The organism is Burkholderia sp. HMSC10F09, from assembly GCF_001806955.1.
GTDB lineage: Bacteria > Pseudomonadota > Gammaproteobacteria > Burkholderiales > Burkholderiaceae > Burkholderia > Burkholderia multivorans.
In genome coordinates this window covers 1-42,364 of the sequence record NZ_KV786842.1, presented here as the reverse complement: position 1 = coordinate 42,364, position 42,364 = coordinate 1, and the positions used below count along the sequence as shown (strand labels likewise).

Sequence of the window (42,364 nt, the reverse complement as noted above, 5' to 3'; positions counted from 1 at the left end):
ACGCGCTGCCGCGCGGCTCCCCGCGCGGCGCCGCGTGCGCGGCTTCGAGGCACGACTGGAACAGCAGCGCGGCGCGCGACGGCCGCGGCGAGCGCCGCAGCAGGCTGACGAAGCGGCACAGGTAATTGAAGCGATGCGGCGCGACCGGCTGCATCAGCCCCTTTTTCTCGAAGCTTTCCGCGTAATGGTCGGGCAGGAAGCCGAGATAGCGCCCCGACAGAATCAGCGTCGCGATCGATTCCTGGTCGGACGCGGTCGCGCTGCGCGTGAGCTTCGCGCGATGGCTGAGCTCCATGTTCGGCGAATGGAAGCCGAGCCCGGCGAACGCATGGTTGCGGATCGTCGTCCAGGTCAGCTTGCCGTGCGGCGCATCGAACAGCGGATGCTGACGGCCGCAGTACAGCAGCATCCGTTCGTCGAACAGTTCCGAATAGACGAGGCTGCCCGAGCTGCGGTGGGCGGGGATGATCCCGACCTGATAACTGCCGTCGATGATCCCGCGTTCGACCTCGTTGATCGACGCGACGTGCAGGTTCAGCGCGACGTCGGGCGCCTCGTCCGCGAACTGGCGGATCGCGTCGCCGAGCCGCGCGTTCGGATTCGTCGCGGTCTTGTCGAACACCGCGACGTGCAGTTCGCCGCCCATCCGGTCGTGAATGCCGTCGATCCGGCTGCGAAACGCCTCCATCGACGCGAGCAGCCGCAGCGTCTCCTCGTAGACGGTCTGGCCTTCGGGCGTCAGCGTGAAGCCGGCGCGGCCCCGCCGGCACAGCACGAGCCCGAGCCGCGTCTCGAGATCCTTCACGTGCCGGCTGATCGTCGAGATGCCGATATTCAGTTCCAGTTCGGCCGCCGCCATTCCGCCGCACTGGACGACGCCCTTGAAGACCCGCAGCAGCCGCAGATCCATGTCGCTGAGCTGCCCGAGCAGCGCGCGGCTCTTCGGTTTCTTTGCTTGCATAGTTGCGCAAGTGAACATTGATATTGCGATATTCAAAAGACTAATTGGCGTCCCGACAATGCGCAACATCATCACGAGGAGGAGGGGCGCGCCGCGCCGACCGACATGACCGACACCATCACCGCTCCGCAACAGGAACAGACGCCCGTGCGCACCGACGCCGCCTGGCTCGACGCGCACTGGATGCCGTTTACGGCGAACCGCCAGTTCAAGTCCGACCCGCGCATGATCGTCTCCGGCAAGGGCGCGTACTACACCGACGCCGAAGGCCGCAAGATCTTCGACGGGCTGTCCGGCCTCTGGTGTACGGGCCTCGGTCATGGCCGCGGCGAAATCGTCGAAGCGGTGAGCCGCCAGGTCGCGCAGCTCGACTACGCGCCGGCATTCCAGTTCGGCCATCCGAAGTCGTTCGAGCTCGCGAACCGGATCAAGGAACTGACGCCGGCCGGTCTCGACTATGTGTTCTTCACGGGCTCGGGCTCGGAAGCGGCCGACACGTCCCTGAAGATGGCGCGCGCGTACTGGCGCGCGAAAGGCAAGGGCACGAAGACGCGGCTGATCGGCCGCGAGAAGGGCTATCACGGCGTGAACTTCGGCGGCATCTCGGTCGGCGGCATCGGGCCGAACCGCAAGCTGTTCGGCCAAGGACTCGACGCCGATTTCCTGCCGCATACGCAGCTGGCCGAAAACAAGTTCTCGCGCGGCATGCCCGAGCGCGGCGCGGAACTCGCCGATCGCCTGCTCGATCTGATCGCGCTGCACGACGCGTCGAACATCGCCGCCGTGATCGTCGAGCCGTTCGCGGGCTCGGCCGGCGTGATCATCCCGCCGCAAGGCTACCTGCAGCGGCTGCGCGAGATCTGCACCGCGCACGACATCCTGCTGATCTTCGACGAAGTCATCACGGGCTTCGGCCGCGCCGGCGCGATGACGGGCGCGGAAGCGTTCGGCGTGACGCCCGACATCATGAACTTCGCGAAACAGGTGACGAACGGCGTGCAGCCGCTCGGCGGCGTGGTCGCGACCAAGGAAATCTACGACACGTTCATGGCCGCGGGCGGCCCCGAGTACATGCTCGAATTCCCGCACGGCTACACGTACTCGGCGCACCCGGTCGCCTGCGCGGCCGGTGTCGCGGCGCTCGACCTGCTCGTGAAGGAAGATGCCGTGGCGCGCGTGCGCGAGCTCGCGCCGCATTTCGAGGCGGCCGTGCACGGGCTGAAGGGCCAGCGTCATATCGCCGACATCCGCAACTACGGGCTCGCGGCCGGCCTGACGATCGCCGCGCTGCCGGGCGAACCGGCGCGCCGTCCGTACGAGATCGCGATGCGCTGCTGGGCGAAGGGCTTCTATGTGCGCTACGGCGGCGACACAATCCAGCTCGCGCCGCCGTTCATCGCCGAAAAGCGCGAGATCGACAACCTGATCAACGCGGTGTCCGACGCGCTGAACGAAGTGGACTGAGGCGCGCGCCGCACGATCCCGACCGTTGAATTGAATTCACGAAAGAGTCTGAACGATGAAACACGATAGCAACGTCACTTCCACGCTGGGCCACCTGATCGACGGCAAGCGCGTCGACGGCGGCAGCCGCGTCCAGCCGGTGTTCGACCCGGCGACCGGCGAATCGGACAAGAGCGTCGCGCTCGCCGACAAGGCGACCGTCGAAGCGGCGATCGCGTCCGCGCAGGCCGCGTTCCCCGCATGGCGCAATACGCCGCCGCTGAAGCGCGCGCGCGTGATGAGCCGCTTCAAGACGCTGCTCGAGGAGCATGCGGACGAGCTGTGCGCGCTGATCACGGCCGAACACGGCAAGGTGCTCGCCGACGCGATGGGCGAGCTGCAGCGCGGGATCGAGAACGTCGAGTACGCGACCTACGTGCCCGAACTGCTGAAGGGCGAGCACAGCAAGAACGTCGGCCCCGCGATCGATTCGTGGAGCGAGTTCCAGGCGCTCGGCGTCGTCGCGGGCATCACGCCGTTCAACTTCCCGGTCATGGTGCCGCTGTGGATGTGGCCGATGGCCGTCGCCTGCGGCAACACCTTCGTGCTGAAGCCGTCCGAGCGCACGCCGTCGTCGACGCTGCGCATGGCCGAGCTCGCGCTCGAAGCCGGCCTGCCGCCCGGCGTGCTGAACGTCGTGAACGGCGACAAGGAAGCGGTCGACACGATCCTGACCGATCCGCGCGTGAAGGCGGTTAGCTTCGTCGGCTCGACGCCGATCGCCGAATACATCTACTCGACCGGCTGCGCGCACGGCAAGCGCGTGCAGGCGCTCGGCGGCGCGAAGAACTTCGCGGTCGTGATGCCCGACGCGGACATCGACAATGCGGTGAGCGCGCTGATGGGCGCCGCGTACGGGTCGTGCGGCGAGCGCTGCATGGCGATTCCGCTCGTCGTCGCGATCGGCGAGGACACGGGCGATCGCGTCGTCGCGGGGCTGAAGGCCGAAATCGCGAAGATGAAGGTCGGTCCGGGCAACGGCGCAGGCGTCGACATGGGCCCGCTCGTCACGAAGCAGCACTTCGAGAAGGTGACGGGCTTCGTCGAGGCCGGCATCGAGGCCGGCGCGACACTCGTCGTCGACGGCCGCGCGGTGAAGGTCAACGGCCACGAGAACGGCTACTACCTCGGCCCGTGCCTGTTCGACCACGTGAAGCCCGGCATGCCGATCTATCAGCACGAGATCTTCGGGCCCGTGCTCGGCGTGATCCGCCTGAAGTCGCTCGACGAGGCGATGGCGCTGATCGACGCGCACGAGTACGGCAACGGCACCTGCCTGTTCACGCGCGACGGCGAGGCGGCGCGCTACTTCAGCGACAACATCCAGATCGGGATGGTCGGCATCAACGTGCCGCTGCCGGTGCCGGTCGCGTATCACTCGTTCGGCGGCTGGAAACGCTCGCTGTTCGGCGATCTGCACGCATACGGCCCGGACGCCGTGCGCTTCTATACGAAGCGCAAGACGATCACGCAGCGCTGGCCGTCGGCCGGCGTGCGCGAAGGCACGGTGTTCAGCTTCCCGTCGAACCGCTGAAGCCGACGTCGCGCGCATGGCGTCGCGCGGCGCATGCCCGCACGGATCGGCCGATCCGCGCGGGCTTTTTTACGGGCGGCGCTTACGGCGTCACCAGGTGCCACATGTTCTTGAAGTTGTCGCCGTTGCGGTCGCCCTGTTTCATGTCCTTCGAGAAGAAGTACAGCGGCTTGCCCTTGTACGCCCATTGCGGGCTTCCGTCGTCGCGCTTGACGATCGTGTAAGGGCCGACCGGCACGTCGGTCGCGCTGGCCTTGTACGGCGGCCAGAAGGTTTCGCACTGGCCGGTGCAGGCGCTGGTGCCGGCGTTGGGCGTGTCCTTGTCGAACGTGTAGACCGTCATGCCGTTCGCGGCGACGAGCGCGCCGTTTTCGACTTTGGTGATCGAGCCTTGGGCCGACGCCGAGGCCGAGGCGATCGCGAGCAGGGCGGAGCTGACGAGCAGCGCGGCTTTCATGATTCCCTCCTTGTAGTCCGGTGGACGGCCGCGCGTCGCGCGCACGGGCGGCGTGCGCACGGAACGCGCGAATGGTGCCGGAACGCGGCGCCGCGCCCGCCGGTGCGAGCGACACGGGGTCGAGTGGCGGCAAGCGGCGCGCTACTTTCACGATAGGCGGTTTTTTGCGGCGCTGCGAGCACAACCGATTCGCGTCGCGCGGTGCGCCGTGTCAACGCGTTCCGGCCCGGTGCCGTTGTGGAGTGATCCGATTCCGCCGGAGTTCCCGATGCGCAAGTGGCTGATGCTGACGATGCTGGGCTGCGCGTGTGCCGCCGCGAGCGCGCAGACGCTCGTTCATTTCCCGTCGACCGACGGACCGCCCGCGACGATGCTCGACGGCTACCTGTTTCCGGCACCGGGCGCCGGCCGTCATCCGGCGCTCGTGTTCCTGCACGGCTGCGCGGGCATGTTCGCGCGCTCGGGCCGCGTGACGGCGCGCGAACGCGACTGGGCCGCGCGCTTCAACGCAGCGGGCATCACGGTGCTCGAAGTCGACAGCTTCACGCCGCGTCATCACGGCCAGATGTGCTCGCCCGCCAGCTTCGACGCCGCGATCTATCGCGCGCGGCCGTTCGACGCCTATGGTGCGTTGCGGTATCTGCAGTCGCTCGAGACGGTGATGCCCGACCGCATCGGCGTCGTCGGCTGGTCGCAGGGCGGCGGCACGGTATTGAGCGCGATTCGCGCATCGAGCACGGCCCGGCCCGCATCGCTGCCGGACGGCGATTTCCGCGCTGCCGTCGCGTTCTATCCGGCACGCTGCAGCACGAAGGCGCAGGGCGCCGAGTGGCAAAGTACGGTGCCCTTGCTCGTGCTGATCGGCGAACAGGACGTATGGTCGCCGTTTGCCGCGTGCAAGGCGTTGTTCGATTCGGTCGCGCCGGGCACCGATGCGACGTTTCATGCGTATCCGGGCGCGTACCACGATTTCGACTGGCCCGACATGCCGGTGCATACGGTGCCGGCGTTCACGACGCGTGCGGGTGTCGTGCCGATCGAAGGTACCGATCCGGCCGCGCGTGCGGATGCCCAGCAGCGCGTGCTCGACTACGTCGGCGCGCATCTGCTCGGAAACTGACAAGCATGCAAGGCACGGCCCGTGCATCGACGTCGTTCGTTGCATCGTCGCGTCGACCAGACAAGCCGCCTGCACTCGGCCTTCACGTTCGACGCGTTTATCGGGCGGCGTCTTCGCCCAACGCCTCGATGAACCGCGAAAACAGTTCGGGCTGCGACGAGATGCCGAGCTTCGCGTAAAGGTGGCGGCGATGCACCTTCACGGTCTCCGGTGAAATCGCGAGCCGTTCCGCGATCGCCTTCGACGAATTCCCGCGCAGCACCATCCGCGCGATCGCCATCTCGCGATCGGTCAGCACGCCGGCGCCGAAGCGCGCGAGCGCATGCTCGACGCGCGCGCCGAGATCGTCGTCGCGCGTCGCGCGCGCGGTGTCGCCGATCAGGCGCCAGTGCTGCCGCATCGTCGCGAGCACCCAAGGCATCGCGGCCGTGAGCTTGCCGAGCGGCTCGACGTCGAAGCGCGCGGCCGCGCCGAGCGACAGCGACAGCAGCGTGTCGGCGTTCGGGCGCACGAGGATCTGGATTTCGTCGTCGCCGACTGCATCGCGAAAGTAGCTGAGGAAATACTCGCTCTGCCGGAACAGGTCCGGCGCGACTTCCTCGAGCTGGTAGCAGCCGTCGGCGAGCCCGTCGTGCGCGGCCTGCAGGAACGGATCGAGCAGATATAACCCGTTCAGGTAGAGCGGCACCGGCGACGCGCTGTCGCTGCCGCCCGCATCGTATTCGTCGAGCACGAGCGGCACGCCGTCGCGGCCGATCGCGGTCGCGAGCGCGTTGTCGAACGGCACCATCTCGTTGAGCAGCAGCACGAGAAAACGCCAGAAGCGCGGCTGGCCGAGATGGTCGATCGTACGGCCGAGCGCCTGATGCATCGCGATTTCGGAAAACAGACGGTCCATGCCAACTACCGAAGGGCGTAACACGAAGGGGGAATAGCGGTCCTGAATTTGGCTTCCTAGACTGCCACGCAATTCACCGGCCCGAGTATGGGCGTTCAAAAAAGCGCAGCATAGGAGAACGAGATGGCGATGATGTCGGAATCCACGGGCACGCTGCAAGCGACGCCCGACACGCACGACGCGCCGCGCGCGCTGACGCAGACCTTGAGCGTGCGCGACGCGGTGATGATCACCGTGTCGGGCGTGACGCCCGCGAGCTCGATCTTCGTGATCGCGCCGTTCGCGATCCAGCAGGCCGGCAGCGGTGCGGTGCTGTCGTTCGTGCTCGGCGGCGTGCTCGCGTTCGCCTTCGCGCTCTGCTATGCGGAGCTGTGCGCCGCGCATCGCAGCGCGGGCGGCGAATACGTGATGGCCAAGCGCGTGTTCGGCACGCTGCCCGGCTATCTGACCTTCATCGCGGTGCTGTCCGTCAGCGTGTTCATTCCGGCCGTGCTCGCGAGCGGCGCCGCGCCGTACCTGAACAGCGCGCTCGGCACGCGTTTCGGCAACCAGTCGGTCGCGCTGACGATCGTGCTGCTCAGCTACGTGCTCGGCATGCTGAACATCAAGACCAATGCGTGGATCACCGGTGCGTTCCTGCTCGTCGAGATCGCGGTGCTGATGCTGATCGCGGCGCTCGGCTTCGGTTCGCCGCATCGCGGCGCCGACGTGCTGATCGCGCCGGTCGTCGCGAGCGGCAACGCGCTCGTGCCGGCGACGCTTGCCGCCATCGTGCCGGCGATCGGCACGGCGATCTTCTGCTACAACGGCTTCGGCTCGGCGGCCTATCTCGCGGAAGACCTGCGCGGCGGCAACCGCAACGTCGCGAAGGCCGTGCTCTATTCGCTGCTCGTGATTCTCGTCGTCGAACTGGTGCCGCTCGCGGCCATCGTGATCGGCGCGCCGTCGCTCACCGACATGGCGAAGAGTGCCGATCCGATCGGCTATGTCGTGCGCTCGCTCAGCAATCCGGTCGTGTCGCGTGTCGTGAGCGGCGGCATCTTCCTGTCGGTGTTCAACGCGATCATCGCGATCGTGATCGCGATGGGGCGCTTGCTGTACAGCAGCGGCCGGCACGCGCTCTGGTCGCGCACGTGCAACCGCGCGTTCTCGACGATCCATCCGCGCTTCGAATCGCCGTGGCTCGCGACGCTCGCGCTCGCGGTGCCGTCCGCGGGCCTCGTGTTCGTGTCGAGCCTCGACGAGCTGACGGCGTTCACCGTCGACCTGCTGCTGCTGATCTATCTGGTCGTCGGGCTCGCGGCGCTCGCGAGCCGGCTCGTGCGCCGCGACGTGGAGCATCATTACCGGATGCCGCTCTGGCCCGTGACGCCGCTCGTCGCGGTGGCAGGTGCCGCCTACACGCTCTACACGACACTGTCGAGCGCGACGAAGCCGACCGATCTGCTGATCATCGCGGGGCTGCTGGTCGCCGCGCTCGCGATGTACGCGGCATGGGCGCGTCACAGCGACACGTTCCGCGCGCTTTGAGCATCGCGCCCGCCGGCTTGAACAGCGACTCTAGCGAGCTTTGAAACAACCGCCACACGGGAGGATTCGCATCATGCGCACGAGGGATCTCGGCATTCGCATCGGACTCGGCACGCCGGGCCGCTTCAACGCAATCACGGACGTACCGGGCGTGCGCGTCGGCCACTGCACGCTGAACGTCGACGACGGCGACGCGTCGGTGCGCACCGGCGTGACGGTGATCGAGCCGCGCGCGGGTGCGGCGCACGCTTCGCCGTGTTTCGCCGGCGTGCACGTGCTGAACGGCAACGGCGACGCGACCGGCCTCGAATGGATACGCGAAGCCGGCCTGCTGACGACGCCGATCGCGTATACGAACACGCATAGCGTCGGCGCGGTGCGCGACGCGCTCGTCGCGAACGAACGCGACGCGGCACGCGGGCGCGTGTACTGGTGCATGCCGGTCGTGATGGAGACCTACGACGGGCTGCTGAACGACATCTGGGGGCAGCACGTCGATGCGTCGCACGTGCGCGCCGCACTCGCGGCCGCACGGTCGGGGCCGGTCGACGAAGGCGGCGTCGGCGGCGGGACCGGCATGATCTGTCACGAGTTCAAGGGCGGCATCGGCACCGCATCGCGCGTGCTCGCCGCGAACGTGGGCGGCTGGACGGTCGGCGCGCTCGTGCAGGCGAACTACGGCGTGCGCGAGATGCTGCGCGTGGCCGGCTATCCGGTCGGCGACGTGCTGCGCCACGTGCATTCGCCGTTTCGCGCGCCGCAGGCGCAGGGCGAGGCCGGGATGGGTTCGATCGTCGTGACGCTCGCGACCGATGCGCCGCTGTTGCCGCATCAGTGCACGCGGCTTGCGCAGCGCGCGAGCGTCGGGCTCGCACGCGTTGGCGGCGGCACCGAGGATTCGAGCGGCGACATTTTCCTCGCGTTCGCGACCGGCAACGACGGGCTGCCGGCTGCCGACTACGGCAGCAAGGGCGCCGCGACGACGAACGTGAAGATGGTCAACAACGATCATATTTCCGCGCTGTTCGCCGCCGCCGCCGAAGCGGTCGAGGAGGCGATCGTCAATGCGCTGGTTGCGGCGGGCGATGTCGAATCGCGTGGCGCGCGCGTCGAAGCGATCGGGCACGGGCGGCTGCTCGACGCGTTGCGCGAAGTCGGTTGGCGGCCGGGGCACAGCGTGTAGCGCGAAGGGGCGACGCGCGCGTTCGTGAGGTCGATCGGCGCCCGATGCAGACCGGTCATGTGTGACGCGGGCATCGCAGGCGGCGGCGCGAACTCGCCGGCCGCGCGCCGCTCAGCTGCCGAAGTAGACGTTGCAGAAGCTGACCGGGCCGACGCACGCATTCGGATCTTCCGGATTCGATTGCGAACGGTCGACGCGGCCCGCGGCCTTCATCGATTCGGCACGGGTCGCCTGTTGCGGCACGTCGGCCGGCGCCGGTTGCGCATGAGCGACGGCGGCGGCAAGCGACAGGGCAACGACGGCGAGATGCAGCGGCTTCATGGTGACTTCTCCTGGGTAATCGCCAGTCCTGCTGGCAGTGCCCCGACTATAGGCGCGCGCTGCCTGAAGATTAATCACCGGCGCTGGAGAGCATATTTCCATCGTGTACAACGATGCCGTTGCGCGCGCATCGATCGTCAGCGGCGCGCGCGGTTGTACGGCGCATCCTTGTCGAGCAGCGCGCTGCGGATGAAGTGCAGGCAGCCGACAATGCGCTGCATGCTGCGACGCTCGTCGGGCACCGCATGCCAGGCGTTCAGCGCATGCTGCGCGGCGCGGATCGCGAGATTCACCGATTTCAGCGTGCGCGCATGGCGGTGCGGCGCCGGATCGTCGAAAAAGCGCGGCAGGTCGTGCAGCACCGGGTCGATCGACGCGGTCCATTGCAGCATCTGCGGCGGCTTCGAGGCACCGAACGCGTGCAATTCGTCGCGCAGGTCGATCACCGCATGACCGACTTCGAGCGTCGCGAGCATCCAGCGCAGCGCGTCGCGATGCTCGCGCGTGCGCCGCACGAGCAGCGTGCGCAGCTGCGCCATCAGATCGTGCGTGCTTGACTGAAAGCGTTGTGCCAGGCCGTCGCGCGCGCCTTCGCACGCGAGCGTCACCTGGCGCCGCAAATCGTGTGCGATGCGTGCGGTGAGCCAAGGCATGTGCGTCGGGAACACGACCGCGAACACGATCGCGCACATCAGCATCGCCGCGACGACGGCGAGCCCGTTGTTGAGGAGCAGCTCGGGGGTATAGGCGATCGTGTTGTCGGGGCCGGCGAGCAGGCAGAAGAACACCGCGAAGCCGATCCCGTAGCCGGACAGGCCGGACCGCGTCGCGAGGAACGCGCCGACGCCGAGCACCGGCGCGAGCGCCGCGCATAGCAGCGGAAAGCCGTCGATGTTCGGATACACGTAGCAGAGAAACAGATAGCCGGCCGCGGTCGCGCACGCGGCGCCGGCAGCCATTTGCGCGACGAACTTCGATGCGCGCGGCGACGTCGAGCTGAGCGCGCAGGCGATCGCCGTCGCGATTACCGCGAGCGCGCCGCTCGGCCATTCCGTCGCGATCCAGAAGCAGCTCATTGCGCCGACCGCGACGACCGTGCGCAGAAACGTGAAGCCGATGAAGAACGCATTGGTCTTCACCGCGTAGCGCGTGACCGAACGCTCGAGCGCGTGGTCGTCCCGATCGAGCGACGCGAACGTATCGGCATAGCCGAGATACTCGCCGATGAAGCGGAACATCAGTTCGATCGCGGTATCGAAGTCGAGCAGCCCGCCGGCCGCATGATCTTCGATTGCGCGCCGCGACGCGCGTGCCGCCTTCGGCAGCGCACCGTGAAAGCGGCGCAGTTCGAGCAGCGCGCCCGTCGTCGACGCGACACCGCGCCGGCGCTCGTCGCGCAGCGCTGCAAGCCGTTGCGCGAGCCCGTCGATATGCGGCGCGAGCGCATCGAGCACGGCGTCGGCGCGGTTCGCGCGCACGCGCTTCAGCAGCTGATGCAGCGCGTGCAGCCGCGTGCACGCATTCATGAATTCGCTGTTCAGCCGCGCGAGCCGGCGGCTGCGCGCACGCATGTGCGGATCCTCGAAAGACGCGAATGCGCGGTTCGCCTCGAAGCCGACGATCTCGTCGACGAAATCGGCGAAGCGGCGCTCGAGATCGCCGCGCGCGACGTCGCCGACGAGCGCATCGACCGCGAACGCCGGGAAATTCGCATGACGCGCGCTCAGCGAACGCATCAACGCCTTCGCGGCGCTGAGCGGCAAGATCAGCGCACTGACCGCGCCCGAGCAGGCGATGCCGAGCGCGACTTCGCCGGCGCGCGTCAATGCGGATTCGAACAGCGTCTGCGGCGTCATCACGGCCGGCAGGCCGATCAGCGCGGCCGTATAACCGGCGAGCACGAAGCCGTACCAGCGGAAATGGCGATAGCGGACCGCGAGTGCGATGCAGCCGCCGATCCACAGCGTGATGCCGGCCATATAGAGCTCGGGCTGCTGCGCGAACAGGCCGCCGAGCGCGAGTGCGGCGACGAGGCCGGCGGCCGTGCCGAGCACGCGATAAAAGCTTTTCGCGAACACCATGCCGGACATCGGCTGCATCAGCACGAAGACGGTCGTCATCGCCGTGCGCGGCTGCGACATTTCAAGGCGCATCGCAATGCCCATCGCGAGCAGCGCGGCCAGCACGGTTTTCGCGAGATGCAGCCAGATCATCCCGTCGGTGGCAGCCCAGTCGCGTGCGGCCTTGCCGAGCGGATCGAGCCGGGCGCTCCATCGTGGCGGTTCGACGGAAGATCGCTCGATCGCAGAATGTGGCTTCATGAAAGGAGGGGGCGCGCCGCGCGCCGGGCCGTTGCCGCAGCGCCTGCGAACGTGCCCGTTCGACTGATGAGGCGCCGATTGTAGGAGCGCGGCCGGCCGGCATTAACGCAGCTGCGGGGAAACGATAGTTGCAGCGCAAGTAACAATCTGCCGCACAGGCTGGAGGAAAATGGCGGCTCCGCTCTACGTGTGAACAGGAATGGATACGCTTCAAAACATGCGGGTGTTTACGCGCGTGGTCGAGACGGGCAGTTTCACCGCGGCCGCGCAATCGCTGAATTCGACGACCGGCGCGATGTCGCGTGCGGTGTCGGAGCTCGAGGCGCGGCTGCGCACCCGTCTGATGAATCGCTCGACGCGTCGTCTCGCGCTCACGTCGGCCGGCGAGAACTATCTGCGGCGCTGCCGGCAAATCCTCGCGGACGTCGATCGCGCGGAAGAAGAGGCCAGCTGCGCGCACGAGCGGCCGGCGGGCGTGCTGCGGATGCACAGCTTTGCAAGCGTCGGGCATCACTATGTCTTGCCGGCGCTCACGCGCTATCACGCGCAGTATCCGGAGGTGTCGATCGAGCTGTCGCTGTCACAGCGGATGCCGGACCTGTTCGACGGTACGAGCGACATGGCGGTCGTCACGGCGTCGTCGCTGCCCGATTCGGAGCTCGTGTCGCACCTGCTGGGCTCGACGTTCAGCATTCTCTGCGCGTCGCCCGACTACGTGCGGCGGCACGGCGCACCGGCACGCCCGCAGGAACTCGGCGCGCATGCCTGCCTGACGCTGCGCACGCCCGCGTTCCCGACGCACGAGTGGGTGCTCGAAGGGCCGGACGGCGTCGAGCAGATTCACGTGAGCGGGCCGGTGCAGACGAATACGGCCGAATCGCTCGCGCTCGCGATTCGCGACGGGATCGGCATCGGCATGCTGCCGCTCTATGCCGCGATCGATGCGCTGAGCGACGGCACGCTCGTGCGCGTGCTGCCCGAGCACATCCTGCAGAAGATGAACGTGTATGCGCTCTATCCGTCGCGCCGCTACATCGACGCGAAGGTGCGCACGTGGGTCGAACTGCTGCGCGCACAGGTGCCCGCGATGATTGAGCGCGACGTCGATACGCTGAACGCGATCGGTCGCGCATCGCAGCCCGCATGACGGCGATTGCGGCGCGCAGCGGCACGCGGCGCGCAATGGAACGGCAACGTTGAAGCGCCGCGCGCGGCAGGTTTCGTCGCGGCGCGGCCGACGCCGCGTACGCGATCGAAGGTTCGCCTGCGGCGCCGCTCATCGTGCGCTCGGTGCGCTCAGCGCGTCGGCTGCGCGGCTGGACCCGATTCGGTCGCCGCGACGCCGGCCGGACCGTACGCGGTCTGCGCGACCTTGCGTTCGGCGATGCGCTTCGCTTCGAGCCGTTGCTGTGCGGCGAGCAGGTCGTCGGGATAGTTGCCCGCGTCGCCGAGCGCCGGGTTGTAGCCGACCGACTCGAGGTCGTACAGCTCCTGCAGCACCTGCGCGCGCGTGACGGGCGACTTCGCGGCTTGCGCGAACGACAGCGCCGGTGCGGCGAGCAGAACGGCGGCAGTAGCGGTGACGACGAGCGATTTCACGATGTTCTCCTGTAGGAAAAAGAGCGTTCGGCGCGGCCTCGGCCGGTCGGCTCGAACGATGATTCGACGTCAGTCTACGAAGCGCGGCCGCGCGCAAACAGCCCGATTCCGTGCAAGCTCCCTTCCAGCGCGCGCAACATTGGCGTCGGCGCGCACGCGCGCCGGTACGCGTGCGCCGCCGACGCGCGTGTTCGCGTCAGAACCGCGTGCGCATCCCGATCGTGCCGACGATCTGATTCGGCGTGCTCGACGCGCCGCCGGACCCGTTGATGAATGCCTGGTAGCCGCGGCCGGACGCGTGCTGGTACATCGCTTCCGCATAGACGTCGGTGCGGCGCGACAGCTTGTAGACGGCCTGCAGGTCGACCTGATGCCATTTCGGATCGGTGCCGTGCCGGCTGTCCGGGTTCGACACGCTGGCGTCGGTGTAGACATAGGCGGCGCCGAGGCTGAAGGCCGGCGTGAGCGCATAGCGCAGGTTCACGTCGAAGTTGTTGAACGCGATCTGGCCGGTCGAGCCGAACGCGCCGGTGTTGTCGTACTGCGCGCGCGTATAGACGAAGCCGACCGTCGCGGGCCCGAACGTGTAGCCGATGCCGCCGCCGTACGAGCGCATGCGGTCGGCGCCGATCGACCAGCCGCCCTGATTCACGCCTTTCGCTTCGGCCGCATCGGTCGCGCCGGGGCTCGCGCTCGTCGTGCCCTTGGTGCCGTTCATCTGCAGGTAGGCGCCGGCAAGTTTCAGCGGGCCGTTCGTATAGCTGACGGCCGCGCTGTACGCGCGATTCGCGCCGAAGTTCGTCGCATTCGAAAACGCGTACATCGCGCCGAACTTGAAGCCCGCTACCGTCGGGCTCGTGTACTTGACGGCGTTGTTGATGCGCAGCGAATGGTTCAGGTTGTCGTTGTCGAACGGATGTGCGAAGCCGGCATCGCCGAAATCGCCGGCCGTTGCCGACAGCGGCGCGACGAAATCGACCATCGTGTCGTACTGGCGGCCGAGCGTCAGCGTGCCGTAAGCGTCGTGCGTGAGCCCGACGTACGCGTGACGGCCGAACAGCTTGCCGTCCTGACCGAGCGCGCCGTTGTTCGCGTTGAAGCCGTTTTCAAGCACGAACAGTGCCTTCAGGCCGCCGCCGAGGTCCTCGGTGCCGCGAAAGCCGATGCGGCTGCCGTTGATCGTGCCGCTGGTCATGCGCCACAGCGACGCGCCGTTCGCGTTGTTCGTATACGCGATGCCGGCGTCGATCAGCCCGTACAACGTGACGGCGCTTTGCGCGTGGACGACCGGGGCGAACAGGGCGGCGACCGATGCGCCGGCAATAAGCGTTTTCTTCATCTCAAGACTCCTGCGTGTGGGATCGAAACGGGCGCAAGTATAGGAACGCGCACCGTGCGTGCGGCGCGCGTGCGGGCGAGCGGTCCTTTGCGGATCGAACAAGAGTCGTTCACAAAACCGACACGTCGAGCGGCGCGCGAGCGATGCGGGCCGTTGTCGCGCGACGGCGCGCCGCGCACGCGGTTCCGCTGTCGCATCGCCGCAACACGCGTGCGTCGGCCGACGACGGTTGATCGGCGCGACCGACGCGCGGAGAATGGGTGTCGTCCCCACCGATTGGAGGCAACGATGCCCACGCCAGCGCCCCTTCCGCCGATCAGTCCGGCCGTCTACTACCGCGATCCGCGTGCCGCGCTCGAATGGCTGGAGCGCGCGTTCGGCTTCGGGCGCGGGATCGTCGTCTATACGCCCGACGGCCAGGTCACGCATGCCGAACTGACGCACGCGGGCGGCGTCGTGATGATCGGCGGCTACTGGGCCGAGTTCGTCGCGAGCCCGCCGGACGTCGGCGGCCGCAACACGCAGAGCGTGCACGTGCAGCTCGCGACCGGCATCGACGCGCACTGCGAGCGCGCGCGGCAGGCCGGCGCGGACATCCTGCAGGAGCCGGCCAATCAGTTCTACGGCGACCGCACGTATCGCGCGCGCGATCCCGAGATGCACGTATGGACCTTCGGCCAGCACGTGCGCGACGTGACGCCGGAAGAAGCTGCCGCGCAAACGGGACTCAAATTCGAAGGGTGGTCGTGACGGGCGGCATCGCGCGTCCGGTTCACCCGTGTTCGTCCGATCCGGTTCACCGCATCCGGCTGCCGCGGCGCGCGTCGATGTGCGCGCGGCCGCTCCGCATCCACGAGGAGAGTTCCGCATGAATCTGTTCAATGCACGCCTGCGCGGCCGCGACGGGCTGTTTACGATCGGCATCGACGCCGGCACGATCGCGCGAATCGACGCGCAGCCTGCGCCGATTGCACCGACCGGCGCCGACGATCTCGACGCGGGCGGTCGCCTCGCGATCCCGCCGCTCGTCGAACCGCACATCCATCTCGATGCGGTGCTGACGGCCGGCGAGCCCGCATGGAACATGAGCGGCACGCTGTTCGAAGGCATCGAGCGCTGGGCCGAGCGCAAGGCGACGATCACGCATGACGACACGAAGGCGCGAGCGCACGCGGCGATCGCGATGCTGCGCGATCACGGAATTCAGCACGTGCGCACGCACGTCGACGTGACCGATCCGTCGCTCGCCGCGCTGAAGGCGATGCGCGAAGTGAAGGACGAGGCGCGCGGCTGGATCGACCTGCAGATCGTCGCGTTTCCGCAGGAGGGGATCGAATCGTTCGAGGGCGGCCGCGCGCTGATGGAGCAGGCCGTCGAGATCGGCGCGGACGTCGTCGGCGGGATTCCCCATTTCGAGAACACGCGCGAGCAGGGCGTCAGTTCGATCCGCTTTCTGATGGATCTCGCGGAGCGCACGGGCTGCCTCGTCGACGTGCATTGCGACGAAACCGACGATCCGCATTCGCGCTTTCTCGAAGTGCTCGCCGAAGAAACGCGCGTGCGCGGGATGGGCGCGCGCGTGACGGCCAGCCACACCACCGCGATGGGCTCGTACGACAACGCGTATTGCTCGAAGCTGTTTCGGCTGCTCGCGCGCGCGGGACTCAACTTCGTCTCGTGCCCGACCGAGAGCATTCATCTGCAAGGGCGCTTCGATACGTTTCCGAAGCGGCGCGGCGTCACGCGCGTCGCGGAGCTCGACCGGGCGGGGCTGAACGTCTGTTTCGGCCAGGACTCGATCCAGGATCCGTGGTATCCGCTCGGCAACGGCAACATCCTGCGTGTGCTCGATGCGGGCCTGCATATCTGTCACATGATGGGCTATCGCGATCTGCAGCGGTGCCTCGATTTCGTCACCGATCACAGCGCGACCGCGCTGCAGCTCGGTGAGGGATACGGGATCGCCGTCGGCCGGCCGGCGAATCTCGTCGTGCTCGACGCCGACGGCGATTACGAGGCCGTGCGCCGGCAAGCGAAGGCGACGCTGTCGATCCGGCACGGCAACGTGATCATGCGGCGCGAGCCGGAGCGGATCGCGTATCCGGGCTGAGCGCCGGCATGGCGGCAGCGGTATTCGTCTAACGCATGAATCGATTCTAAAAATACGTTTGTCTCATGGTGGGCGCGCGCCTACGATTCGGTGCTGACGGCGGCGCGCGCAGTGCGCGCCGTGTCGATTTACTCCGGTCACCGAACTCATGCGCGCCGATCTGCCGTCCGCTCCGTCCTCATCGTCCTCCGCTCCCGCCGTGAGCCCGTTCGCGCGGATCGCGGCCGTCACGATTGTCACCGGCATCGGCGCTGGGCTCGGCGGCATGCTGCTCGCGCTGCTGCTGCACGCGATCCAGCATCTCGCGTACGGTTATGGCGCCGCGCATCTGGTCGGCACCGAAAGCTTTCTCACCGGCGTGACCGACGCCGATCCGCTGCGTCGCGTCGCGGCGATGATCGTCTGCGGCATCGTCGCGGGCGGCGGCTGGTGGGCGCTTTACCGCTACGGGCAGCCGCTCGTCGGCATTCGTCGCGCGGTGCAGGCCGGCGACCCGCGGATGCCGGTCGTCAGCACGACGATGCATGCGCTGCTGCAGATCGTCACCGTCGCGCTCGGCTCGCCGCTCGGCCGCGAAGTCGCGCCGCGCGAGATCGGCGCACTGATCGCGGGGCGGCTCGCGCATCGCGCGGGGCTGACGCGCGATGATTGCCGCTTGATGGTCGCGTGCGGCGCGGGCGCCGGCCTTGCGGCCGTGTACAACGTGCCGCTCGGCGGCGCGGTGTTCGTGCTCGAGGTGCTGCTCGGCACGTTCGCCGTGCGCGCGGTGGCCGTCGCGCTCGTCACGTCGACGCTCGCCGCCGTCGTCGCATGGATCGGGCTCGGCAACGAACACCAGTACACGATCGCGCCGTTCGTGCCGAGTGCGCCGCTCGTCGCGTGGTCGATCGTCTGCGGGCCGCTGTTCGGCTTCGCTGCCTACGGCTTCGTGCGGCTCACGACGCGGGCGCGCGCCGATGCGCCCAAGGACGTACGGCTGCCGATCCTCTCGCTCGTCAATTTCGCGGTGATCGGCGTGCTCGCCATGCGCTTTCCGTCATTGCTCGGCAACGGCAAGGGGCCCGCATCGCTCGGCTTCGACGGCACGCTGACGATCGGCATCGCCGCGACGCTGCTCGTGCTGAAGGTCGCGATCGAAGCGGCCAGCCTGCGGGCCGGTGCCGAAGGCGGCCTGCTGACGCCTGGTCTCGCCAACGGCGCGCTGCTCGGCGTCGTGCTCGGCGGGCTGTGGAACGCCGTCTGGCCCGGCGCGTCGCTGGGCGGCTGCGCGCTCGTCGGCGCGACCGCATTCCTGGCCGCGTCGATGCAGATGCCGATCACGGCCGTCGTGCTGCTGCTCGAGTTCACGCGCGCGAATCACGACAGCCTCGTGCCGATGCTGCTCGCGGTGGCCGGTTCGCTCGTCGCATACCGGTTTGCGCAGCAGCGCGCCGAACGGCGCGCGACGACACGCGCCACGCTCGTCACGCGCGCGACCGCCGCGCGCTGATGCGCTGACGCACGATCGCGGCGGCACGCTCGGCCGCTTGGCGCCTGCCTCGTTTCCCGTCCATGCCGGTTCGCACGTCGAAGCGCATCGCGCGGTTCTGTGCAAGAATCCGCGCGACCCGCGCTTTCCCATAACCACATGCGCGCGGACGTCCCTATCAGGAAACGAGGAGTACAAGTTGATTCAACGCATTGCCCGCTTCTTCACGCAGGTGGTTCACCGCGTGCTGCCCGACCCGTTGATTTTCGCGATCCTGCTGACGATCGTCACGTTCGCGCTTGCGTTCGGCCTCACGCCGAATTCGCCGGTGCAACTGACGACGATGTGGGGCTCGGGCTTCTGGAACCTGCTCGCCTTCTCGATGCAGATGGTGATGATTCTCGTCACGGGCCACGCGCTCGCGAGTTCGCCGCCCGTGAAGCGGCTGCTCGTCGCGCTCGCGAGCGCCGCGCGCACGCCCGCGCAGGGTGTGATGCTCGTTGCCTTCGTCGGCGCGCTCGCGTGCGCGATCAACTGGGGCTTCGGGCTCGTGCTCGGCGCGATGCTCGCGCGGGAAGTCGCGCGCCGCGTCGCCGGCAGCGACTATCGGCTGCTGGTCGCGTCGGCCTACATGGGCTTTCTGAGCTGGCACGGCGGCCTGTCGGGCTCGGTGCCGCTCGTCGCCGCGACGAAAGGCAATCCGATGGAAAAGACGATCGGCCTGATCCCCGTGTCGCAGACGATCTTCACCGGCTACAACGCGTTCATCACGATCGGGCTGATCGTGATGCTGCCGTTTCTCGCGCGGATGATGATGCCGAAACCGGGCGACGTCGTCAGCGTCGATCCGGCACTGCTCGCCGAGCCGCCGAGCGTCGAGCGCACGCTCGGGCCCGACGCGACGCTCGCGGAGCGCCTCGAGGAGAGCCGCGCGCTGTCGGTCTTCGTCGCTGCGCTGTGCGCGGCGTTTCTCGTGCTGCGGTTCGTGCAGAAGGGCTTCGCGCTCGACATCGATACGGTGAACCTCGCGTTCCTCGCCGCCGGTATCCTGCTGCACCGCACGCCGATGGCTTACGCGCGCGCGGTGGCCGGCGCCGCGCGCGGCGCGTCGGGGATCATGATCCAGTTCCCGTTCTACGCGGGCATCCAGGCGCTGATGGACCATTCGGGCCTCGCGGGCGTGATCACGAAGTGGTTCGTCGACATCGCGAACGTGCACACGTTTCCGCTGCTCGCGTTCCTGAGTTCGGCGGTGATCAACTTCGCGGTGCCGTCGGGCGGCGGTCACTGGGTCGTGCAGGGGCCGTTCGTGATGCCGGCCGCGCAGGCGCTTGGCGCCGATCTCGGCAAGGCCGCGATGGCGATCGCGTACGGCGAGGCGTGGACCAACATGGCGCAGCCGTTCTGGGCCTTGCCCGCGCTCGCGATCGCGGGGCTCGGCGTGCGCGACATCATGGGCTACTGCGTGACGACGCTGCTGTTTTCGGGGGTCGTGTTCGTCGCGGGGATGTATCTGTTCTGAGCGCGTTCGGAACGGCCGGTGCGCGCGGGCGAGCGTCGGTTCCCACGCGCGCCGGCCCGCGCCGCACCCGTCATGCGACCGAACGCGCGCGCTGCCGTTCGTGTCCGTGACGCAGCGCCAGGCTCGCGAGCGCCGCGACGACGAGTGCGGCCGCCAGCAGCGTCAGGCCGTTCTTCGCATCGCCGGTCGCCTGTTCGATTGCGCCGACGACGGTCGGGCCGACGAAACCGCCGAGCAGGCCGCAGGTATTGACGAGGCCGAGGCCGCCGGCGAGCGCACTGCCGGCCAGCCGCGAGGCGGGAAACGTAAACACGATCGACTGGACGACGAAGAACATCGACGCGGCGACGCACACGCAGAGCAGTCCCGCGAGCGGGGAGGCGTGCGCGGCGCCGACCATGCCGGCCGCCATCACGACGAGGCCCGCGCACAGCAGCGCGCGCGAATGCCGCGATTCGCGCGCGAAGCGCGGCAGCGTCGCGGCGCCGAGCGCGGCGGCCAGCCATGGCAGCGCCGTGAGCAGGCCGACCGCGATCGGCGACAGCCGGCCCGATGCGCCGATAATCGCCGGCAGAAAAAAGATCACCGTGTAGATCGTCAGCTGATGGCAGAAGTACACGAAGATCGCGAGCCAGATCTGCGGGTCGCGCAGCGCGGCGCCGAATGCGTGGCCGCCGTGCGACGCGGCGCCGGCGTCCTGTTCCGCGGCGAGCGCGCGCTCGAGCGCACGGCCCGTGTCCGGCGCGAGCCACGGCGCGGCGCTCGGACGGTCCGGCAGCCGTGTCCACACGACGAACGCGAGCAGGATCGCCGGAATCCCTTCGATGACGAACAGCCATTGCCAGCCGTGGAAGCCCAGCGTGCCGTCGAGTTCGATCAGCGCGCCGGCCAGCGGGCCGCCGACCACGTTCGCGATGCACACGCCGAGCAGGAAATAGCCGGTCGCGCGGGCGCGCTGTTCGCGGCCGAACCAGTACGTCAGATACAGCATCACGCCGGGAAAGAGCCCGGCTTCGGCTGCGCCGAGCAGCAGCCGCATCACGTAGAACGATGTTTCGCCGCGCACGAACGCCATCGCAACCGACAGCGCGCCCCACGTGATCATGATCCGCGTGATCCAGAAGCGCGCGCCGACGCGGTGCATGATCAGGTTGCTCGGGATTTCGAATAGCGCGTAGGTCAGGAAGAACAGTCCGGCGCCGAGGCCGTAGGCGGCGGACGAGATGCCGAGATCGACGCCCATCGAATGCTTCGCGAAGGCGATGTTGGTGCGATCGAGAAAGCTGATGACATAGGCGGCGATCAGCAGCGGCATCAGTTTGCGGAACAGCAGCCGGTTCAGCGACGCGCTTGCGTCTTGCGCGGCGGACGGCAGGGCCTGAGCGTGATGAGTGGACATGCGGACGACTCCGTTAAGGGCGAACCGGCGCGCACGGCAAGCACGACGTGCCGCGTTCGACAGAGGCCGCCGCGCGGGGCGCGGCGAACGAGCAGACGACGGAGCCGCGCGCCGGCGGCGCTCGACGGGAGCGGGGCGATATCGGGCGTCCTGGCGCCGGTTCGGGCCGGCGCCGCGTCTCTGCGCTTGCGAGTCCTGCTTGAGTGGGCGTGCGAGCGCGCGATCAGAAGTTCACTGCGTCGCCGCCCTTGAGCGCGAGCATCGCGCGCGCCTCGGCCGGCGTCGCGATCTCGAGCGACAGCCCTTCGAGCACCTGCCGGATCTTCAGCACCTGCTCGGCGCTCGATTCGGCCAGTTTGCCGGGCCCGATCCAGAGCGAATCCTCGAGCCCGACGCGCACGTTCGCGCCCTGCGCGGCGCCGATCGTCGCGAGCGGAATCTGGTTGCGTCCCGCGCCGAGGATCGACCACACGTAGTCGCGGCCGAACAGGCGATCGGCGGTGCGGCGCATGTGCATCAGGTCCTCCGGATGCGCGCCGATGCCGCCGAGCAGGCCGAACACGCTTTGTACGAAGAACGGCGGTTTCGCGAGCCCGCGATCGACGAAGTGCGCGAGGTTGTACAGGTGCGAAATGTCGTAGCACTCGAATTCGAAACGCGTGCCGTTGGCGCCGCAGCGCGTGAGGATCGTTTCGATGTCGGCGAACGTGTTCTTGAACACGAGATCGCGGCTTTTCTCGAGATGCTCGCGCTCCCATGGGTGCTTCAGTTCGCGAAAGCGCTCGAGCATCGGATACAGGCCGAAGTTCATCGAGCCCATGTTCAGCGAGGCGATTTCCGGCTGGAAGTGCAGCGCAGGGCGCAGCCGCTCCTCGACGGTCATGTGCGGACTGCCGCCTGACGTGAGGTTGATCACGGCGTCGGTCTGCGCCTTGATCCGGGGCAGGAATTCCTCGAAGACGGCCGGATCCTGCGTCGGCTTGCCGTCGGACGGATTGCGCGCGTGCAGATGGAGGATCGCCGCGCCGGCGCGGGCGGCCGCAACCGCGGCCGTCTCGATCTCGTGCGGCGTGACGGGCAGATACGGCGACATCGACGGCGTATGGATCGCGCCGGTCGGCGCACAGGTGATGATGACTTTGCGAGCGTTTGCCACGGATCGGTTCCTTTCGTTGGACGGTGCAGGAGGGCTCAGAGCACTTCGACGTTGCCGCAGACGGAGATCGCCTGGCCGGTGATGCCGTGCCCGCCGGGCGAGCACAGGAACAGCGCGGTCGCCGCGATTTCGGCCGGCTCGGTCATCCGGCGCAGCGAGATCCGTTCGAGATAGCGCTGCTCCATCTCGTCGTAGCCGATCCCGAGCTGTTGCGCGCGCGCTTCGATCACGCGGCGGATGCGCGGGCCGCGCACGATGCCGGGCTGGATCGCATTCACGCGAATGCCGAGCGGCCCCAGTTCGATCGCGAGGCTCTTCACGAGACCGACGACCGCCCATTTGGTGGCCGCGTAAGGCGTGCGGTACGCATAGCCGAGCCGGCCCGCGACCGACGACAGCGCAATGATCGCGCCGCCGTGCTTCGACTCGCGCAGCAGCGGCACGGCGCGTCGCGCGAATTCGAATTGGGCGTTCAGATTGATGGCGACCGTCTGCTCCCACTGCGCGGGATCGATCTCGTCGATGCCGCCCGTCGGGCCCGCGATGCCCGCGTTGTTGACCAGTACGTCGAGGCCGCCGAGCGCGGCCACGACGTCCGCGAACACGCGCTCGACCGCCGCGCTGTCCGATACGTCGGCAAGCGTTGCGCCGACCGCGGCACGCGACGGCCGGTCGGCGAGCGCCGCGATCGCGGCCTGCGACGCGTCGCAGACATGCACGCGCGCACCGCATTCGGCGAACGCATCGGCGATCGCGAGGCCGATGCCGGATGCGCCGCCGGTCACGAGGACGCGAAGGCCGTCATAGGGTTTGAGCAGGTCGGAAGCGGTCATGCGCGGTTGTCTCCATCGTTGATGTTGTCGGATGCGGCGCGCCGCTGCGCGCGGCGTTACGGCTTTGCGTTCACGCGGCGCGGCGCCTGCTCGGCACGCAGCGTCGCGGCCAGATCGTGCGCGGCACCGCCGATGTCGAGCGCGATGCCGGCGCGCACGCCGGCGCCGTCTCGCCGCTCGAGCGCATCGACGACCGCGCGGTGCGCGTCCATCGAGCGCCGCATGTGCGGGATGTCGAGCGCGACCATGTTCAGGAACGGCCCGACGCGCATCCACAGGTTCTCGACGATCGCGAGCGTGCTGTCGCTCGCGCCGTGCGCATAGATCGCGCTGTGAAACGCGAAATTGCTTTGCAGATATGCGCGCGACCGGCCGGCTTCGGCGTGCGCCTGCATGGCCTCGCAGGTCTTGCGCAGGGCGGCGATCTGCGCGTCGGTCATGCGTGCGCACGCGCGTTCGGCGATGCAGCCTTCGAGCGCGATGCGCACGTCGCGCAGTTCGTCGAGCATCTCGAGCGTCATCGGCGGCACGACGAGCGCGCGGTTCGGGCCGTCGACGAGCGCGCGTTCCGCGTGCAGCCGCGTGAGGGCCGCGCGCACCGGCATCGTCGACGAGCCGACGGCCTCGGCCACGCTGCGCAGGCTCAGCGCCTGGCCCGGTGCGAAGCGGCCGCTCATCAGCGCTTCGCGCAATTGGCGATAGACCTTGTCGGCCATCGTTTCCTGTTCGATGGCCTTCAGTACGGGCGGGACGATGCGAGGCGCCAAGGTACGGTTCTCCTGGTTTGATCTGCGATCTGTGATCACACTTGCGATGGAGGAAGTGTCGGCGATGAGGCGGGGGTAGTCAAGGCGAAAGGGATTGGGGAAAACGTGGGGGTGGGGAGGGATGGCCGTCATGCGGGACGCATGCGAGGCGGTCGGCGCGTCGTGCTATCGGCAGGCGTCGCCGGATTCGCTGGCCAAGGTGGGCCTGGGCGCGGTGCCGCGAGCCGTCGCGTCGACGCGCGCCTGTGCTGCAGACGCAGAGCAAGCCGATTCCAGCGTCCGGATCGAATTGCGGACGCCGCCTTTCCCGACACACGCACGCCACCCGATCGCCAGCCGCCCATCGATCATGCAGAATCGAACCCTTCGTGTCCCCCGACAAGCACGCCATGACCGATCCGACCGATGCTCCCGGCCGCCGTGCGTACGCTGAATTTGCCCAGCGCTACGCCGACATCGCGCCGACCAAGCCGAACAACGCGCTTTACGAACGGCCGGCGACGCTCGCGCTGCTCGGCGACGTCGCCGGCCTGACGGTGCTCGACGCCGGCTGCGGACCCGGCATCTGCAGCGAGCTGCTCGCACGGCGCGGCGCGACCGTTCATGCCTTCGACGTGACGCCCGAAATGGTCGCGCTCGCCAGCGCGCGCTGCGCGGGGCTCGCCGTCGATGTCGCGCACGGCGATCTCGCCGCGCCGCTCGACTGGCTGCCCGATGCGTCATTCGACAAGGTGCTGTGTTCGCTCGCCTTCGACTACGTGCGCGATCTCGCGCCGACGCTGCGCGAATTCGCGCGCGTCGCGCGTCCCGGCGCGACGCTCGTGTTCTCGATGGCACACCCGATGCGCGACTGGATCGACGAGCGCACGCGCGGCGATCGCCCGTACTTCGAAACGTCGCGCTTCGGCATGTACTGGTCCGGGTTTGGCGAGCCGAAGCCCTATGTCGAGGCGTGGCGGCGGCCGCTTGCCGACATCCTGAACGCGGTCGCCGACGCCGGCTGGCGGCTCGACCGCTTCGTCGAGCCGCAGCCGCTGCCCGAGATGCAGGCCGTGGCGGAGCGGCTGTACGCTGAGTTGTCGCTCGCGCCCGCGTTCCTGTGCGTGCGCGCGCGACGCTGATCACGCGCGTCGTACGACGCGCCCAGCTTCGCTCAGTGCCCCGGCTCGTCGGTCAGCGTGGCGAGGAACGCCTCGATGTCCTTGATGTCCTGCGCCGTCATCGCCGGCGTGTCGCCCGGCTTGCGATCGAATGGCGCGTCGGTCACGTCGACGTTCGCGCGGTACTTCGGCGGAATGTCGTCGTATTGGTCGACCTTGCCGTCCGCGCGGCGCGCATAGAACTTCTGCGGTGCGATGCTGCGTTCGTTGTAGAACGCCATCACCTGATCGAGCGTGTGGTACACGCCGTTGTGAAAGAACACGTGGCGTGTCGCCGCGTTGCGCAGCGTCGGCGTCAGGAACATCCCGCAATATTGCGTCTGGTCCTTCAGATCCTCGCGGAACGGTCCGCACACGCCGAGATCGTAGAACGACGGATCGCGGTTCTGCGCGAGCTGCCGGTTGCGCGGCACGGCGAGCGCTTCGTACTGGTAGTCGGTAAACATCGGCGGCAGCCCGTCGGCGCCGGGCTTCGACAGATGACAGCCCGCGCAATTCGCCTTGTGCGGATCGTTGAACAGCCGCAGGCCGCGCAGCTCCGCCTGCGTGAGGCGCGCGCGGCCCTCGAGCCAGCGGTCGTACTTGCTGTTGTACGGATGGAACGACGGATCCTCGACCTGATAGCGCGCGATCGCGAACATCGCTTCGGACACCGCGAGTTGCGGACTGTCGAACACGCGCGGGCCGAACAACTGCAGGAACTGCGTACGGTGCGACGACTGCGACAGCTTGTGCGCGACCTCGTCGACGCTCGCATTCGCCATCTCGACGGGGTTCAGCAGCGGACCGAATGCCTGCTGCTGCAGCGTGTCCGCGCGGCCGTCCCAGAACATTCCGCCTTGCGGTACGAGCTGCGGTGCGGCCGAGGTGCCGGCCACCTTCTGCGCCTTCACGACGCCGGCCGCCGCGGCCGCCTGCTGCGCGACGCTCGGTGCGTCGTCGTTTTCGCCGGCATCGGGGCCGATGCTGAAGTTCGGCTGCCGATACAGGTACATCAGCGACGGCGGCGGCCGATAACCGTGCTGCGTCATCGCGAGGCCGCCCGGCTGCACGTCGAGCGCGTTCGGCGGCCCGTAGGCGTGATCGGGGTTGTGGCACGACGCACACGACTGCTTGCCGGACGCCGACAGCGACGCATCGAAGAACAGCGCGCGGCCGAGCTGCGCGACCGCGGACAGCGGCTGCACGGGCGGCCGCTGCAGCACGATCGGATGCGGATTCGCGCCGGTCCAGTCCGCGACGATGTCGCCGATCGCGGCCGGCGTATGTGCGGGAAACGCGATCGCGAAGGCGCCGTAGCCGATGACGGCCGCGCCGAGCGCGAGCGCCGCGCGGCGTGCGAAGCGGAAAGGGGCGCGCGGCGCGGCGGCGCCGGGCGTGTCGGGAGACGGAAACGCGGAACGGACTGTCATGCTGTCGCTCGGGAATCGAAGGCCGCACGAGGCGGCGCAATAAAACGAAAACGGCCGGCGCACGCAGCGCCGGCCTGCTGCGCGACGACGCCCGTCAGATCGACGGCGCGGCGCTCAGCGTGGTGCCTTGCGTCGGATCGAGATAGAGCGGCGTGGTATTCGGCTTCGACGCGAAGTCGAACAGCCCGCGCAGGTCGCCCGCCGATGCGTCGAACGAACCGCCGCCGATGCGCTGCCCGCCGAGCCAGTTGTCCTCGATGAAGCGCACGACGGACGCCTGGTCGATCATCGTGTGGTCGACGTAGTTCTGCTTCGCGTACGGCGAGATCACGACGAACGGAATGCGCACGCCGGGGCCGCAACGGCCGTTCACGGTGCCGCCGTTCACGCCGGTCGTGCCGCCGCTGCCGCACTGGCCGTTGCCGCTGACCTGGTCGACAGCGTCCGACGACGCGCGCGTAGGCGCCGTGTACGCATGGTCGTACCAGCCGTCCGAGTCGTCATAGGTAACGATCACTGCGGTGTTCTGCCAGTCGGGCTGCTGCTGCAGGAAGTTGACGACCTTCGTGACGAACGCCTGCTCGTCGAGCGGATCCGAGTAGCCGGCATGGCCGTCCTGCGCGGCCGGCGCCTTCAGGAAGCTGACCGACGGGAAGTTGCCGGCCTTCACGGCGGCGAAGAAGTCGTCGGTGTCGTACTGGTGATTCGCCGGTTCGGGCGTCTTGCCGTCGGTTTCGACGCTCGAGCCGATCGCCGCGATCGAGCTCGGACGCGTGTGCTGCGGATTCGCGGTCGACGCGTAGTACTGGAACCAGTTGTGATGCGGGATGTAGTCGGCGGTCGCGGCGTTCACGGCGGTCGCGACGGTGCTGCGGTTGCAGCCGGTCGTGCCGTTGCTGTTCGTCGTCGACAGGTTGAAGCCGCCCATGAAGCCGCCCCACGTGATGTGGGCCGCGTTCAGCAGGTCGCCGATGTTCTTGCCGGACATCATCGCCTGATCGGTCGTGCTCGAGCAGACGTCGTAGCCGGGATCGACGTCGTTGATCATCGTGTAGCCGCCCTGGCCGTCGTTGATGTAGTACGAGCTCTTCGCGAGCGTCGACGGCTGCGCGGACGTCTTCACGATCTGCATGCCGTTCGTCTGGCCCGACACGACGTTCAGTGCACCGGGCGTCGACGGACCGTAGACCGTCGTGTACGCGTTGTCGCTCATCGCGAAGCGCTGCGCGTAGTTCCACAGCGCGGTCACCGTATTGCCGTCGAAGTAGCCCATCACCTGGCCCTTGGTGCCGAACGCGCCGGCGCCGCCGGACGAGCCCTTGCCCGTGTATTTCGGGAACAGGTCGGCAAGGCCGTTGTCCTCGGCCTGCTGTTCGGCCGTGTACGCGTGGTTCTGGTCGGCGGTCGCCGCCTGCGTGCGGTCGAGACGGAACGGGTTCGCGGCGTCGGTGCCGTTCGCGGTGTTCGTGAAGTTCGGGTTCGCGGTGAGCAGCGTGCCCGTCAGGCCGTTGACCGTCGGCGTGCCCGCCTTGGCCGTAAACGCCGGCTCGCCGGCCGGGTTCGCCGCGTTCGGATAGGTGCCGAAGTAGTGGTCGAACGAGACGTTTTCGCCGTAGATCACGACGAGGTGCTTGATCGGCGTGGCGGTCTGCAATGCGTCCTGCGACGAGACGGGCGTCGACGTCGGATCGTCGCTGCCGCCGCAGGCGAACAGCGTCAGCGCTGCGCCGGCGCAGGCGGTAACGAGCAAGGCTTGACGGAACATCGGGAAACTCCGGGTAGGTTTTCGGCGGTGGAAGCGGCGCCGTCGCCGGGGCGTTGGACGCGGCGCGCGCGATAGAGCACCGGCATTGAAACAGCCTGACGTGAAGATATGGGGACGGACTGGTTTCGCCTGCATTGCGCTGCGGTATCGATTTCATTACTTCGTCGCGCGCGGCGAAAGACAACGGAAAGGGCGAACGGCGCGCGGGGCGCATGATGGGGAGCAGGCGTCGGCACCCGACATGAGCGAGAGGCGGTTTTTGACAACAGTGTGACAGCTTCATAGGATGAACGCCCGCTGCGGCGACTTCGCCGTGCGCGTCATCCGGAGCCGTCAGCGTGCCGATCCCCGTCCTGTTTGCCGTTCTGTGTGCCGCCTTCCTGCACGCATCGTGGAATGCGCTGGTGCGCAGCAGCGGCGACCGGTTGCGCTCGGCCACCGTCCTGCAGATCGCGATCGGCGCGTTTGCGCTGCTGTTCCTGCCCGCGGCCGCGCCGGTCGCGCCGGCGAGCTGGCTTTATGTGATCGCCTCGGCCGTGCTGCACGTCGTCTATACGCTGCTGCTCGTGCGCGCATACGAGCACGGCGATCTCAGCGTCGCGTATCCCGTCGCGCGCGGCACGGCGCCGCTGCTCGTCACGCTCGGTGCGGCGGCATTCGCCGGCGAACATTTAAGCGCGGGTGCGCAGGCCGGGCTCGTGCTGATCTGCGCGGGCATCATGGCGATCGGACTCGAGCGCGGCCGCGCCGCGACGCACGCGATGGCGCAGGTCCTGCCGACGGCATTCGCGACCGGCGTGTCGATTGCCGCATACAGCGTGGTCGACGGAATCGGCGTGCGTGAAAGCGGCAGCACGGTCGGCTATACCGCGTGGATGTTCGTGCTGACGGGTGCGCTGATGGCCGCGTACTATCGGCTGCGCGCCGGGCCGCTGCGGGTTCTGCAGGATGGGGCGGAAACGGCGAAGGCGGCGTGCGGCGGCGTATTCGCGGCGCTCGCGTACGGCATCGTGATCTGGGCGATGGACCGGGCGCCGATGGGGCCCGTATCGGCGCTGCGCGAAACGAGCGTCGTATTTGCTGCGCTGATCGCACGCGTGTATCTCGGCGAGCGGCTGACGCCGCGTCGCGCGGCCGGATGCGCCGTGATCGCGGCCGGTGCGCTGTTGATCAGTACATTCGCTGCCGTGCGCTGAGTCGCGCGGAATAGTGCGGAATGGCGCGGCGGGGTCGGCGGCCGATGCTCAAACGGAAAGACAGGGCGCCCCGCACATCGCGAGACGAAAGAGCACGACCGCCCGTGCCGCGGCAAGTGCACGATCGCCCGTCACTCTTCGACCGGCATCGCGCTCGTGCACTTGATTTCGTCGAGACAGACGCTCGAATGCACGCCGCTCACACCGGGAATGCGCATCAGCGTCTCGAGCAGGAACCTCGACAATCCCTTCAGATCGTGGGCGACAACCTTCAGCACGTAGTCGATGTCGCCCGTCACCGAGAAGCACTCCTGGATCTGCGCGAGATCGGACACGAGCTTCTGGAACTTCGACAGGTCGCGGATATGCCCGCGCTCCATCGTCACGTGCACGAACGCCGTGACGCCGAAGCCGAGCGTATCGGGGCACAGCCGCGTCTCGTAGCGGCGGATCGCGCCGATCTCCTCGAGCCGCCGGTGACGCCGCAACGTCTGCGCGGGCGACAGTCCGACCGCTTTGGCCAGTTCGAGATTCGACGCACGGCCGTTCTCCTGCAGGATCGCGAGCAGGTGGCGATCGATGCGATCGAGAACCGGTTCAGGCATTTTTGTTTCCTCATCTGTCTCCTGGATGCAATCTTATCTCATAATGTAGGGTTTGCATGAACGGGTTACGAAACCCGATTTCCCGACCGCGACGCTAAACTGACGCCGGATTTTCGTGTGCGCCCGCCTGCTGCAGCGGCGGGCGACGGCCCGGCGACCGTGCGCAGACACGGCGACGGGCATCGGGCACCGCCACGCGAAGATTGCAGTCCCCAACCCGGCGGCTCCACGAACGGCCGCCGGCACAGCAAAACAGCGCCCGGCACCCCGAAGGCGCACCGCTTCCGGCGGAGGCGGACAGAGTGGAGAAGACATGGTTTCTGGAAACGAGAAGGACGGCCTGAAGCGTGGGCTGAAGAACCGGCACATCCAGCTGATTGCGCTGGGTGGCGCGCTGGGTACGGGGCTGTTCCTGGGCATTGCGCAGACGATCAAGATGGCCGGCCCGTCCGTGCTGCTCGGCTATGCGGTGGCCGGCGTCGTCGCGTTTTTCATCATGCGTCAGCTCGGCGAGATGGTCGTCGACGAGCCCGTCGCCGGCTCGTTCAGCTATTTCGCAGACAAATACTGCGGGCACTTCACAGGTTTCCTCTCCGGCTGGAACTACTGGGTGCTCTACATCCTCGTCAGCATGGCCGAGCTGTCGGCCGTCGGCATCTACGTGCAGTACTGGTGGCCCGGCGTGCCGACGTGGGTCTCCGCGCTCGTGTTCTTCGTCGTCATCAACCTCGTCAACCTGACCAGCGTGAAGTCGTACGGCGAGACGGAATTCTGGTTCTCCATCATCAAGGTCGCCGCGATCGTCGGCATGATCGGCTTCGGCGGCTGGCTGCTCGCGAGCGGGCATGCGGGACCGGAAGCGAGCGTCGCGAACCTGTGGCAGCACGGCGGCTTCTTCCCGAACGGCGTGTCGGGCCTCGTGATGTCGATGGCCGCGATCATGTTCTCGTTCGGCGGGCTCGAACTGGTCGGGATCACGGCGGCCGAAGCCGACGATCCGAAGCGCAGCATTCCGCGCGCGACGAACCAGGTCATCTACCGGATCCTGATTTTCTACATCGGCGCGCTCGGCGTGCTGCTGTCGCTGTATCCGTGGCAAAAGGTCGTGTCCGGCGGCAGCCCGTTCGTGCTGATCTTCCATGCGCTGAGCAGCGACGTGGTCGCGAACGTGCTGAACGTCGTCGTGCTGACGGCGGCGCTGTCGGTGTACAACAGCGGCGTCTACTGCAACAGCCGGATGCTGTTCGGCCTCGCGAAGCAGGGCAATGCGCCGAAGGTGCTGTGCTCGGTCAACCGGCGCGGCATTCCGCTCGCCGCGCTCGGCGCGTCGGCACTCGCGACGGGCGTCTGCGTGCTGGTCAACTACTTCATGCCGGGCAAGGCGTTCGAAGTGCTGATGGGGCTCGTCGTGTCGGCGCTGATCATCAACTGGGCGATGATCACGCTGATCCATCTGAAGTTCCGTCAGGCCAAGCGGGCAGCCGGGGAGGAGACGTCCTTCCGCAGTCTGGGCTATCCTTTCACGAATTACCTGTGCCTGGCGTTCATGGCTGGCATTCTCGTCGTGATGTACCTGACGCCGGATCTCCGCCTGTCGGTGTACCTGATTCCCGTGTGGCTCGCGGTTCTCGCGGTCGGGTATCGCTTCCGTCAGAAGAATGCCGGCTATGCGCTGCGTAACGGCGCATCCGCACGCTGACGCGCGCCGCGCCCGATCATTCCTCCAAACGAGACCGACATAGCCATGTTCGAACATATCGAAGCGTATCCGGGCGATCCGATCCTCACGCTGAACGAGAACTTCCAGAAAGATCCGCGCGACCGCAAGGTCAACCTCAGCATCGGCATCTATTTCGATGCCGATGGGCGGATTCCGGTGATGGGCGCGGTACGCGAAGCCGAAACGGCGCTGCAGCGCGAGAGCGGCCCGAAGCCGTACCTGCCGATGGTCGGTCTGGCCGCGTATCGCGACGCGGTGCAGGCGCTCGTGTTCGGCGCCGATCATCCGGCGCGTGCGGCCGGTCGCATCGCGACCGTGCAGACGCTCGGCGGCTCGGGCGCGCTGAAGGTCGGCGCGGATTTCCTGAAGCGCTATTTCCCCGACGCGCAGGTATGGCTGAGCGATCCGAGCTGGGAAAACCACCGCTTCATCTTCGAGCGTGCGGGCTTCACGGTGAACACGTATCCGTACTACGACGAAGCGACGGGCGGTCTGAAGTTCGACGCGATGCTCGCGGCGATCGACGCGCTGCCGGCGCGCAGCGTCGTGCTGCTGCATGCGTGCTGCCATAACCCGACCGGCGTCGATCTCGACGAAGGTCAGTGGGAAAAGCTGATCGACGTGATCGAAGCGCGCGAACTGCTGCCGTTCGTCGACATGGCCTACCAGGGCTTCGGCGCGGGGCTCGACGCCGATGCGTTCGCGGTGCGCGAACTGGCGCGGCGCGGCGTGCCGGCGCTGGTCGCGAATTCGTTCTCGAAGAACTTCTCGCTGTATGGCGAACGCGTCGGCGGGCTCAGCGTCGTCTGCGAAGATGCGGCCGCCGCCGAGCGCGTGCTCGGCCAGCTTGCCGGCGCCGTGCGCTCGAACTACAGCAACCCGCAAACGTACGGTGCAAAGGTCGTGTCGGCCGTGCTCAATACGCCCGCACTGCGCAAGCAGTGGGAAGAAGAACTCGCGGCGATGTGCCGCCGCATCGCGCGCATGCGTCAGGCGATCCACGACGGGCTGCGCGATCACGTCAGCGGCGAAGCGCTCACGCGCTACGTGAAGCAGCGCGGGATGTTCACGTATACGGGCCTGACCGAATCGCAGGTCGAAGCGCTGCGCGAAGTGCACGGCGTGTACATCCTGCGCTCGGGCCGCATGTGCGTGGCCGGGCTGAACGATTCGAACGTCGGCATCGTCGCGGATGCGATCGGCAAGGTGCTGAAGAGCGGCGTCTGAACGCGGTTGCATGCGTCGCGAAAACCGGCTGTCTCCTCGACGGAGGCAGCCGGTTTTTTTATGCTGCCGTCCGCCGCCGCCCCCCTGTCGCGGTCGCAGGCACAGCAGTACGATCACGGAATCGTACGCAGATCGACACGGAACGCATGGGTATACGGATCGTACAGCTGGGATCGCCGCGCGCAACGGGCGAAGGGGTGCGGATCGGCACGGTGCGGCGGCCGCCGCGCGGCGTGCCGAAAGCCGAATTCGCCTCGCGCGATTATTACGACGTGTGGCTGCCGACGCTGTCGCCGAGCGCCGAACTCGTCGCGCAGGCGCAGGCCGCCGAAAGCGACGCCGAATGGCGCGCGTTCAAGCGTCACTTCCGTGCCGAAATGGCGCATGGCGATGCGGCGAAGGTGCTCGATCTGCTCGCGGCGCTGTCGGCGACGACCGCGTTCTCGATCGGCTGCTATTGCGACGACGAAAACCGCTGCCACCGCAGCGTGCTGCGCGAACTGCTCGCCGAACGCGGCGCGACGATCGAACCGGCCGCACGATAACGGCGCCGCCCGCTTGACGCAGATCAAGCGTGCGGCGGCACGCGCCACTATGCTCACGTGAACGGATGCGGGCGCCCGCCCGCGCAGGCGCGGCCGCCGATCGCGCCGCCGGGCACGGCGAATGCTCGACGAAACCGACGGCCGACCCATGCCGCAGCTTCAGGCGGCGCGGCCATCGCCGGTTCGACGGCCGACACCGCAGGAGGAGTCATGACACTGCAGGGCAACATTCACGAGCGCGACTGGTCGGTCGAAGTCGAGACGCGGCCGTGCGAATCGGGCGAGTTCCGCTGCCGCGTATCGGTCGAGCACGGCACGGGTGCCGGGCGATTTCACCATACGTTCGAGCACAGCCACGCGTATCCGACCGAGCACGAAGCGATGATCGAAGGTTTGCGCGCCGGGATGACGTGGATCGAACTGAAGATGTCGCAGGCGTTCAACGTCTGAGGTTCACAGGCGACCGCCGGCGGCTGGCGGGCCGCCGCAGCCGCGCGTCGGTTCGCGTGCGTCACACGCGGGAGAGCGCCTGCGCGTCGAGAATGCGCACGCGTTTGCCGCGCGTTTCCACGAGCGCGTCGCGATGGAAGCGCGAGAACATCCGGCTGACCGTTTCCAGCTTCATCCCGAGATAGCAGCCGATTTCCTCGCGCGTCATCCGCAGATTGAATTCCGAGGCCGAATAGCCGCGCGCCTGGAAGCGCGACGACAGATTCAGCAGAAAATGCGCGACGCGCTGCTCGGCCGACATCGTGCCGAGCAGCAGCATCTGGCTCGATTCGCGCACGATCTCGCTGCTGAGCAGCTGATAGAGGAAGTGCTGCATCGGCTTGATCTCGCGGCACGCTGCTTCGAGCGCGTCGAACGGGATGATGCACACGACGCTGTCCTCGAGCGCGATCGCGTCGCAGCAGTGCCGACCGCTGCCGATGCCGTCGAGGCCGAGCGTTTCGCCGGCGATCTGGAAACCCGTCACGTGCTCGCGGCCGTCGCGATGCATCATCACCGTCTTGAACGAGCCGGCGCGTACCGCGTACAGACTGTGGAACGGATCGTCCGCGCGGAACAGCGCATCGCCCTGACGCACGTGGCGCGTCGCGCAGATGATCGCGTCGAGGCGGCTGTACTCGGCCGCGGTCAGGTGCGGCGGCAGGCACATCGCGCGCATCGCGCACGCGGAGCAGCGCGCGGCTGCCGGCTTGGCCGAATCGGCGCGCGCGATGGCCTGAAACGGGCTCGGTTGCGGGCCGGTCACGGGCGCGTCGAGGACGCAGGCGGTAGCAGTGGACATGAGACACTCCGGCACGGTCAAGGTCGGTGCGCGCGTGCGTGCACCAGCGATTCGATCAGGCGGCACGCGGCGTCGAATTCGACGGTCTTGTCGAAGAAATAATCGGCGCCGGCAGCCGCGCACGCCTGTCTGAATGCCGGCGCGGAATGGTTCGTCAGCACGATCGTGACGATGCGCGGGACGGCCTTCGACAACATCCCGATCAGGTCCAGGCCGCTGCCGTCGGCAAGCCGCAGATCGACGATCACGACGTCGGCCCGGCTGCGGTGGATCTGTGTCCACGCGCGCTGGCCGTCCTCCGCTTCGCCGACGACCGCGACGCCGCGGATCGCGCCGACGAGCAGCGCGATCCGGCGCCGCACGGGTACGGCATGGTCGACGAGGAATACCCGCAGCACAGCGGGCGACGGACCGGCATTCATCGAGCCAGTATCGTGCTGCGCCGCGGAAAAGGAAATCGGCGGAATTGGAAGTTGGCGTAGGCCGCTTCGTCGCGTTGTAGGGGTTTTCCTACAGTGGGTGCGGCGCAACGAACGCGGGCGCGCAGCGGGTACCGCATGCTGCGCGCCGCGGGCGCGGCTCGGCGCTGCGTCGGCGGCTCAATGTTGGGCGCCGTTCAGCGCTGCGCGCGCGCGGCGAGCGCATCGCGCGCGGTGCGGCATGCGGCGAGATCCCATGCCGCGCAGCCGACCGTCTTGAACAGCATCGGGCCGCCGCGCGCGAATGTGCCGTTCAGCACGTCGGCGAGCGAGGCGACCTGCTGCCAGTCGACGTTCGCGCCGATCAGGTCGCCCGCTTCATGGCGTGCGCCGGCCGGATCGTCGACGACGAGCCGGCTGTGCCGCACGGTGTCCGCCGCGATTTCGGCCGCATCCGCCGTGAACGCGCCGACGCCGACCACGAGCCGGCCTTCGCGCGCCGCGTCGCGATAGACGGGCGTGCGGCTCGTCGTCAGCGTAACGACGACGTCGATCGCATCGGGAATCGCATCGTCGTCGAGCGGCACGAGCTGCGGCGCGTGCGCGCGATGTGCCGCGCAGAATTCAGCCGCGCTCGCGGCCCGCGAACCGCGCACGTGCAGCCGCGCGTCGGGAAAGAGCGCCGTGAACGCCTCCGCGTGATTCGCGGCCTGCTTGCCCGTGCCGATCAGCAGGATGTCGCGCGGCGTGCCGTGCAGCGCCTGGACGCCGAGCGCGGTGACGGCTGCCGTGCGGCGACCGGTGACGGTCGGGCCGTCGAGCACGAAGCGCATCTCGCCGGTCGTCGCATCGCACGCGATCACCTGGCCGAGGATCGTCGGCAGCCCGCGCGCCGCATTGCCGGGACACACGTTGACGAGCTTGTGGATCGCGAGATCGTGCGCGCTGGACGGCATCGACAGCATCACGCCGCCGGCCTGCAGCGGCACGACGAGCCGCTCGGGGCTGACGATCTTTCCGGCCGCGTAGTCGGCGACGGTGCGGGCGAGCGTGGCGAGCAGCGCGTGGTAGTCGAGCAGCGCGGCCGTATCGGCAGCGTCGAAAACGGGAGTCCGGGAGAGAGCGGTCATCGTAGGCGTCGGTGAGCGTGGACGAGCGCGCGGTGCGCGCGACGGGCTGCCGGATACCGCGACAGGTGGCAGGCTGGATCGAATTTATACCAGTTTGCCGCGCGGCGGCAAGTCCGGAAACCGAGCGTCCGGCCGAGTTTGGTTCTAATATCTGTCCACCGATCGCTGTCGCGCGCCGCGCGGGCGATCGATCCGTTTCGATTCTCATCCGACCACGCAGGAGCCCCCAGACGATGTCCGCGCGTCCCGAATCCCCCGAAGGCGGTTTCCGCCCGCTGCAAATCTACGAGCAGGTTGCGGAGAAGATCCGGGACGAGATTCGTGCCGGACGCTATGCGCCCGACACGCGGCTGCCGTCCGAGCGCGAGCTCGCGGCGCTATTCCAGGTCGGGCGGCCCGCGGTGCGCGAAGCGATCGGTGCGTTGCAGAACGAGGGGCTCGTGTTCACGAAGCGCAATTCGGGCACCTACGTCGTGTCGTCGCCGCTCGACGTGCTCGCGCAGCGCGGCGACGCGCGCGATCCGTCCGAAGCCGACGTGAGCCCGACGTCGACGCTCGACGTGCGGTTGATCCTCGAACCCGCGATCGCACGGCTCGCCGCCGCGCACGGGCGCGCCGATCCGGTCGCCGAGCGCTATCTCGCGCAGATGGAAACGATCAGCGACATCGACGATCCGCGGCAGCGCGCGCTATGGAACGAGAGCGACCGGCTGTTCCATCGGCAACTCGCGCTGATGACCGGCGACGCATTGATCGTGAAGATCGCCGACGAAGTCGCGAAGACGATGGATCAGCCGTTGTGGAAGCGGCTCAAGGACGACGGCATCTACGACGCAGGCCGGATCCGGCTCTACGTGTCCGAACACCGGCTGATCTACGAAGCGATCGTGTCCGGCGATGCGGACGCGGCCGCGTTCTACGTCGAGCAGCACATCCGGCGCGTTCGACGCGACATCGCGCCGAAATAGCGGTGCGCCGATCTGGTCGGCATCGGAACCAGATTGCTACCGATTATTTTGAAATTGCTTGCGGGCCGACCACGCGTCGTCTACATTGGTTGCGATCCAACCAGTCGGGAGCGCGTCATGCGATACCTCGTTACCGTGCTGTCGGTTGCCGTCGCGGCCGGCACGCTCGCGTCGGCTCATGCGCAGGAAGTCGTGACGATCGGCCACTCGGCGCCGCTCACGGGCCCGCAGGCCGCGAACGGCAAGGACAACGAAAACGGCGCGCGGCTCGCGGTCGACGAACTGAACCGGGCCGGCGTGAAGGTCGCGGGCAAGACGGTCACGTTCCGGCTGCTGTCGGAGGACGATCAGGCCGATCCGAAGGTCGGCGTGCAGGTCGCACAGAACCTCGTCGACAAGGGCGTCGTCGCGGTGCTCGGCCCGTACAACTCGGGCGTCGCGATTCCGGCGTCGCGCGTGTATGCGAACGCCGGCGTGCCGATCCTGCCGGTCGCGTCGAATCCGGCGCTCACGCGGCAGGGCTTCAAGAACATCTTCCGGATCGGTGCGAGCGACGAGCGGCTCGGCGGCAGGATGGCCGCGTTCGCCGCGACGACGCTGAACGCGAAGACGGCCGCGATCATCGACGATCGGACCGCATACGGACAAGGGATCGCCGAGCAGTTCGCGAAAGTCGCGAAGGCCAACGGCATCCGGATCGTCGACCAGGAATACACGAATTCGTCGGCGACCGATTTCCTCGGGATCCTCACGAAGATCAAGGCCGGCAATCCGGACGTGATCTTCTTCGGCGGCTATGCGGCGCAAGGCGCGCCGATGGCCAGGCAGATGAAGCAGCGCGGGCTGCGCGCGAAGCTGCTCGGCGGCGACGGCATCTGCTCGGCCGACATGGGCAAGGTGGCGGGCGAGGCGGCGTCGATCGTCTACTGCGCACAAGGCGGCGTCGCACTCGACAAGACGCCGGCCGGCCGCGCATTCCTGAAGAAGTATCACGACACCTATCACACCGACACGCAGGTGTACGCCGTGAACTATTACGACGGCGTGAAGCTGCTCGCCGATGCGATGGCCAAGGCCGGCACGACCACCGACAAGGCGAAGCTGATCGCGCAGCTCGCGAAGTCGGACTACGCGGGCGTCGCGGGCACCTATTCGTTCGACGCGAACGGCGACCTGCAGGGCGCGCCGACGACCGTCTACGTGATCCGCAACGGCTTGCCCGAGCCCTACGCGCGATAGCCGTACGCCCGTCACCGGCGGCGCGCCGCGCCGCCGTCGTTTCGCGTTCACGTTCTCGAGTCGATCATGAAGATCTCCCGATCCCTGTCCACCGTCGAAGTCCATACGGGCGGCGAAGCGTTCCGCATCGTCACGAGCGGGCTGCCGCGTCTGCCGGGCGACACGATCGTGCGGCGCCGCGCATGGCTGAAAGAGCACGCCGACGAGATCCGCCGCGCGCTGATGTTCGAGCCGCGCGGCCACGCCGACATGTACGGCGGCTATCTGACCGAGCCCGTGTCGCCGAACGCGGATTTCGGCGTGATCTTCGTGCACAACGAAGGCTATAGCGACCATTGCGGGCACGGCGTGATCGCGCTGTCGACTGCGGCGGTCGAACTCGGCTGGGTGCAGCGCACGGTGCCGGAAACGCGCGTCGGCATCGATGCGCCGTGCGGCTTCATCGAGGCGTTCGTCCAGTGGGGCGGCGAGCACGCGGGCCCCGTGCGTTTCGTCAACGTGCCGTCGTTCATCTGGCAGCGCGACGTGTCGGTCGACACGCCGTCGTTCGGCACCGTGACCGGCGACATCGCGTATGGCGGCGCGTTCTATTTCTACGTCGACGGCGCGCCGTTCGATCTGCCCGTGCGCGAATCGGCCGTCGAACGGCTGATCCGCTTCGGCGCGGAAGTGAAGGCCGCCGCGAACGCGAAGTATCCGGTCGTGCATCCGGAGATTCCGGAAATCGATCACATCTACGGGACGATCATCGCGAACGCACCGCGCGATCCGCGCTCGACGCAGGCGAACTGCTGCGTATTCGCGGACCGCGAAGTCGACCGTTCGCCGACCGGTTCCGGCACCGGCGGCCGCGTCGCGCAGCTCTATCAGCGCGGGCTGCTCGCGGCCGGCGACACGCTCGTCAACGAGTCGATCGTCGGCACCGTGTTCAAGGGGCGCGTGCTGCGCGAGACGACGGTCGGCGGGATGCCGGCCGTGATCCCGGAAGTGGAGGGCAGTGCGCACATCTGCGGTTTCGCGAACTGGATCGTCGACGAACGCGACCCGCTGACCTACGGTTTCCTCGTGCGCTGAACGCTTGCGCCGCCGGGCGTGCGCCGCGCGGCGGGGCGTCGCGCGAGTTTTGGTACGATGCTGCCTTTCCAGCAGATCCCCGACCCGCGTGAATCGCCGAAACGAGTCGTCCGTGCGCGACCTTCTTGCCCAATGGGTTGCGCGCGCGCAACCGGCCGCGGCCGCCGCCGCCGTGCCCGTCAAGCGTATGCTGGCCGCCGGCTGGCACCATCTCCGTCATCCGACGCGCCGCGGCGTGCTGCTTGCGGCCGCCGCCGTGCCTGCACTATTCGCGTTGTACGTGCTCGCGCTCGTGCCGTTCACGCCCGGCATCGGCGACATCCGCAAGGCGCGCGTCGATCAGCCGGCGCGCGTGCTGTCGGCGGACGGCAAGCTGCTCGCCGAGTTCAAGCCGTCGAACCGCGAATGGGTGCCGCTCGCACAGATCTCGCCGCACGTGGTCGATGCGCTGATCGCGACCGAGGATCACCGGTTCTACCAGCATCATGGCCTCGACTGGCGACGCACCGCGTCGGCCGCACTCCACACGTTCTCCGGCGACCGGCAGGGCGGCTCGACGATCACGCAGCAGCTCGCGCGCAATCTGTATCCGGACGAGATCGGCCGCGCGCCGACGCTCACGCGCAAGCTGAAGGAGGCGATCACCGCGCTGAAGATCGAGGCCGTGTACAGCAAGGACCAGATCCTCGAGACCTACCTGAACACGGTGCCGTTCCTCTACAACGCGTACGGCGTCGAGATGGCCGCGCGCACCTACTTCGACAAGTCGGCCGACGAACTCGACGTGCTCGACAGCGCGACGCTCGTCGGCATGCTGAAAGGCAACAGCTACTACAACCCGGTGCTGAACCCGGAACGCGCGCTGCAGCGGCGCAATACGGTGCTCGGCCAGATGGTGAAGTACGGAAAGCTGACGCCCGCGCAGTTCGCGCAACTGCAGCGCCGGCCGCTGCGGATCGACTTCGAGCGGCAGAAGGAGCCGCCGGGGCCGGCACCGCACTTTGCGCAACAGCTGCGCAAATGGCTGATCGCGTGGGCCGACCGCAACGACTACAACATCTATTCGGACGGGCTGATCGTCCGCACGACGATCGACGCGCGGCTGCAGCAGATGGCGACGCAGGCGCTGATCCTGCAGACGAACGAACTGCAGCGCATCGCGAACAACGCGTGGAGCGGCCGCGACGGCTGCGGGACCGACAACGAAGTGTTCCGCACTTTCATGCGCGAATCGCCCGAATACAAGGCCGCGCAGGATGCCGGCAAGGACGACGCGGCCGCGATGAAGGCGCTCGCCGCGGATCGCGGCTTCATGCGTGCGCTGTGCAAGGCGAAGACCGACGTGCAGGCCGGCTTCGTCGCGATCGATCCGCGCGACGGGCAGATCCGCGCGTGGGTCGGCAGCCGCGACTTCGCGAGCGAGCCGTTCGACCATGTCGCGCAGGCGCGGCGGCAGCCGGGCTCGACGTTCAAGGCGTTCGTGTACGGCGCTGCGTTCGAGCGCGGCATGAAGCCCGACGATACCTTCGTCGACCAGCCGGTGGAGATCCCGCTGAAAGGCGGCGAGGTATGGCGGCCGAACGACGACGTGCCGCCGACCGGCAAGCCGATGACGCTGCGCGATGCGCTTGCGCTGTCGCGCAACCGGATCACGGCGCAGGTGATGGAGAAGGTCGGCCCTGCGGCGGTCGCGCGGCTCGCGCGCGACATGGGCGTGCGCGAGAGTCCGCTCGAGCGCGTGCCGTCGCTCGCGCTCGGGACGAGCCCCGTGACGCTGAAGGAGATGGTCGCCTCGTACGCGACGATCGCGAACGACGGGCTGTACGTCGAGCCGCAGATGGTGACGCGGATCGAGAACCGCAACGGCGACGTGCTGGCCGAGTTCGCGCCGGCGCCGCCGGAACGCGCGCTCGATGCGGAAGCCGACAAGACGCTGCTCGACACGATGCGCAACGTCGTCACGCGCGGCACCGGCGCGAGCATCCGCACGCGCTTCGGCGTGCGCGGCGACGTGGCCGGCAAGACCGGTACGACGCAGGACAACGCGGACGGCTGGTTCATCCTGATGCAGCCCGCGCTCGTCGCCGGCGCGTGGGTCGGCTTCGACGACGGCCGCGTGACGCTGCGCAGCGACTACTGGGGGCAGGGCGCGCACAGCGCGCTGCCGATCGTCGGCGATTTCTTCCAGCGTGCACAGCGTGCTCGGCTGATCGATCCGAAGGCGACTTTCGATACGGAGCCGTCGCCGGGCTGGTTCGCGTCGGTGCGCGAGCGCGTGACGGATCTGTTCGACACGTGGTTCAGACCCGAGCCGAACAAGGCAGCCGCGCCGGTCAAGGTCCAGCGGACGCCGCGCAAGCCCGAGCCGGCCGATGCCGGTGCGGCGTCGAGCGAAGCGGCCGCGTCGGCCGCCGGTGCCGCGTCGGACGGCATCGTCGAAGAATGGGTGCCGGCGTCCGAAGTGGCGGCGTCCGCTGCCGCGCTGTCGGGCGCGGGTTCTGAGCCTTCGGTGCTGCAGCCGCCGCCGCAGGTTCAGCCGCCTGCGTCGCCCGCGCCGGGCACCGCGACACCGGGCGGCGCGGGCGGCGGCAG

The 42,364-nt window shown here is 68.1% G+C and carries 37 protein-coding genes; 20 read left to right on the top strand and 17 right to left on the bottom strand.

Features of this window, described 5'->3' with window-relative positions; translation table 11 throughout:
* The coding region (locus HMPREF3115_RS22095; RefSeq protein ID WP_070556082.1) for a LysR family transcriptional regulator at nt 1-961 on the bottom strand (961 nt) is incomplete at its 3' end.
* Between the two features lie 105 nt (nt 962-1,066).
* Between HMPREF3115_RS22095 and HMPREF3115_RS22090 the strand changes: the two genes are divergently transcribed.
* Together HMPREF3115_RS22090 and HMPREF3115_RS22085 are read left to right on the top strand one after the other, a co-directional pair.
* Nucleotides 1,067-2,425 (top strand): omega-aminotransferase AptA, encoded by a 1,359-nt coding sequence (locus tag HMPREF3115_RS22090; RefSeq protein WP_035487715.1) that lies wholly within the window; start codon nt 1,067-1,069, stop codon nt 2,423-2,425.
* A gap of 55 nt (nt 2,426-2,480) precedes the next feature.
* Nucleotides 2,481-3,998 (top strand): CoA-acylating methylmalonate-semialdehyde dehydrogenase, encoded by a 1,518-nt coding sequence (locus HMPREF3115_RS22085; protein WP_070556081.1) that lies wholly within the window; start codon nt 2,481-2,483, stop codon nt 3,996-3,998.
* 82 nt (nt 3,999-4,080) lie between these two features.
* Here the strand turns inward: HMPREF3115_RS22085 and HMPREF3115_RS22080 are convergent, their stop codons facing one another.
* A complete protein-coding gene (locus HMPREF3115_RS22080) occupies nt 4,081-4,455 on the bottom strand; it encodes a COG4315 family predicted lipoprotein (protein WP_006397138.1) in 375 nt (124 codons plus the stop codon).
* Between the two features lie 268 nt (nt 4,456-4,723).
* Here HMPREF3115_RS22080 and HMPREF3115_RS22075 point away from each other — a divergent pair, with 268 nt between their 5' ends.
* The gene (locus HMPREF3115_RS22075; RefSeq protein WP_053298564.1) at nt 4,724-5,575 is read left to right on the top strand and encodes a dienelactone hydrolase family protein; all 852 of its coding nucleotides are present in this window, start codon (nt 4,724-4,726) and stop codon (nt 5,573-5,575) included.
* A gap of 97 nt (nt 5,576-5,672) precedes the next feature.
* Here the strand turns inward: HMPREF3115_RS22075 and HMPREF3115_RS22070 are convergent, their stop codons facing one another.
* Entirely contained in the window at nt 5,673-6,473 is an 801-nt protein-coding gene (locus HMPREF3115_RS22070; RefSeq protein ID WP_070556078.1) for a helix-turn-helix transcriptional regulator, read from the bottom strand.
* A gap of 123 nt (nt 6,474-6,596) precedes the next feature.
* Here HMPREF3115_RS22070 and HMPREF3115_RS22065 point away from each other — a divergent pair, with 123 nt between their 5' ends.
* Both HMPREF3115_RS22065 and HMPREF3115_RS22060 read left to right on the top strand, forming a co-directional pair.
* Nucleotides 6,597-8,003 (top strand): APC family permease, encoded by a 1,407-nt coding sequence (locus tag HMPREF3115_RS22065; protein ID WP_070556076.1) that lies wholly within the window; start codon nt 6,597-6,599, stop codon nt 8,001-8,003.
* A gap of 73 nt (nt 8,004-8,076) precedes the next feature.
* The gene (locus HMPREF3115_RS22060) at nt 8,077-9,186 is read left to right on the top strand and encodes a DmpA family aminopeptidase (RefSeq protein WP_070556074.1); all 1,110 of its coding nucleotides are present in this window, start codon (nt 8,077-8,079) and stop codon (nt 9,184-9,186) included.
* A gap of 111 nt (nt 9,187-9,297) precedes the next feature.
* Here the strand turns inward: HMPREF3115_RS22060 and HMPREF3115_RS22055 are convergent, their stop codons facing one another.
* Together HMPREF3115_RS22055 and HMPREF3115_RS22050 are read right to left on the bottom strand one after the other, a co-directional pair.
* Nucleotides 9,298-9,507: a hypothetical protein gene (locus HMPREF3115_RS22055; RefSeq protein WP_006415232.1), complete on the bottom strand. Its 210-nt coding sequence runs from the start codon at nt 9,505-9,507 to the stop codon at nt 9,298-9,300.
* Nucleotides 9,508-9,644: 137 nt separating this feature from the next.
* A complete protein-coding gene (locus HMPREF3115_RS22050) occupies nt 9,645-11,828 on the bottom strand; it encodes an FUSC family protein (protein WP_070556071.1) in 2,184 nt (727 codons plus the stop codon).
* A gap of 199 nt (nt 11,829-12,027) precedes the next feature.
* Here HMPREF3115_RS22050 and HMPREF3115_RS22045 point away from each other — a divergent pair, with 199 nt between their 5' ends.
* Complete coding sequence (locus HMPREF3115_RS22045) at nt 12,028-12,975, top strand: LysR family transcriptional regulator (protein ID WP_053298561.1); 948 nt, start codon at nt 12,028-12,030, stop codon at nt 12,973-12,975.
* Between the two features lie 149 nt (nt 12,976-13,124).
* On the opposite strand, the gene HMPREF3115_RS22040 is transcribed toward HMPREF3115_RS22045, so the two are convergent.
* The gene (locus tag HMPREF3115_RS22040; RefSeq protein WP_070556069.1) at nt 13,125-13,427 is read right to left on the bottom strand and encodes a DUF4148 domain-containing protein; all 303 of its coding nucleotides are present in this window, start codon (nt 13,425-13,427) and stop codon (nt 13,125-13,127) included.
* Nucleotides 13,428-13,623: 196 nt separating this feature from the next.
* On the bottom strand, nt 13,624-14,766 hold the full coding sequence (locus tag HMPREF3115_RS22035; RefSeq protein WP_070556067.1) for a porin: 1,143 nt from the start codon (nt 14,764-14,766) through the stop codon (nt 13,624-13,626).
* Between the two features lie 288 nt (nt 14,767-15,054).
* Between HMPREF3115_RS22035 and HMPREF3115_RS22025 the strand changes: the two genes are divergently transcribed.
* The 4 genes from HMPREF3115_RS22025 to HMPREF3115_RS22010 all read left to right on the top strand — a co-directional run bounded on the left by HMPREF3115_RS22025 (nt 15,055) and on the right by HMPREF3115_RS22010 (nt 19,866).
* Nucleotides 15,055-15,516, top strand: coding sequence for a VOC family protein (locus tag HMPREF3115_RS22025; RefSeq protein WP_070556063.1), 462 nt, complete (start codon nt 15,055-15,057; stop codon nt 15,514-15,516).
* Between the two features lie 118 nt (nt 15,517-15,634).
* Nucleotides 15,635-16,876: a cytosine deaminase gene (gene codA, locus HMPREF3115_RS22020; RefSeq protein ID WP_070556062.1), complete on the top strand. Its 1,242-nt coding sequence runs from the start codon at nt 15,635-15,637 to the stop codon at nt 16,874-16,876.
* 148 nt (nt 16,877-17,024) lie between these two features.
* Complete coding sequence (locus HMPREF3115_RS22015; protein WP_070556060.1) at nt 17,025-18,365, top strand: chloride channel protein; 1,341 nt, start codon at nt 17,025-17,027, stop codon at nt 18,363-18,365.
* 178 nt (nt 18,366-18,543) lie between these two features.
* Nucleotides 18,544-19,866, top strand: coding sequence for a TIGR00366 family protein (locus HMPREF3115_RS22010; protein ID WP_006412259.1), 1,323 nt, complete (start codon nt 18,544-18,546; stop codon nt 19,864-19,866).
* Between the two features lie 70 nt (nt 19,867-19,936).
* On the opposite strand, the gene HMPREF3115_RS22005 is transcribed toward HMPREF3115_RS22010, so the two are convergent.
* The 4 genes from HMPREF3115_RS22005 to HMPREF3115_RS21990 all read right to left on the bottom strand — a co-directional run bounded on the left by HMPREF3115_RS22005 (nt 19,937) and on the right by HMPREF3115_RS21990 (nt 24,021).
* Nucleotides 19,937-21,265: an MFS transporter gene (locus HMPREF3115_RS22005; protein ID WP_070556058.1), complete on the bottom strand. Its 1,329-nt coding sequence runs from the start codon at nt 21,263-21,265 to the stop codon at nt 19,937-19,939.
* A gap of 223 nt (nt 21,266-21,488) precedes the next feature.
* Nucleotides 21,489-22,421: a 3,5-dioxohexanoate:acetyl-CoA acetone transferase gene (locus HMPREF3115_RS22000; protein WP_006403591.1), complete on the bottom strand. Its 933-nt coding sequence runs from the start codon at nt 22,419-22,421 to the stop codon at nt 21,489-21,491.
* A gap of 35 nt (nt 22,422-22,456) precedes the next feature.
* Complete coding sequence (locus tag HMPREF3115_RS21995) at nt 22,457-23,254, bottom strand: SDR family oxidoreductase (protein ID WP_070556056.1); 798 nt, start codon at nt 23,252-23,254, stop codon at nt 22,457-22,459.
* 56 nt (nt 23,255-23,310) lie between these two features.
* Nucleotides 23,311-24,021, bottom strand: a complete 711-nt coding sequence (locus tag HMPREF3115_RS21990; protein WP_070556054.1) for a GntR family transcriptional regulator — start codon at nt 24,019-24,021, stop codon at nt 23,311-23,313.
* 389 nt (nt 24,022-24,410) lie between these two features.
* Here HMPREF3115_RS21990 and HMPREF3115_RS21985 point away from each other — a divergent pair, with 389 nt between their 5' ends.
* On the top strand, nt 24,411-25,142 hold the full coding sequence (locus HMPREF3115_RS21985; RefSeq protein WP_070556052.1) for a class I SAM-dependent methyltransferase: 732 nt from the start codon (nt 24,411-24,413) through the stop codon (nt 25,140-25,142).
* A 32-nt stretch (nt 25,143-25,174) separates the two neighbouring features.
* Here HMPREF3115_RS21985 and HMPREF3115_RS21980 read toward each other — a convergent pair whose 3' ends face one another.
* A complete protein-coding gene (locus HMPREF3115_RS21980) occupies nt 25,175-26,593 on the bottom strand; it encodes a cytochrome-c peroxidase (protein WP_070556050.1) in 1,419 nt (472 codons plus the stop codon).
* Between the two features lie 94 nt (nt 26,594-26,687).
* Nucleotides 26,688-28,358, bottom strand: a complete 1,671-nt coding sequence (locus HMPREF3115_RS21975) for a phospholipase C (protein ID WP_070556048.1) — start codon at nt 28,356-28,358, stop codon at nt 26,688-26,690.
* 338 nt (nt 28,359-28,696) lie between these two features.
* Between HMPREF3115_RS21975 and HMPREF3115_RS21970 the strand changes: the two genes are divergently transcribed.
* The gene (locus tag HMPREF3115_RS21970; protein WP_070556046.1) at nt 28,697-29,554 is read left to right on the top strand and encodes an EamA family transporter; all 858 of its coding nucleotides are present in this window, start codon (nt 28,697-28,699) and stop codon (nt 29,552-29,554) included.
* Between the two features lie 131 nt (nt 29,555-29,685).
* Here the strand turns inward: HMPREF3115_RS21970 and HMPREF3115_RS21965 are convergent, their stop codons facing one another.
* Nucleotides 29,686-30,159 (bottom strand): Lrp/AsnC family transcriptional regulator, encoded by a 474-nt coding sequence (locus tag HMPREF3115_RS21965; protein ID WP_006397107.1) that lies wholly within the window; start codon nt 30,157-30,159, stop codon nt 29,686-29,688.
* Between the two features lie 313 nt (nt 30,160-30,472).
* On the opposite strand from HMPREF3115_RS21965, the gene HMPREF3115_RS21960 reads away from it, so the two are divergent.
* From HMPREF3115_RS21960 to HMPREF3115_RS21945, 4 genes are all read left to right on the top strand, one after another.
* Entirely contained in the window at nt 30,473-31,858 is a 1,386-nt protein-coding gene (locus tag HMPREF3115_RS21960; RefSeq protein WP_006403583.1) for an amino acid permease, read from the top strand.
* Between the two features lie 45 nt (nt 31,859-31,903).
* On the top strand, nt 31,904-33,106 hold the full coding sequence (locus HMPREF3115_RS21955) for an amino acid aminotransferase (protein WP_059939647.1): 1,203 nt from the start codon (nt 31,904-31,906) through the stop codon (nt 33,104-33,106).
* 146 nt (nt 33,107-33,252) lie between these two features.
* Nucleotides 33,253-33,651 (top strand): DUF488 domain-containing protein, encoded by a 399-nt coding sequence (locus HMPREF3115_RS21950; RefSeq protein ID WP_070556043.1) that lies wholly within the window; start codon nt 33,253-33,255, stop codon nt 33,649-33,651.
* Between the two features lie 210 nt (nt 33,652-33,861).
* Complete coding sequence (locus HMPREF3115_RS21945) at nt 33,862-34,101, top strand: hypothetical protein (RefSeq protein ID WP_006397102.1); 240 nt, start codon at nt 33,862-33,864, stop codon at nt 34,099-34,101.
* A gap of 61 nt (nt 34,102-34,162) precedes the next feature.
* Here the strand turns inward: HMPREF3115_RS21945 and HMPREF3115_RS21940 are convergent, their stop codons facing one another.
* The 3 genes from HMPREF3115_RS21940 to lhpI form a co-directional block, all read right to left on the bottom strand.
* Nucleotides 34,163-34,942: a helix-turn-helix domain-containing protein gene (locus tag HMPREF3115_RS21940; protein ID WP_059939747.1), complete on the bottom strand. Its 780-nt coding sequence runs from the start codon at nt 34,940-34,942 to the stop codon at nt 34,163-34,165.
* A gap of 17 nt (nt 34,943-34,959) precedes the next feature.
* On the bottom strand, nt 34,960-35,364 hold the full coding sequence (locus HMPREF3115_RS21935) for a response regulator (RefSeq protein ID WP_006397100.1): 405 nt from the start codon (nt 35,362-35,364) through the stop codon (nt 34,960-34,962).
* A gap of 194 nt (nt 35,365-35,558) precedes the next feature.
* Complete coding sequence (gene lhpI / locus HMPREF3115_RS21930) at nt 35,559-36,491, bottom strand: bifunctional Delta(1)-pyrroline-2-carboxylate/Delta(1)-piperideine-2-carboxylate reductase (protein ID WP_006403577.1); 933 nt, start codon at nt 36,489-36,491, stop codon at nt 35,559-35,561.
* 233 nt (nt 36,492-36,724) lie between these two features.
* Between lhpI and HMPREF3115_RS21925 the strand changes: the two genes are divergently transcribed.
* The 4 genes from HMPREF3115_RS21925 to HMPREF3115_RS21910 all read left to right on the top strand — a co-directional run.
* Nucleotides 36,725-37,459, top strand: coding sequence for a FadR/GntR family transcriptional regulator (locus HMPREF3115_RS21925; RefSeq protein ID WP_035487703.1), 735 nt, complete (start codon nt 36,725-36,727; stop codon nt 37,457-37,459).
* A 117-nt stretch (nt 37,460-37,576) separates the two neighbouring features.
* On the top strand, nt 37,577-38,698 hold the full coding sequence (locus tag HMPREF3115_RS21920) for a branched-chain amino acid ABC transporter substrate-binding protein (RefSeq protein WP_070556041.1): 1,122 nt from the start codon (nt 37,577-37,579) through the stop codon (nt 38,696-38,698).
* Nucleotides 38,699-38,764: 66 nt separating this feature from the next.
* Entirely contained in the window at nt 38,765-39,772 is a 1,008-nt protein-coding gene (lhpH, locus tag HMPREF3115_RS21915) for a trans-3-hydroxy-L-proline dehydratase (protein ID WP_070556039.1), read from the top strand.
* A 112-nt stretch (nt 39,773-39,884) separates the two neighbouring features.
* On the top strand, nt 39,885-42,364 hold a 2,480-nt coding region (locus HMPREF3115_RS21910; protein WP_070556084.1), incomplete at its 3' end, for a penicillin-binding protein 1A.

Bases quoted from the DNA above. Each gene is read 5' to 3' on its own strand.
- HMPREF3115_RS22085 (WP_070556081.1), top strand. From the start codon at position 2,481: ATGAAACACGATAGCAACGTCACTTCCACGCTGGGCCACCTGATCGAC.
- HMPREF3115_RS22055 (WP_006415232.1), bottom strand. From the start codon at position 9,507: ATGAAGCCGCTGCATCTCGCCGTCGTTGCCCTGTCGCTTGCCGCCGCC.
- HMPREF3115_RS22080 (WP_006397138.1), bottom strand. From the start codon at position 4,455: ATGAAAGCCGCGCTGCTCGTCAGCTCCGCCCTGCTCGCGATCGCCTCG.
- HMPREF3115_RS22060 (WP_070556074.1), top strand. From the start codon at position 8,077: ATGCGCACGAGGGATCTCGGCATTCGCATCGGACTCGGCACGCCGGGC.
- HMPREF3115_RS21945 (WP_006397102.1), top strand. From the start codon at position 33,862: ATGACACTGCAGGGCAACATTCACGAGCGCGACTGGTCGGTCGAAGTC.
- HMPREF3115_RS22005 (WP_070556058.1), bottom strand. From the start codon at position 21,265: ATGTCCACTCATCACGCTCAGGCCCTGCCGTCCGCCGCGCAAGACGCA.
- HMPREF3115_RS22050 (WP_070556071.1), bottom strand. From the start codon at position 11,828: ATGAAGCCACATTCTGCGATCGAGCGATCTTCCGTCGAACCGCCACGA.
- HMPREF3115_RS22065 (WP_070556076.1), top strand. From the start codon at position 6,597: ATGGCGATGATGTCGGAATCCACGGGCACGCTGCAAGCGACGCCCGAC.
- HMPREF3115_RS21965 (WP_006397107.1), bottom strand. From the start codon at position 30,159: ATGCCTGAACCGGTTCTCGATCGCATCGATCGCCACCTGCTCGCGATC.
- HMPREF3115_RS21995 (WP_070556056.1), bottom strand. From the start codon at position 23,254: ATGACCGCTTCCGACCTGCTCAAACCCTATGACGGCCTTCGCGTCCTC.
- HMPREF3115_RS22035 (WP_070556067.1), bottom strand. From the start codon at position 14,766: ATGAAGAAAACGCTTATTGCCGGCGCATCGGTCGCCGCCCTGTTCGCC.
- HMPREF3115_RS21920 (WP_070556041.1), top strand. From the start codon at position 37,577: ATGCGATACCTCGTTACCGTGCTGTCGGTTGCCGTCGCGGCCGGCACG.
- HMPREF3115_RS21985 (WP_070556052.1), top strand. From the start codon at position 24,411: ATGACCGATCCGACCGATGCTCCCGGCCGCCGTGCGTACGCTGAATTT.
- HMPREF3115_RS22075 (WP_053298564.1), top strand. From the start codon at position 4,724: ATGCGCAAGTGGCTGATGCTGACGATGCTGGGCTGCGCGTGTGCCGCC.
- HMPREF3115_RS22015 (WP_070556060.1), top strand. From the start codon at position 17,025: ATGCGCGCCGATCTGCCGTCCGCTCCGTCCTCATCGTCCTCCGCTCCC.
- HMPREF3115_RS21925 (WP_035487703.1), top strand. From the start codon at position 36,725: ATGTCCGCGCGTCCCGAATCCCCCGAAGGCGGTTTCCGCCCGCTGCAA.
- HMPREF3115_RS22070 (WP_070556078.1), bottom strand. From the start codon at position 6,473: ATGGACCGTCTGTTTTCCGAAATCGCGATGCATCAGGCGCTCGGCCGT.
- codA (WP_070556062.1), top strand. From the start codon at position 15,635: ATGAATCTGTTCAATGCACGCCTGCGCGGCCGCGACGGGCTGTTTACG.
- HMPREF3115_RS21940 (WP_059939747.1), bottom strand. From the start codon at position 34,942: ATGTCCACTGCTACCGCCTGCGTCCTCGACGCGCCCGTGACCGGCCCG.
- HMPREF3115_RS21935 (WP_006397100.1), bottom strand. From the start codon at position 35,364: ATGAATGCCGGTCCGTCGCCCGCTGTGCTGCGGGTATTCCTCGTCGAC.
- HMPREF3115_RS21955 (WP_059939647.1), top strand. From the start codon at position 31,904: ATGTTCGAACATATCGAAGCGTATCCGGGCGATCCGATCCTCACGCTG.
- HMPREF3115_RS22090 (WP_035487715.1), top strand. From the start codon at position 1,067: ATGACCGACACCATCACCGCTCCGCAACAGGAACAGACGCCCGTGCGC.
- HMPREF3115_RS22025 (WP_070556063.1), top strand. From the start codon at position 15,055: ATGCCCACGCCAGCGCCCCTTCCGCCGATCAGTCCGGCCGTCTACTAC.
- lhpH (WP_070556039.1), top strand. From the start codon at position 38,765: ATGAAGATCTCCCGATCCCTGTCCACCGTCGAAGTCCATACGGGCGGC.
- HMPREF3115_RS21975 (WP_070556048.1), bottom strand. From the start codon at position 28,358: ATGTTCCGTCAAGCCTTGCTCGTTACCGCCTGCGCCGGCGCAGCGCTG.
- lhpI (WP_006403577.1), bottom strand. From the start codon at position 36,491: ATGACCGCTCTCTCCCGGACTCCCGTTTTCGACGCTGCCGATACGGCC.
- HMPREF3115_RS22045 (WP_053298561.1), top strand. From the start codon at position 12,028: ATGGATACGCTTCAAAACATGCGGGTGTTTACGCGCGTGGTCGAGACG.
- HMPREF3115_RS21960 (WP_006403583.1), top strand. From the start codon at position 30,473: ATGGTTTCTGGAAACGAGAAGGACGGCCTGAAGCGTGGGCTGAAGAAC.
- HMPREF3115_RS21950 (WP_070556043.1), top strand. From the start codon at position 33,253: ATGGGTATACGGATCGTACAGCTGGGATCGCCGCGCGCAACGGGCGAA.
- HMPREF3115_RS21980 (WP_070556050.1), bottom strand. From the start codon at position 26,593: ATGACAGTCCGTTCCGCGTTTCCGTCTCCCGACACGCCCGGCGCCGCC.